This window comes from Micromonospora sp. PLK6-60 (assembly GCF_019890675.1).
In the GTDB taxonomy this organism is placed as follows: domain Bacteria; phylum Actinomycetota; class Actinomycetes; order Mycobacteriales; family Micromonosporaceae; genus Micromonospora.
Map to the genome: position 1 here is coordinate 56,762 of NZ_JAIOAA010000017.1, position 57,671 is coordinate 114,432.

Sequence of the window (57,671 nt, forward strand, 5' to 3'; positions counted from 1 at the left end):
TCGCGCAGCCGGGTCACCTCCGGCGGCGGATCGAACGGACACTGCCGGGCCATGGGGTATACCGGTTCGGTCATCGGGCCGTTCCTCCGATCGAGTCCAGGTCTCGCCACCAGCGGTCGACGAGGGCGTCGTCGAGGTCCGGCAGGGCGACACCGACGGCGCTCAGGGCGCTCAGGGTCGCCTGGTTGTCGTACGCCACGGCGCTCCCCGGCCGGTCGCGAAGCTCGCGCAGGTGCTCCCGGTACGCGAGCGCGGGCAGGGCCGCGCCGGTCTCCGTCGCCGCGCCGAGCCGGTCGAGCCAGCCGCCCAGCGGGACCGGCCGGGTGGTGCCCCCGGTGCGCCGGTCGTGCCCGGCGAGCAGGGTCGCGAGGCTGGTGCGACGCGGATGGTGCAGGTGACGCACGGTGCCGGCCGGCGCCTCGGCGAGGGCCAGCGCGACCAGTGCGCGGGCCATCACGTCGACGGGCAGCAGGTCGCTGTGCAGCCGCTCGTCGTCCGGGTAGCACCCCAGCGCGGCCGAGGTGGCCAGCAGCCGGGTCAGCATGTCGTCGGCGTTGGACACGCCACTGGTGGCGCTCGGACCCGCGCGGCCCAGCCGGTAGATCCGTGCGTGCGCCCCCCGGGCCACCGCCTGGGCGACGAGTTGCTCGGCGGCCCACTTGGTGGCGGCGTAGCCCCCGCCCCGCGAGTGTCGCTCACCCGCCACCGGGCTGGCTTCGCTGAGCCGACCCGGTCGGCCGGCACCGGGCTCGCGCAGCACGCCGAGGGTGGAGACGTGGTGGACCCGCGCCGGGGTGCCCGACGCCGCGATCCGCAGCACCTCCGCGGTGCCGGCCACGTTGGCCGCCGCCAGGTGGTGGAAGCCGGACAGGTGGTGCACCGTCGCCCCGACGTGCAGCACCGTCGTCGCCGCCCGCGCGGCGCGCAGCGCGTCGGCGGTCAACCCGAGACCGGGCAGCTGGAGGTCGCCGCAGAGCGGCTCGATCCTCGGGTCGGCGGGGTCCACCGGCACCCCGTACCGGCGGGCGGCCTCGGCGATCCGGGCGCGTGCCGCGTCGACGGTCGAGGCGCGCACCAGGCAGCGGACCGGTCCGTCGGTGGCGCGCAGCAGCTCCCCCAGCACGTGCGCGCCGACGAAGCCGGTGGCCCCGGTGAGCAGGATCGGGTCGCCCGGGCCCGGCGGCGGGGTCGGCCGGTCGAAGCGGATGTCCGGATCGAGGCGGGCGTCGTCCGGACCGACAAGCGCCACCCCGGCCGCCGGTTCCGCCGGGTCGGACAGCTGCCGGACCATCGCCCGGATGGTCGGCTCGGTGAGGAAGTCGCGTACCGGGATGCGGGTGCCGTGCCGGCGCTCGACGGCGGTCAGCAGGCGGATCACCCGCAGGGAATCCCCGCCGACGGCGAAGAAGTCGTCCGTCGGCCCGACCGGGACGTCGCCCAGGATCTCCTGCCACAGGGCGACGAGCTGCCCTGCCAGCCCGCCCGGCCGGGCGACCGGCACGCCCGGCGCCGGTGCGCGGAGCGCGGCGAGCTGCTCCGCCAGCGCCCGGCGGTCCGCCTTGCCGTTGCCGTTGACCGGGAGGGCCGACACGGCGGCGACGGTCCGCGGCACCATGTACGCGGGCAGCAGGCGCACCAGGTGGGCTCGGGCGTCCTCCGGAGCGGCCGGGCCGACGTACGCCACGGCGAGCCGCGCGTCCGCGCCCGCGCCGAGCAGCACCGCGAGCGCTTCGCTGACCGACGGGTGGCCGGCGAGCGCCATCTCGATCTCCCCGAGCTCGATCCGGAAGCCGCGGAGTTTGATCTGACCGTCGAGCCGGCCCAGATAGTCGAGGGTGCCGTCCGGCAGGCGGCGCACCCGGTCCCCGGTCCGGTACAGCCGCTGGCCGCCGAGCGCCGGGTGCGTGGTGAACAGCTCGGCGGTGCGCTCCGGCTGGTTCCAGTAGCCGACGCCGACCCCGGCGCCACCGAGCCAGAGCTCACCGGGGACGCCGGTCGCCGCGAGGCGGCCGTGCCGGTCGATCACGTGGGCGGTGGTGCCGGGCAGCGGACGGCCGATGGGGATTCGCGCCCGGTCCTCGTCCGCGCCCGCCTGGTGGGTGGTGGCGAGGATGGCCGCCTCGGTCGGGCCGTAGCCGTTGATGACGACCCGGTCCCGGGCGAAGTGCCGGGTGTCGTGCGGATCGGCGGGTTCACCGGCGACCAGCAGGATCCGCACGGTGCCGAGGTCGGGGCGGCCCAGCGCCCGCAGCAGCGACGGGACCATTACCAGCACGGTGACGCCGTTGTCCCGGATGTGGCGGGTGAGCGCCGCGCCGTCGGCCCGTACGTCGTCGCCGCAGTACACCAGCGTGCCGCCGCTGACCAGCGGCATGAACTGCTCGTAGGCCGCCACGTCGAAGCCGGGCGAGGTGAGCTGGAGCCAGACGTCGTCCGAGGCGAACGGGTGCCGTGCCAGGTTGCCGTGCAGGGTGTTGGCCACCGACCGGTGCGTCAGCACCGCGCCCCGGGGCCGGCCCGTGCTGCCCGAGGTGTAGATCAGGTAGGCGGGGGCGTCGGCGCGGCTCTCGCGGAGCGCCGGCGTCTCGTCGGCCGGCACGATCAGTCGATCGATGTCGAGCAGCGGCGGCAGCGCCCCGGTCCGCGCCGACGGTGGGAAGTGCCGCTCGATGATGTCCTTCGTCGAGATCACCGCCCGGGGCGCCGCGTCCGCCAGCACGAACCGCAGCCGGTCCACCGGGTAGTCGGGGTCCAGCGGGACGTAGGCCGCACCCGTCTTCAGCACGCCCAGGATCGACACGACCAGCCGCGGGGTGCGCGCCAGGCACAGCGCCACCCGGTCGCCGGGTCCCACGCCGAGCGCCGAGAGCCGGCCGGCCACGGTGTCGGAGAGCTGGTCCAGCTCGCGGTAGCTGAGCACCGTGTCGTCGCCCACCACCGCCGTCCGGTCGGGGTACGTCCGGGCGGAGCGCGCGAAGAGCCCGTGGAGGGTGGCGTCGCTGTCGCCGGGTGCCTGCTCGGCCGGCCACCGGCGTTCCTCGTCCGGCTCGTGCGGGCCGATGTCCCGCAGCACCGTTCCGGCCTCGGCGTTCGCGAGGCGGTCGAGGGTGGCGACGAGCTGGCCGGCGAGCCGTTCGACGCTGTCCCGCCGGTACAGGTCGGTGCTGAACTCCACCTCGATGTCGAGCCCGCCGGGCGACTCCTGGAAGGAGAACATCAGCTCGAACTTCGCGGTGTGGTTCGCCTCGATGGGCCGGGGGTCGACCGTGGCGAGCCCCAACCGCAGCGGCCGCGGCGGACGCTGCTGGTAGTTGACGACCACCGGGAAGGGCAGGGCCCCGCGCGACGCCCCGGTCAGCCCCAGCTCCCGGCAGACGCTCTGCGCCGGCACGTCCTGGTGACGGTAGGCGCCCACGCAGGCGTCCCGGACCCGGCCCAGCAGTTCCTCGACCGGGGTGTCGCCGGTCGCGGCCACCCGGATCGGCAGCACGTTGACGAGGTAGCCGATCAGATCGGTGGTGTCCGGTCCCCGGCCGTTGGTCAGGCTGCCGAGGCACAGGGCGTCCCGCTCGGTGTGGGCGGCCAGCACGGTGTACACGCCGGCCAGGCAGAGCATGAAGCGGCTGATCCCGTGCCGGCGGGCGGCCTCGGCCAGGTGGGCGCTCGCGGGCTCCCCGACGCGCAGCCGGACCCGGTCCCCGGCGCCACTGAGGACGGCGGGCCGGGGCCGGTCGGTGACCAGGTCGAGGGTGAGCGCGCCGCCGTCGACGGCCTGCCGCCACCACCGCACGGCGGCGGGCAGCCGCTCGGGCAGCCGGGCGAGCGTCTGCCGGACGTGGTCGGCGTAGCGCAGCCGCGCCGGGTGCGCCGCCGCGTCGGCGTAGGACGCGGACAGGTCGGCGAGGAGCACGTCCACCGACCAGTCGTCGGCGATGACGTGGTGCAGCTCGACGTGGACGACGGTCCGGTCCGCGGCGAGCCGGGCCACCAGCAGGCGTGCCAGGGGTGTCCCGTCCGTGCCGGTGGTGGGCCGGGCCAGCAGCGCGTCGACCCGGGCCTGCCGCTGCCCGGCGGGCAGCTCCCGCAGGTCGTGGTGGACGAACGCCTCGTCCGGATCGGCCGCCGGTACCTGCCGGTACTCGTCGCCGTCGCGCCGCACGACCATCCGCAGCGCCTCCTGCCGCGCGGCGACCCGGTGGAACGCGGCCCGCAGCCGCGCGACGTCGACCGGCCCGGCGACCAGGAAGGTGCGCCGGATCAGGTAGCGGTGCGGCGGCCGGCCCTGCTGGTCGAACCAGACGCCCCGCTGCCCGGGCAGCAGCGGCAGCGCGGCGGCCGGCTCCGCCGGTGGGCCGGCGGTTCGCGCCCGCGCGGCCGTGGCGTCGACCAGCGCGGCGATCTCCCGGACCGTGGCCGCGGTCAACAGCTCCCCCAGCCCGACCGCCACTCCCCGCGCCCGCTCGACGCCGGCCGCCACGGTCATCGCCGCCAGCGAGTCGCCGCCGGCGGCCAGGAAGTCGGTGTCCGGTCCGACCGGCGCGCCGAGGACCTGGCCGACGAGTCCGGCGACGAGGTGTTCGGTGGCGGTGCCGCCGTCCGGCGCGACCGCCGGGGTGCCGGGCCGCCGGTCGGCCTGCCCGGTCAGCGCGCGGCGATCGGCCTTGCCGTTCGCGGTGACCGGCAGCGCCGGCAGCACCGTCACCGTCGCCGGCACCTGGGCCGGCGGCAGGGTGGCGGCGGCGTACCCGATCAGGTCGCCCACGGCGGCGGGTTCGCGCAGCACGACGAAGGCGGCGAGCCGCCGGTTCAGCTCCGGACCGGGCGCGACCACGGCGGCCTCCCGCACCGCCGGATGCCGCAGCAGCGTCCGTTCCGTCTCGGCCGGCTCGACCCGGTATCCCCGGATCTTCACCTGGTCGTCGGTCCGGCCGAGGAACCGCAGGTTGCCGTCGGGAAGCAGGCGCACCCGGTCCCCGGTCAGGTACGCGGTGCGGCCGGGATGCCCCGGCTCGGGGACGAAGCGCTCGGCGGTCAGGTCCGGCTGCCCCCGGTAGCCACGGGCGACGCCACCGCCACCGACGCAGAGCTCACCCTCCTCGCCGGGCGCGACCGGACGGCGGTCCGGGCCCAGCACGTGTGCCCTCGCTCCGGACAGCGGCCGGCCGATGGGCACGTCCGGCCAGGACTCGTCGTAGCAGCGTTCGCCGTGCAGCACCAGCCAGCAGGCGTAGACCGTCGTCTCGGTGGGGCCGTACCCGTTGACGATGGTGCAGTGGGGCAGCCGGCGGAGCGCGGTCCGCACCGCCGCCACCCCGGCCCGGTCCCCGCCGGAGATGCAGAGCCGCAGGCCACGCAGGTCGTCGGCGACGTGTTCCATGGCGAGCCGGAACAGCGGGGCGGCCAGCCGCAGGACGGTGACCCGGTGGCGCCGGACCGCCCGGCCGATGTCGTGGACGCTCGGGCGGTCCCGCCCCGGCAGCGCCAGCGTCGCCCCGTTGAGCAGGGCCCCCCAGATCTCGAAGACCGACGGGTCGACGTGCAGGGGGGCCAACTGGAGTACGACGTCGTCCGGCCCGAGCCCGGCCTCCGGCGCCCGGGCCAGGGCGAGCACCGACCCGTCCGCCACCTCGACCGCCTTCGGTCGACCGGTGCTGCCGGAGGTGGCGATGACGTACGCCAGGGGTGCCGGCTCCCCGAGCGGCGGCTCCGGGAGGTCCCCGTCGGCGGTCGGGGGCCGGTCGACGGACAGCACCCGCACGCCGGGCAGCACGGCACGCAGCCGGTCCACCTCGGACGGGTCGGCGAACAGCGTGCGTACCCCGCACTCGGTGACCAGGGCGCGCAACCGGTCGTCGGGCGCGGCGGGGTCCGCCGGCAGGTACGCACCGCCGGCGAGGATCACGCCGACCAGCGTCGCGACCGCTGCCGGCGACGCGGCCATCCGGACCGCCACCAGTTCTCCGGGCGCCCCGACCGGCCCGAGCCGGCGGGCCACCGCGCCGGACCAGCCGGCCAGGGTGCGGTAGTCGAGGCGGTCGTGGTCGGAGACGACCGCCGTGCGCTCGCCATGGGTGCGGGCGACGGCCAGGAACGCGTCGGCGAGCGGACGCCGCACCGGCGGGTACCCGGGCGTCCTCATGCCGGCTCCCGGTGCAGGGCCTCGACCATGCTCGCGGTGTCGTACAGGTCCAGATAGCGGGCGATCAGCCCGTCCCGGATGGTGAAGACGTTCATCCACTGTGCCTCGTACCGGGCGGCGTTGTGCAGCACCCGGGTGCGGCTGAAGCCGAGGACCACCACGCGGTCGCCGGCGTCCAGGAAGTCGTAGGGTTGGCACACCTCCACCGAGATCCACTGCCGGACGATGGTGAAGAACCGCCGGAAGCCCTCGACCCCCTGGTACGTCCCGGCCCAGGGCAGCGACGGGGGTCCGTGATAGATCCACTCGAAGTCGTCGGTGAGCAGCGCCTCGATCTCGGTGAGCTTGCCGTCGTCGAACAGCTGGAAGAACCGGCGCACCACGTCGACGTCCTGCTGACTCATTGCGGCCTCCTCACGGCGTGGCCGCGCACCCGCGCCCGGCGCCGTACGCGTTCGACGAGACGAAAGACCGCCGCTTCGGCCAGCAGCCGAGGGGCGGAGATGCGGGACAGTCGCCGAGCCCCGTCCATCACCTGCTGGATCTCCCCCTCGGTGGCGACCAACGGCAGCAGGAACACGTCGTAGACCACGAACGCCCGGGCCCGCCGGATCCACCAGCTGATCAGCGCGAAGGTCAGCCACTCGCCCTCGGGGTCGACGAGCCGCCGCAGCGGGCGCGGCACCCTCGGCTCGAACCTGCCGAGCAGCCCCTCGGCGAACCGTCGCCCCACCACGCCGCGCCGGTTCCCGGCCATGGCGGCGAGGCCCCGACGGACGACCTCGGACAGGGCCGCCACCCGGGATGCGATCTGCAGGGCGTCGACCTGGGCGACGGCGTGCCCGGCGAAATGGGCGCCGAGTTGGTGGGCGTGCTGGCCGCGCAGCTCCTCGACCAGGAGCGGGTTGGCGCGGCGGGCCGCCTGGTAGACCTCCTCGGACACCAGCGCGGACCCGGTGGGGAAGCAACCGTAGCTGAGGGCCTTGGACAGGCTCATCAGGTCGATGTCGGGGAGCCTGCCCTGGTGGGCGAAGCGGGTGCCGCACCGGTAGAAGGAGGTGAGCACCTCGTCGACGCCGACCAGGAGGCCCTGTTCCGCCCGGGCCTCGGTGACGGCCCGCAGGAGCGGGTCGGGTATCGGGGCGTACGAGTTGGAGCTGCCGTGCACCAGCTCGACCCAGACCAGCCCGACCTCGCCGCCGGCGGCCTCCCGCCGGAACTCCCGCACCGCCTCCGGGCCGTACGGGTCGATGTACCGGATGTCGGCGTAGAGCGGCCCGAACGGGGCGCGGGTGCGTTCGGCCGCCGTGGCGAGCAGCGACACCAGCGTCTTGCCGCCGTAGTTGTGGCGGAACACGACGATCCGCCGCCGGTCGGGCCGGGCGAGGCGGGCCAGGATGATCGCCGACTCGACCGCCGAGGCTCCGCTGACCGCCGGGAACGCCCTGGCCAGCCCGGTTTCCCGGGCGAGGATCCGGTCCAGTTCGCCGACGTAGTCCCGCCCCGGATCGTGCCGTCGCACCACGTCGGTGACCGCGTCGAGCGGGTTGTGGCCGTTGATGCCCAGGCCCGCCCCGCACAGCCCGTCCACCAGGTCGAGACGCCGGCCCGAGTCGAGTTCGACGGTGAGCCGCGCCCCTTCGGCCCGTACCACGTGCAGGGCGCCGTGCAGCTTGCGGTGCATCCGTACGGTCATCGGGTTGACGTGGCGGGCGTAGAGGTCCAGCGTCCGCTGCCAGTCCCCCGTCGTGGCGGCCAGCACGTCCCGTACCGGGCTGCCCTCGGGCCAGCGCGGCAGCAGGCGCGCCGTGACCGCGCGCATGGCGACGGTGTTGCCGCCGTAGGTGTTGGAGTGCAGGAACCCGGTCGACGGGTGGGACCAGGGGGCGAACATCTCCGGATCGCCGGCGAAGGCGCCGAAGGGCACCTGGTGGCCGGTGAGGGATTCACCGAGCACGAACAGGTCGGGGCCCAGCAGGTCACTGGCGGCGTCGTGGGCGGCGAGGGGGTCCACGTCGCCGAGGTCGAGGGCGACCCGGGTGCCGTCGCGCCGGGCCCGCCGGACGACGTCGGCGAGTTCGGCCAGGTGCTCCGCGCCCAGCCGGTCCGTGCCGCGCAGCACCAGGCCACCGCACGGCGCCTGGGCCAGGGATTCGTCCAGCGCGGCCACCGTGTCGGCGAACACCAGGCCGGGCGCGAGGGCCCGCTCGGGCCCCTCCCCCAGCGGGTCGGCCCGGCGGTGCAGGGTTCCGTCGGGATCGAGGACCGCCACTCGCCCCCGGTGCCGTGACGCGGTCGCGGCGGCCCGATGGCGCAGCAGCTTGATCGCCCCGTGCAACGCCTCGTAGCGGGAGTTCGCGAAGAAACACCGGTACCGGGCGGACGCCGGGGCGGCACCGATCTCCCGAAGGAACGTACTGATGAGGTAGCCGGCGTGGGCGGCGTCCTCGGTGACGAACCAGGACGGCATCGCGAAGATCGGATGCCGCTGCTCGATGAGGTCGGTGAGGATGGTGAGCGTCTCCGGGGCCGCGGGGCGGAACAGGGAGACGGCACTCTCGGTCAGGTCGACGTTCAGCGGCATGGAGGAACCCCGTCTCGAGATGGCGGGCGCGGTGGGTCTGGGCGGCGGGCCGCGGCCACACCGGTCACGAGGCCGCGACAATCGGCTCGTATCTGCCACCCCAGTAACGGCCATCGGCACCCGGGATCGCATCTCCTGCCGTGCCGTCACGCACCGCTGGTGCGCGACCCGGCGGTAGCGATCGTCAGGCCACGATGATCACGTGGAGGTTCCGTGGGCCGTGGACGCCCTCGACCCGGTTCAGCTCGATGTCGCTGGTGGCCGACGGCCCGCTGATCCAGGTGAGTGGCCGGTGCGGGTCGAGGCGGGCGACGGCGTCCGGGACGGTGGCGACGACCTGGTCGGTGCGCAACACGCAGACGTGCACGTCGGGCAGCAGCGTGATGATCCGGCGGCCCTGGTCCGGGGCGCCGTCGAGCACGACGGTGCCGGTCTCGGCGACGGCCACCGCCGCCGCGGTGACGACCCCGTCCAGGGCGGCGATCCGCGCCGCCGGGAGGTCGTCGTCCGGCACCGCGCGCACGCTGTCGGGCAGCCAGCGTCGGGGCAGCTCCGGTGGCACCACCACCTGCCGGCCGCCGAGCACCTGGTCGACGACCCGGGCGATGTCGGCGTCGCCGCAGCGGTGCACGGTCGCCCGGTAGTCGGTCAGCCGGTCCACCAGCACGTCCAGGTCGACGGCGAGGGCACCGGCGCCGCGATAGGCGCGGGGCGGGTCGGCCGGCGCCGGCCGGGGCGCACCGAGGGCGGCCCGGAGCCGACCGAGGATCAGCTCGCGGCTCATCGCGACGCCCACCACTGGCGGAACGACTCCGGCGGCGGTTGGGGCAGGTCGCGGCTGGCCGTCCAGCCGGACAGCGGCGGGGGCAGCCCCCGGCCGCGGCGGCCGGCGAGCCGGGACAGCTTCGCGGCGCGCTGCGCGGCCGCGTACAGCACCGGGCGGTCCATGGTGTACGCGGCGGCGGCCATCGTCGCCCGCTCGGCGCGCGGGTGCGGCGCCTGGCCGCGCAGGTGCACCAGAATGGACGGAATGTCGATCATCACCGGGCAGGCGTCGTAGCAGGCGCCGCAGAGCGACGACGCGTACGGCAGGGAGGCGTTGTCCGCGACGCCGGTGAGCTGCGGCGACAACACCGCCCCGATCGGCCCCGGATAGACCGAGCCGTACGCGTGCCCGCCGGCGCGCTCGTACACCGGGCAGACGTTGAGGCAGGCCGAGCAGCGGATGCAGTGCAACGCCGCCCGCCCGACCGGGTCGGCGAGCACCGCGCTGCGCCCGTTGTCCAGCAACACCAGGTGGAACACCTGCGGGCCGTCACCGGGGGTGATCCCGGTCCACATCGAGGTGTACGGGTTCATCCGCTCCCCGGTCGAGGCCCGGGGCAGCAGTTGCAGGAACACCTCCAGGTCGCGCCAGGTCGGCACCACCTTCTCGATGCCCATCACGGTGATCAGCGTCTCCGGCAGGGTCAGGCACATCCGCCCGTTACCCTCGGACTCCACCACCGCCAGGGTGCCGGTCTCGGCCACGGCGAAGTTGGCACCGGACACCGCCACCCGGGTGCTCAGGAACGTCTCCCGCAAATGCCGGCGGGCGGCGGCGGCCAACGCCGCCGGCTCGTCGCTCAACGCCGGATCCACACCCGGCATGGCCCGCAGGAAGATCTCCCGGACCTCGGCCCGGTTGCGGTGGATCGCCGGCACCAGGATGTGGCTCGGCCGGTCGTCGCCGAGCTGCACGATCAGCTCGGCCAGGTCGGTCTCCACCGCCTCGATCCCGGCCTCCGCCAGGGCTTCGTTGAGGCCGATCTCCTGAGTGGCCATCGACTTGACCTTCATCACCCGCTCGGCGCCGGTGCCCCGGACCAGGTCGGTGACGATCCGGTTGGCCTCGACCGCGTCGGCGGCCCAGTGCACCGTCCCGCCGGCCCGGGTGACCGCCGCCTCCAGTTGCTCCAGCAGTTCGGGCAGGCGGGCCATGGTGTCGGTCTTGATCGCCCTCCCGGCCGCCCGCAGTTGCGCCCAGTCCGGCAGCTCACCGATCACCGCGGCCGACTTCGCCCGGATGGTGCCGGTGGCGTGACCCAGGTTGCGCCGCAGCTGCGGGTCGGCCAGGCCCCGCCGGGCCGCGACCGGGAACGACTCGTCGCCACGCAGGTGCCCCACCCCACGCGGCGCGGTGGCCGGCATGCCGAGGAACGTACGGGTCACCCGCCCACCTCCGTGCGCCGCCGCTGACCGGAGGTCTCGCTGCCCTCGGTGGCGGCCAGGATCTCCGCCAGGTGCACGGTCCGCACCCCGGCCCGCAACCGCGACAGGCCACCGCCGATGTGCATCAGGCACGACGCGTCGCCGGCGGCGCACACGTCCGCCCCGGTGGCCAACACGTGACGCATCTTGTCCGCCAGCATCGCCGTCGAGGTGTCGGCGTTCTTCACCGCGAACGTGCCACCGAAGCCACAGCACTGCTCCGCCTGCGGCAACTCCACCAACTCCAGCCCCCGCACCGCGCGCAACAACCGCACCGGCCGGTCCCCCACCCGCAGCATCCGCAGCGAGTGACAGGTCGGGTGGTACGTCACCCGGCGCGGGTAGTACGCCCCCACATCGGTCACCCCGAGCACGTCAACCAGGAACTCCGACAGCTCCCAGGTGCGCCCGGCGACGTCCTCCGCCCGGGCGGCCAACCGCTCGTCACCCGCCCGCCGGGCCACCATCGCGTGCTGGTGCCGCACCGACCCGACACACGAACCGGACGGCGCGACCACCACGTCGTACGGGGCGAACGTGCGCACGTGCCGGCGCACCAACGGCACCGCCTGATCCGGGTAGCCGGTGTTGACGTGCATCTGACCGCAGCAGGACTGCCCCTCGGGAAAGACCACCTCGTGGCCGAGGCGCTCCAGCAACCGCACCGTCGCCACCGCCGCCCGCGGAAACAGGGTGTCCGCCAGGCACGTCACGAACAGCGCGACACGCATCCTCCACCACCCATCGGTACCGGCGCGGGCCGGCACCAGGATGGTACCCAGCGCGGTGGCCACGACCGGCCCGGCGACCACCGGCCCTCAGCAGGCGTCGGCGGCCGGCCACTAGCCCGCCGATCCGTCGGCGGCGCCGCCCTGCCGGTGCTGCGGAAGCGGCAGGGACCAGGTCTGGCCGACGAGGTCATGGCCGAAGCTGTGGTGCGGCTGCTCGTCGACGAGGGTGAACCCGGCGGCCTGGTAGATCCGGCGCGCGGATACGAGGAGGTCGTTGGTCCACAGGACGACCTGCCGGTAGCCGACCTGACGGGCGAAGGCGAGGCACTGTTCGACCAGGCGGGTGCCGATGCCGAGACCGCGGGCGGCCGGGGTGACCAGGAGGACGCGCAGCCGGGCCGTCCCGGGTTCGTCGCCGGCGACCAGGAAGACGCAGCCGACACGTTCGCCGTCGACCTCGGCGATCCACGCCGCCTCCCGGGACGGGTCGTGGTCGGTGGCGTAGTCGCCGACGATCGTCGCGACCAGCGCCTCGAAGTCGGAGTTCCAGCCGAACTGCTGCGCGTAGGTCTCGCCATGGGCCGTCACCACCCAGCCCAGGTCTCCCGGACGATCCGCGGGGCGCACGGTGATCTCGATCCGTTGCTGGCAGCCATGCGTCATGTGCCTCGCCTCCCTCGGGTCACTGAAACAGTCGTTTCAGTAACGGTAGGCTAGGCCGGTGACCGAGGAAACGACAAGCCCGTCCGCGCGTAAGGTCGAACTGCTGGAGGCCGCCTACCGGTACGCGCTCGAGCACGGCCTGGCGCACCTGTCCCTGCGCCCGCTGGCCACGGCGATCGGTTCCAGCCCGCGCGTCCTGGTCTTCCTCTTCGGCAACAAGGACGGCCTGACCCGGGCGCTCCTGGCCCGGGCCCGCGCCGATGAACTCGCGATCCTCAACCATGTGCAGGGGTCCGACGACCCGCAGGCCATCGGCCTGGCCACGGCCGTCACGCGCCTCTGGGGGTGGCTGGCCGGGGCGGAGCATCAGCAACTGCTGAAGCTGTGGGCCGAAACCTACGCCACGTCACTGGTGGAACCCGAGGGCGTGTGGGGCGGCTTCGCCGCGGCGACGGTGCACGACTGGCTCACCGTCCTGGCCGACTGCCAGTCCACGGAGGAGAGAGACAGCCCGGAAGGCGCCGGCCGCCGCACCCTCGCCCTCGCGGTCCTCCGCGGCGCCCTGCTCGACCTGCTGGCCACCGGGGACCACGACCGCGTGACGGCCGCGGTCCACCACCAGCTCGCCGTTTTCCAGGCGCCGGCTCCAGCGCCCTGATCCGGTCAGCGACGACGCGCGGCGCACCGCCACCCGGTCGGCGGCTGCTGTTTCCTCATGCTCGGCAGACGATCTCGCCGTGCAGGATGGCGAACCAGGCGTCCGGCGCCGCGGCCCACTCGCGCCAGCCGTCCGAGACGCGGCGCAGGTCGTCCTCCGTCGCGACGCCGGCGGTCAGCAGCTGCGTGGCCAGGTCCGAACTCAGGATCCGCTCGGCCCACATCCCGCCCCACCACCCGGCATCCTCCGGCGTGGCGAAGCACCACGTGCTCGCTGTCGCCGTGACGTCGGAGAACCCGGCGTCCCGGGCCCAGGACAGCAGCCGCCGACCGGCGTCCGGCTCGCCTCCGTTGGCGCGGGCGGCCCGCTGGTAGAGCGCGAGCCAGTCGTCCACCGCGGGCACCCGGGGGAACCAGGTGAACGCCGCATAGTCGCTGTCCCGCGCGGCGACAACGCCACCGGGACGGCAGACCCGGCGCATCTCGCGCAGCGCCCGGACCGGATCGGCGACATGCTGAAGCACCTGGTGGGCGTGGACGACGTCGAACGAGCCGGCGGGGAAGTCGAGCGCGTGGACGTCGGCGACCGCGAAGTCGATGTTGCGCCGGCCGCGCGAGTGGGCCTCCGCGCGGGCGTACTGGAGCGCGTCGCCGGAAATCTCCACGGCGGTGACCCGCCCGGGTGCGACGCGGGCGGCCAGGTCGACGGTGACGGTGCCCGGTCCGCAGCCGACGTCGAGCACCGACATGCCCGGCACGAGGTGCGGCAGGAGGTAGGCCGCCGAGTTCTCGGCGGTACGCCATCGGTGTGAGCGCAGCACCGACTCGTGGTGCCCGTGGGTGTACACGTTCGATGCGGTGGTCATGCGCGGATCCCCTCGACCAGTTGCCCCGACGGTAGCCGCACCATCCCATAGTTCGGAACTAGAATCTCGCTGATTGGAAGCACCTCAGCCCAGGTGTCCGCCGAGTTTGGTGTAGCCGCGCAGCAGGTCGCGGGAGATGATCAGACGCTGCATCTCGTCGGTGCCCTCGAAGATCCGGTACAGCCGCACCTGCCGGTACCAGCGTTCGATCGGCAGCTCACGGGTGTAGCCCATCCCGCCGTGGATCTGCAGCACCCGGTCGACCACCCGGTTGACCATCCCGGCGCCGTAGAGCTTCGCCATCGAGGAGGCGTGCCTCGGGTCGAGGCCGGCGTCGACCGTCCAGGCGGCGCGCAGGATGAGCCAGCGGGCGGCCTCCAGCTCGGTCTCCGAGTCGGCGATCATCCACTGGATGGCCTGGTTGGTGCCGATCGTGGCGCCGAAGGTCTCCCGGGTGTTGGCGTGGTCGATGGCCATCCGCAACGCGCGTTCGGCGATGCCGACGGCGTGCGAGGGGATCGTGTAGCGCCCCTTGCCGATCCACTGCATGCCGAGGGCGAAGCCCTGCCCCACCTCGCCGAGGATGTTGCGGTGCGGTACGCGCACGTCGTCGAAGATCAGCGACGCCGGACCGCCCTCGCCCATGGTGGGGATGAACTCCGACCGCCAGCCCATCGCCCGGTCCACCAGGAACGCGGTCGCCCCGCCGTCGCGGGCACCCCGCTCGGGGTCGGTGACCGCGATGACGATGGCGAAGTCGGCCTCGTTGCCGCCGGTGATGAAGGTCTTCTCACCGTTGAGGATCCAGTCGTCGCCGTCGCGGCGGGCCCGGAACCGGATGTTGGCGGCGTCGGAGCCGGCGCCCGGCTCGGTGATGGCGAAGCAGGAGCTCCGGTCACCGGAGATGGTGGGCAGCAGGAACTCCCGGCGCTGCTCCTCGGTGGCGTGGAAGAGGATGTTGTCCGCCTCGCCACCGAAGCGGAACGGCACGAAGGTACGCCCGATCTCGGTCCAGATCAGCGACTGGACGACGGCCGGCAGCTCCATGCCGCCGTACTCCTGTGGCGTGGCGAGCCCCCAGAAGCCGAACTTCTTCGCCCGCAGTTGCAACTCGCGCAGCTCGGAGCGGTCCAGGCCGGGCTGGTGAGCCCGTTCCCGGCGCAGCAACTCCTGCTCCAGCGGCATGACCTCCCGGGTGATGAAGTCGCGGGCGGTGTCGCGGATGGCCCGCTCCTCGTCCGACAGTCCGAAGTCCATGTGCTCACGGTTCCTCTCCCGGATCAGCAGGCGTCGACGCCGGTGTGCGCCCGCCCGGTTGACTGGCTGCTGGCTCCGCCTGCTGCCGCCGCGCGGTCGACGAAGTCGGGGGCGGAAACGCGGACCCGCGACCTGATCGGCGGAGAGGCGAAGGGCCATGGCAGCAAAACTAGCGGTGCAAGTCCCGACTCGGCCCGCCGGCCGCCACCCGACAGCGGGACCGGTCACCCGGCCCACGGGTGGGGCACCCGCCCCGTCCGTCGGCCGAGATCTCACCCCCGGCACCTCCACCGTTCACGTGCACGTGCCCCGACCGTTTCGGACGATCTTTACATTCGTCGATGGTTGACCTGGGACGGTCACCCTCGAAGAAAGGGATCACCATGGACACTCGTCGGGTCCGGTCGGCCGCGATCGCCGCACTGACCACAGTCACCGCCGCGGCGGTGTTGACCGTGGCCGGCCCGGCAGCCGCCGCCACCAGCACCTTCACCCCCGCCGCCGACACCTACGTCGACAACAGCGCCGCCTCGACCAACTTCGGCACCAGGTCCCAGGTCGGCGTGGACAACTCGCCGGCGAAGCGGATGTTCCTGCGCTTCTCGGTCAGCGGCCTGACCGCGTCCGTGACCAGCGCCCGGCTGCGCATCCACACCGACGACGTGGCGGGCGCCGAGAGCCCCAGCGGCGGCACCTTCACGGCCATGACCAACACCACCTGGTCGGAGACCGGGGTTACCTGGAACAACCAGCCCGCCATCGACGGGACGACCCTGGGTTCGCTCGGCAGCGTCGCCCGCAACGCCTGGTACGAGGTGGACGTGACCCGGCTGGTCACCGGCAACGGCACCGTCAGCATCGGGGTGACCTCGTCGAACAACGACGGCGCCGACTACGACTCCCGCGAGTCCGGCGCCACGGCACCACAACTGATCGTGACGACCGGCACGGCGAGCGGCGACCCGGTGCTGGTGGGCGCGGGCGACATCGCGGATTCCGGCTCCGGGGACACCGCCACCGCCGCCCTGCTGGACAACATCCCCGGGACCGTGTTCACCACCGGCGACAACGTCTACACCAACGGCACCACGGCCGAGTTCAACACCTACTACGAGCCGACCTGGGGCCGGCACAAGGCCCGCACCCGCCCCTCGCCGGGCAACCACGACTACAACACCGCCGGCGCCACCGGCTACTACGGCTACTTCAGCAGCAACGCCGGCCCGTCCGGACGGGGCTACTACTCCTACGACCTCGGCAACTGGCACGTGGTGTCACTGAACTCGAACATCAGCATGTCCGCCGGCTCGGCGCAGGAGCAGTGGCTGCGGGCGGACCTGGCGGCCAGCACCAAGCCGTGCACCCTCGCCTACTGGCACCACCCGCTGTTCACCTCGGGCGCAAACCACGGCCCGTCCACCTCCACCCGCCCGCTCTACCAGGCGCTGTACGACTACAACGCCGACGTCGCGGTGTGGGGCCACAACCACCAGTACGAGCGGTTCGCCCCGCAGAACGCCACCGGCGGCCTGGACACCACCCGCGGCATCCGGGCCTTCGTCGCGGGCATGGGCGGCGCCGGCCACTACGGCTTCGGCACGATCCAGCCGAACAGCGAGGCGCGCAACAGCGACACGTACGGGGTGCTGAAGTTCACCCTGCACAGCAACAGCTACGACTGGGAGTTCGTGCCGGAGGCCGGCAGGACCTACGCCGACCGGGGCGCCGGCAGCTGCCACTGACCCGCGCACCCATCGATGTCAGTGCCGCCATGTCACCACCCCGGTGAGATGGCGGCACTGGCGCGGTCCGACCCGTGGCTAGACTGAACCTCACACGGACGTGAGGTAGGAACGGGAGACAGCGATGACCGCCAGCATTCGGATCGGCGAACTCGCCGCCCGCACCGGGGTCAGCGTGCGATCCCTGCGCTACTACGAGGAGCAGGGGCTGCTCACCAGCCTACGCAGCCCGAGCGGCCACCGCCGCTACCTCGAGAGCCAGGCCGAGCGGATCGTCTTCATTCAGCGACTGTTCTCCGCCGGGCTGAGCAGCCGTACGATCGTCGACCTCCTGCCGTGCGTCGAGTCGCCGAGTGCGGACACCTCGGAGGCGGCGCTGGAGCGGATGCGTCAGGAGCGGGACCGGCTCGACCGGCACATCGAGGACCTGATCCGGACCCGGGCGGTGCTCGACGAGCTGATCGCCGCCAACCGCGCCCACCGGAGCCAACTCGCCCGCGCCTGACCCGCGTCAGCGGTCGCGGCGGCGCCCGGCTGCTGCCCACGTCGCGACCAGGGCGTACGTGTGAGTCGGGTTACCCACCCTTGCATCTGACATCGGTGTCAGCAATTAGCGTCACCGGACGACGACAGCGAGGGAGAACGACGATGAGCCGTGTGTTCGGATACCGCGCCTTCGGTGGCCCGGAGGTCCAGTTCTACTTCGATCGGCCCGATCCGCAGCCCGGCGACGGCGAAATCCTCATCCGGGTCCGGGCCGCTGGCGTGGCCCGCCTCGACCACCTGCTCCGGTCCGGACTCGTCCGGGCACTCAACGGGCACCTGCCGTTCCCGCAGGTGATGGGGATGGAGGCCGCCGGGGACGTACTGAGGGTCGGGGCCGGCGTCACCGACATCGCGGTGGGCGACGCGGTGTTCGGGTTCGCCCTCGGCGGCGCCGGCACGTACGCCGAGACGACGCTCCTGCCGGCCGCGAACGCGGCCCGCAAGCCGGAAGCGCTGCCCTACGAGTGGGCGGCGACGATACCGGTGTCCGGCACCACCGCCCTCGACGGACTCGACCGGCTCAACCTGCCCGAGGGCTCGACGCTGCTGGTCAACGGCGTCGGTGGCAGCACCGGCCAGGTCACCGCGCAGCTTGCCCGGGCGCGGGGCCTGACGGTCATCGGGACCGGCAGCGACAGCAAGCGGGCGGTGGCCGAGGCGCTGGGGGTGAGCTTCGTCAGCTACTCGGCCGGCGATGTCCCCGGTCAGACGCGTGACCTCGCCCCGGCCGGTGTCGACGGCCTGATCGACCTCGTCGGCGGCGACTCGCTGCGTTCGGTCGCCGCGCTGGTGAAGGACGCCCGGCAGCTGGTCTCGGCCGCCGACGCCACCGTGAGCGAGCTGGGCGGCGAGTACCTGCCGCGCCGTCTCGACCGAGCGTCGCTGGAAACCGTCGCCGCGCTGATGGTGGACGGCACCATCGACCCGCACATCACGCGGACGTTCACCTTCGACCGGAGCGCGGCGGCGCTGGCGACCGTGGAGACCGGTCACACCGCCGGCAAGCTGGTGATCGCTGTCTCCCCCTGATCAGCTCGGCGACCGCTGGTCGATCCGCTCCCGCCGCCGATGGGCCGCGGCACCGGCCGTGATCGGCTTGCGGAAGTCTCCGAAACTTTCGGCGACGGTAGCCGTCACGGTACGATCCGTCACCTGTCGCTGCGACCCGACCCGCACCGGCACCGCCCTGTTAGAACTCGGCCTCCGGGACGATCGACACCGCACAAGTCTTTCCGGAATGTTTCGGATAGTTGTTGACAGGGATTCCGGCGACCACCTACCGTCACCATCGACGACACTCGATGCTGTCGCCACCGCCCCTGTTGGTGCGAGAAAACCGGCACCCCACCGCGCTGCTGGCCTCCGCCAGCCCGTCCCGAGGAGGAGCATGCACATGAACGACACCTCGAGCAGACCGAAGGGGCGCGGCCGCGTGCGGCTGCTCCTCGGTGCCGCGTGCGCCGCGGCGCTCGCCGTCAGCGGCACGGTCATCGCCTCACCCAACGCGTACGCCGAGGCCGACCGGACCGTCAGCTCGAGCACCACCGGCACGCACAACGGCTACTACTTCTCATTCTGGAAAGACAGTGGAAACGCCAGCATGACGCTGCGCGCCGACGGCCGGTACACCAGCAGTTGGGACAGAAGCACCAACAACTGGGTGGGCGGCAAGGGTTGGGCCACCGGCACCCGGCGGACGGTCACCTACTCGGGCAGCTACAACCCGGGCAACAACAACACCTACCTGGCCCTGTACGGATGGACGCGCAACCCGCTCATCGAGTACTACGTCGTGGAGAACTTCGGCAGCTACAACCCGAGCAGCGGCGCCCAGCGGCTGGGCACGGTCACCACCGACGGCGGCACCTACGACATCCTCCGCAGCCAGCGGGTCAACGCCCCGTCGATCGACGGCACCCAGACGTTCTACCAGTACTGGAGCGTCCGCCAGCAGAAGCGCTCGAGCGGCACCATCACCACCGCCAACCACTTCGACGCCTGGGCCCGCGCCGGCCTGAACCTCGGCACCAACCACAGCTACCAGATCATGGCCACCGAGGGTTACCAGAGCAGCGGCAGCTCCGACATCACCGTCTGGGAGGGCGGCGGCGGCAACCCCGGCCCCACCACCAACCCGACGACCCCGCCTCCCGGCGGCGGCAACTGCACCGCGGTGCTCTCGGCCGGCCAGCAGTGGGGTGACCGGTTCAACCTCAACGTCGCGGTCAGCGGCACCAACAACTGGGTCGTCACCCTCAACCTGAACGGCGGCCAGACCCTGCAGAACAGTTGGAACGCCTCGGTCAGCGGCACCAGCGGCACCATCACCGCCAGACCGAACGGCAGCGGCAACAACTTCGGCATCACGATCATGGCAAACGGCAACTGGACCTGGCCGACGGTCAGCTGCCGAACCGCCTGACCCCGACCACCATCCGACACCGTACGGGTGGCGCGGCGACCTCGGTCGCCGCGCCACCCGGCTCGGTTTCCGGACCCAATCACCGGCCGGGCAGCTGAGGCAACGGTCGCGACCACCGCCCCGCTACGCCGGAGCACGCTCCCGTCGCTTCACACCGACGGGATCTCGTGCACGGTCGCGGTCACCGTGAGGGACTTCGTGGCCTTTCCGGCGGAGCCGGTGACGGTCAACAGGTAGGTGTGCTTCTGGATGTCACCTTCCGCGCCCGAGCAGGGGAAGTTCAGCGACTCGCTGCCGGACGGGGGGTAGTCGTCGCGGTAGATCCCGGGTCCGTCGACCGACAGCGCCACCTTGTCCACACCGGTCGCGCGCCACTCCAACACCACCGGCGAGCCCGGGACGAGGTTGACGTTGGTGCCGGAGGGGCAGGACGGCTGCTGGCGTACCCGGAAGGAGACGATCGTGGGTCCCGGTGCCGCCGCCGGCGGTTTCGTCGTGGCGCGCCCGCCGGTGTTGGTCCGGCCCTGGCCGGAGTCGGGCTGGCCCTTGCCCGGCTCGCCGGCGGCGGGCTGGCCGGCCGGGTCGCCGCTCGGCCCGTCCTCGCCCGGGGCGACCGTGTTGATCGTGCCCGGAACGGCGTTGGTCGGCGCCGCACCGACCTCGCCGGCGCCGTTCGCGCTCTGCTCACCGTGCCCACAGCCGGCAACGGCCACGGAGCCCACCAGAGCGACGACCACGGCACGGGCCAGCTGCGGTACGCGCATCATTGCTCCTCAAGAAGGCCGACGCGCTGGTGAGTCCGAGTGCGTCGAGAGCCACGATAGGCGGCAGCCGCAAGGCGTGACCAGGTGGCATCGACGGCCTTGACATGCGCCCGGCGGCACCGCTAACGTCGCGCAAAACTGTTAGCGCTAACAGACGGTCCACCTGGGAGTCTCCGGGTTCCGATACGCCTCCCGCCGGGACCGAGCACCGCCACCGCAGCGCCCCAACCGCCCACCCCACGCCCGGCCCACCACCCACCCCACGCCCGGCCCACCGCCTCACGCCACGGCCGAACCACGCACCACCCATCCGGGCCGACGCGACCGTCCACCGATCCCGCGTCTCCGCGGCACCATCAGCGCCGGCAGCATCCGCATCGGCACCCACCGACGCCCGGCGTGACTGCCGCTCGGCACGACCACCGCCTGACCGCCATCCGCGACCACCACCAGATCACCGTCCACCCGGCCGGCGGGCCACCCGCTCGGCCATGCCGCCATTCAGCTCCGGCGACATCCGCCTCACCGTTGGCACCGGTCCCGGGCTACCTCCTTGCCACCTGCCGGGGCCTGAATCCGCCTCAGCACCACCAGGCCGGCCACCCCGAAATCGGCCACTCCCGCCCGTTGTCAGCGCTCATGAAGCCCACACGGAAGGTAGAAACCTCATGGCCCTCGAAAGAACTGCTGGAAACAGACGTCGAGGCATAGCGGCCGTTGGCCTTGCTCTCGCGGTCGGAGTAGGGGTGGGGCAGATGGCACCAATTGTGCCGGCCTCGGCGGAGAAGCCCGCGCAGCCAGGAGCGCAGGGCGTCGGACCCCAGACCCCGACCGCCAAGGTGCCGCTGGCCGGTGTCGACATGGCGCAGACCTACGTGAACCCGATCAACCTGCCCGGGATGGCGGTGCGCAACATCGTAGGGACGATGCCACCCACGGACACGAATGTCGCCAACACATCGCAGATTCCCGCCAGCCTGAACCTGGAGACGTGGACGGCAGCGTCCGGACGGACCCTCGCCAGCCGATCCACCGTCGGGTTCACCCGGATCTCGGAGAACTCGGCACGGACCGGGGCGGACTGGTCCGCGCTGAACGTCGACGGGACCATCTATCTCTACGCGTCCGGCGCCATGCAGAACGCACCGAACAACAACCGCACCGTCTGGTCCACCACCGACTACCTCACGTGGACGCCCCATCAGATGAACCTGGGCCTGGTCGCACCGACCGTCGTGCAGATCGGCGACAAGTTCTACATGGCCGGCAACAACACGCCGGTCTATCAGGCGGACTCGCCCACCGGGCCGTGGACCAGCATGGGGAATTTCCTGCGCCCGACCGGCCAGACCCTGAGCGTCGGCGACGTGCAGTTCTTCCTCGACACGGACGGACGGCTGTACCTGACGTACAACATCGGCTCGCCGATCATGGGCGTCGAACTCGACCCGAACAATCCTCGGCAGCTCATCAGCGACCCGGTCGTGGTCTGGACCTTCGACCCGCGCAAGGAGTGGCAGCACATCGGCGACAACAAGGCCACCTACACCCACGGGTACGTGGAGGGCTCGCAGCTGTTCAAGGTCGGGGACACCTACTACCTCTCGGTCGCGTCCGGCGGCACGGAGTTCACCACGTACGCGACCGGCGTCATGACGTCGGACAAGCCGCTCTCCGGATTCAAGGAAACGCAGCAGAACCCCATCGGCTACGGAAACAACCACCCCAGTGCGGTGTATCCGAACGCCGGGCACGGCAGCTTCGTCACCGACAGCTCCGGCAACCTGGTGTTCTTCTACACCTACGTCATCGCCTACGAGGAGTTCTTCGAGCGACGGCTGGGGATGGACGTCTGCAACGTGATCCCCGCCGGCCCGCAACAGGGAGCGATCGACTGCGAGCTGTCCAACACGCCGCAACTGGCCCCCGGGAAGAAGATCTCGGGCCGGGACGACGTCGGGCTCTACAACGTGGCCACCAACAGCCAGGCGTACTGGGCGAGCAGCTACGCCCCCGGTCGCAACCCGTACTACGGAGGCGACCGATCCCTGTCGACCTGGTGGGAGCCGGCCGACAGCGACACCGCGCCGACGTACATCAGGGGCTTCGGGACGGTCTTCCACATCTCCGCCGCGCAGATCCAGTGGAAGGAGCTCGGGCGTACCTTCACCAAGGACAACGCCGTGCGGTACACGCTGGAGTACAAGGACATCCCCACCAACACGTGGCGGACGCTTGTCGACCGGAGTACGAACACCACCGCGTACACGGCTGAGTACGTCACCTTCGACCGGGTGCTTACCAACGCGGTCAGGCTGAAGGTCCTGGGTACGACCGAGAACGTCAAGGTCGGCGTCCACGAGCTCAACGTGTTCGGCGAGAACTACAACCTGGTCGCCTCGAAGGGCATGATCACCCCGTAGTCCGAAGCGGTAGAAAGGGAGCGGGCGAGATCGGTCGATCTCGCCCGCTCCTTCTTGTCGTTTCGGTGCTGGCTACCGCACCGTCAAATTCTGGTAGTCGGCGGCGTAGGGCTGGTAGGTCGGGTTGCCGGAGTAGGCCACCCGGACCCGGTAATTCCCGGGCTCCAGATCGGCGGTCGGCAGGGTGACGACCGCCCTGCCGTCCGCCAGCGGCACGACCTGCGCGGTGCCGCCGAAGGTGACGGTGACCTCGCCGGTCGGGATCGGCGCGTGCTGCTTCAGCCCGCCCCCCGGCCCCACCGTGACGTGCAGGCTGAACGTGTCGCCGCGGACCACCGACGCCGGCGCGGCATTCGCCTGGACCTTGACGGCGGCCGAGCCGGCGGGCACCTCGAACGACGCCGTACCCTCCGACGCCTTCAGGTAGTCGAAGCCGAGGTACTCGACCTTGACGGTCCGGGCACCCGCCGGCAGACCCGTCGGCAGTGCGACCGTGGCCGCGCCGTCCTTCAGCTGGGCGAGCTGCGACCACGAGCCGATGCTGAACCGCACCTGACCGCCGGTCTCGAACCCGTCAGCCGCCGTGACCGTGGCGGTGGCCGTGGTGCTCTGCGCCCCGCTCGCGTACGGCTCGACGGCCACCTCGGTGGTGGTCGTGACGTCGCTGTTCGGGATCCCCCGGATGTCGTTCCACTCGCGCAGGGTCAGCGGGATCACGGTGCCGTGGCGCGGACGGACGACACCCGCGTTCGTCATCGTGATCGCCTTGGCGTTCCAGGTCGGCGCCTCGATGTTCTCGTGGCACGCGGCCTGGTATCCACCGCCGTTCGTGTACCGGTCACCCCAGAGGTAGAACTGGCCGGGGCAGGAGGTGTCACCCGGGTTGGCCTTGAAGATGACCGGCCCCTCGTACCCCTGGTTGGCGACCCACGTCGTGCGGCCCAGAGCCGGCGCGACCAACGTCCAGTTGTTGATGTTGCTGTCCAGGAAGTCGGTGTGCTTCTCCGAGAAGATGTCCGAGCCCTGGTTGCCGGCCTCGTTCTTGGTCACCCGGTAGTAGTTGTCGCCGACCCGGATCGCGGTCGTGTCGATCCGCGACAGCGGGGCCGGGTTCTGCCAGACCTGGGGAGCGGAGAACGTCTGGAAGTCGCGCGTCGTGGCGTACCACATCTGCGCGTTGCCCTGACCGGTGCGGTTCACGGGGTTGTTCCACAGCGACTGCGCCCAGAACACGGCGTAGGCGCCGATCTCCTCGACCCACAGCGACTCGGGTGCGAAGGCGTTGCCCGCGTCGTCGGGCGCGACCTTCACGTGCCGCTGCGGGGTCCAGTTCACCAGGTCGTGTGACTCGAACACCTCGATGTACTGGGTGTCGTTGATGGCGTAGCCGCCCTGGTCGTACCAGTTCAGGTCGGTGGCGATCATGTAGAACGTGTCGCCGTCGGGTGAGCGGACGATGTGCGGGTCACGAAGGCCCTGGTCGCCGAGCTGGGAGATGAGCGACGGCCGGCCTCCGGTCAGACCGGTCCAGTCCAGCGCGGTGTTGCCGTTGGACGTGGCGAACATGATCTGCTCGCCGTCGGCGATCCCCTCGCCCTTGAAGTACCCCATGAAGTACCGCTCGTGCTCCTCGGAACGGGGCATGGCGGTGATCGTCACCGGGAACGACTTCGTCTTCGAGGCCGACCCCTTGGTGATGGTCGCCGTCAGGGTGGCGGCGACATCCGCATGGCCGAAGGCCGGGCGGGTCACCACACCGGTCGGGGTGACCAGGTCGGTGGTCGACTTCCAGGTGATCGTGGACCCGAACTCGCCGTCGGCCGCGAGGTCGAGGTTTCCGCGTACGTCGTCGGTGGCGTACAGGGTCAGGTCGAACGTGTCCCGGTCGACCGCCTGCGCGTCGTCGAACTCGGCCTTCACCACGACGGGGATCTCCCGGGTGGTGACCTCCTGGGCGCCCTTGCGGACCGTCGCCGTGAGGGTGGCTGTCGCGTCGGGCTGCCCCTGGGCGGGTCGGGTGATCCTGCCGGTCACCGGAACCTTGCGTGCGCTGTTGAGGGCCGGCGGGGTGTAGACCTCGACGACCGACGGGTCCGAACTCGTCCAGGTGATGGCCGAGCCCGCCACGGAGCCCACCTTGGGCAGCCCGATGTCGCGTACGACCGCACTGGTCAGGCCGAGGTCGATGGCGGCGGCGTCGGCTCGTACGCCGGTGGAGACGGTCCGTTCCGCCAGCGCGAGGGTCTCGTCGAGGCTCACTGCCCGGTCGTAGACCCGGAAGTCCCGGAGCGTGCCGCGGAACGAGTAGTGGCCCGACGTCTGCGAGCGGGCGAGGAAGTTGCAGTTGGTCCCCGCGGCGTTGACCGAGGGCGGCGTGGTCAGGTTCGTCGACGTCGCGTGCAGCACGCCGTCGAGGTAGAGCCGGCCGGTCCAGCTCGTACCGTTCTCGTTCAGTGCCTGGGTGTAGGTGACGTGCGTCCACGCTCCTTCGAGCATGCGGACCCGGTTCTGTTGCAGGTTCGCCGAACCTACCGCGACGCGGAACCGCTGGGTGTTCGACGCGAAGATGGCGCCCTGGGCGCCGGTGTCGGCGTCGCACGAGCCGGACTTGCGGCCCAGGCTCCACATCTGGTGCTCGCCGACGTTCGCCGGGTCGATCCACACGTCATAGTCGACGGTGAGGTTCGACATGCCGGCGGTGAGGTCGTTCGGCAGCGCCACGTACGCCCCGTCGAGGGCGCTCTCGTAGGAGTCGGGGTTGAACCGGACTCCGTCGCCGGTCAGGGTCGCCTTCTCCGGGTGTACGAGCGTGGCGTTCGCCGCCGAGCCCGCGCTACCCGAGTTGACCAGGGTCGTCCCACTGGTCTCGTCGAGGGCGAAATGGTGCACCAGGCCCTCGTTGAGCCGCTCGTCGGCGGCGTACGAGGGCGTCGCCACGAACGAGACCGAGAGCAGCGCACCCAGTGCCAGGCCCGCCACACCACTACCCTGCCGACCCAGCCGGGGCCGTGACCTTCGCTGTCGCAATCGCAATTGGTCCTCCTTGATCGGTGTGAATCCCTCTGAAGTGGACAAATGCTGTTAGCGCTAACAACTTTGCCACCGCAAGGTCAACGAGGCGATGCGTTGCGGTCCCGAGGTCCTGGTGGGGGCGTCGCCGGTTGGGGATCTCGTGTTTCGCACCTTAGGCGGCCTGGGCGGCGCAGGCCAGTGCCTGGTCGCACCAGATGTGATTTTCGCGCGCCGTCGCGCACTCGACGTCGCGATCGCGGCCGAGCCGCGGGTGAACGCGCACACGTAGGGCCCAGCCGCGGTCGTGCGGGCGCGTCGGCTCTCGGAACCGCCGAATCACTGCTTTACTATGGAACTAGTAAAGCAGTAGAGGAGAACCGTGTTCATCTTCCGGCTCGACACCCACTCCGGCGTGCCGCCGTACCTGCAACTCGTCCAGCAGGTCCGCCAGGCGGTGCTGCTGGGCTTCCTCCAACCCGGTGACCGCCTCCCGCTCATCCGCGAGGTGGTCGAGGACCTGGCGATCAATCCGAACACCGTCGCCAAGGCGTACCGGCAGCTGGAGCAGGAGAACCTGGTCACCGGGCGGCCCGGCCAGGGCACGTTCGTCAACGAACAGCAGTCGGCCGTGATGTCGGCATCGACGTACACGTCGCTGCACCGCGGCCTGGCGACCTGGCTGCGCCGCGCCTACGCGGCCGGCCTCGACGAGCAGGCGGTCGACGCGCTGTTCACCTCCGTCCACCAACAGACCAGGAATGAGGACGTGGCGTGACGGCGACCGAGCTCGCGCTGCGCACCGACGGTGTGGGCAAGCGGTACCGGAAGGGCTGGGCGCTGCGCGACTGCACCCTGGCCCTGCCGGCGGGCGGTGTGATCGCCCTGGTCGGGCCGAACGGCGCGGGCAAGACCACGCTGCTGCGCCTGGTCGTCGGGTTGCTGGCACCGAGCACCGGCACGGTGCAGGTCCTCGGCCACGACGTCACCGCCAGCACCCCGCAGACGCTGTCCCGGATCGGGTTCCTGGCCCAGGACCACCCGCTGTACAAGCGCTTCACCGTCGCCGAGATGCTCCGCTTCGGCCGGGCCTGCAACCTGCGGTTCGACCAGGGGCTGGCCGAGCGCCGGCTGGCGAAGCTGGGCATCCCGCTCGACCGCAGGGCCGGCACGCTCTCCGGCGGCCAGCAGGCCCAGGTCGCGTTGGCGCTGGCCCTGGCGAAGCGGCCGGACCTGCTTGTCCTCGACGAGCCGGTGGCCAGCCTCGACCCGCTGGCCCGGCACGAGTTCCTGCAGGTCCTCATGGGTGCGGTGGCCGAAGGCGGGGTGACCGTCCTGTTCTCCTCCCACGTCGTGCACGAGCTGGAGCGCGTCTGCGACCACCTGGTCGTGCTCAACCACGGCCGGGTCACGCTCACCGGTGACATCGACACCCTCCTCGCCGAGCACCGGCTGCTCGTCGGCCCGCGCACGGCCACCGACCTCGACCGCGCCGGCACCGTCGTGGAGGCCGTCCACAGCGACCGGCACACCACCCTGCTGGTACGCGACGGCGGGATCCCGGCCGCGCCCGGCTGGCAGGCCCGGCCGGTCGCGCTGGAGGACCTGGTGCTGGCGTACCTGCGCCGGCCGTCCGAGCCGAGCGCCGCGGTCACGTCGGGGGTGGCGGCATGACGTGGTTGATCTGGCGCCAGCACCGGACCGAGATCTGCGTCCTGGGTCTGCTCGTCGGCATGTTCGGCATCGCCCTGGTCGTGCTCGGGACGCAGGCCCACGACCTGTTCCCCGGCGGTCCCGCCCGGTGTGCGGGAGAGGCCGGTGTCAACGAGACCTGCGCGGCCTCCTTCCGCCGGCTCGACGAGGAGTACGGCTACGTCGAGAACCTGCTGGCGGTCTTCTATCTGGTCCCCGTCGTCATCGGAGCGTTCCTCGGTGCGCCGCTGCTCGCGCGGGAACTGGAGGACGGCACCTGGCAGCTCGCCTGGACGCAGGCCGTGCCGCGGATGCGCTGGCTGGCGGCCAAGCTCGCGGCACTGGCCGGCGTCACCGCCACCCTCACCGGGATGTTCACCGCGGTGCTGACCTGGTTCCGTCAGCCGTTCGACGTGTGGGAAGGGCGGTTCCAGTACGACGCCTTCGACCTGGAGGGACTTGTTCCGGTGGCGTACGCGCTGTTCGCGTTCGGCGTCGCCACCGCCGCCGGGGCGATCCTGCGGCGCAGCCTGCCCGCGTTCGGCGTCGCGTTCGGGGCGTTCCTCGCCGCCCGGATGTCGGTGGCGCTGCTGGCCCGTCCCGCGTACGCCACACCGCTCACCGCCATGGAGCCGGTCGCCGTCGGCGGCTCGAAGGGCCAGGCGGGGCACCGGCCCGGGTCCGGCAACGCTTCCTGGCTGATCGAACACGGCTACGCAGACGCCACCGGGCGCCGGCTGAGCTGGACCGAGTACTACGAGCTGGAGGCCGTCGCCAACCGGGCCGGCACCAACCTCAACCAGTTCCTGCACGCGCGGGGCATCCAGCAGTTCAAGGTCTACCACCCGGCCGACCGGTTCTGGACGTTCCAGCTCATCGAGGCGGCCCTGTTCGTCGCCGTCGCGGCGGTCCTGATCGCTGTGGTGCTGTGGCGGGTACGACGCCGAATGATCTAGTGCCCTGACCACAAACGCTCCCCGGGCCGGCGGATCTACCCGGCCCGGGGCCCCACCGGGTCAGGCTGTCGCCATCTGGCGGACGTGTTCGCCCTCGGCGAACTCCTCGACCATCTTGGCGCAGAAGGCCGGAAGGTCGCTGGGGTTGCGGCTGGTGACCAGGCCGTTGTCGACCTGGACCTGTTGATCCACCCAGTTCCCGCCAGCGTTGCGGATGTCGGTGCGCAGGCTGGGGAACGAGGTGACGGTCCGGCCGTTGACCATCCCGGTTTCGACCAACGACCAGGGGCCGTGGCAGATGGCCGCGACCGGCTTCTGTTGCTGAAAGAACGCCCGGACGAAGTCCATCGCCTGCTGGTTCATCCGGAGCCGGTCCGGGTTGACGGTCCCGCCCGGCAACAGCAGGGCGTCGTAGTCGGCCGCATCGGCCTCGTTCACGGTCCGGTCCACCCGATAGCGGTTGGCCGGGTTGATGTCCTGGTTCATCGACTGGATCTCGCCGGAATTCAACGAGATCAGGTGAACCTCGGCTCCCGCCTGCTCCGCGGCGGCGCGGGACTGGGTGTACTCCACGTCCTCCACCCCGTCGGCGGCGAGACAAGCGACTCGCTTGCCGCTCAGTGGCTGCTGGCTCTGGGCCATTGGTGGACTCCCTTCGCGGTGCCGCCCCGTCGGCGGCGCATCGCTCGCTCGGGTCGCCTTCCCGGTGGGGGCACCGACAAACAGGCCAGCGAACGCCACTCGACGGCGGACAATCCGCCGGTACGCCCGCCGCCTGGAGAGGACCTGTACGGAGAAGGGTCGCGTTACGAGAGTGCTTCCCGTCGCAGCGGGTACGCAGGCTGCCCACTGCTGCCCAGGCTCCGGAAAGGCCACGACATGACCCTCGCTGCCGCCGCGATCGAACTGCCGTCCGGTCAGACCATGCCCGTGCTCGGCCAGGGAACCTGGTACCTGGGCGAGCGCCCCGCGAGCCGGCGGGACGAGATAGCCGCCCTACGCACCGGGCTCGACCTGGGCATGACCATGATCGACACTGCGGAGATGTACGGTGACGGCGCTTCCGAGGAACTCGTCGGCGAGGCGATCGCCGGGCGGCGCGCTGACGTCTTTCTGGTCGACAAGGTGCTGCCGTCCAACGCCAGCCGACGGGGAACCGTGCAGGCCTGCCGCCGCAGTCTGCAACGACTCGGCGTCGACCACATCGACCTCTACCTGCTGCACTGGCGCGGCCGGCAGCCACTCGCGGAGACGATCGAGGCGTTCGCCGAACTCGTCGACGCCGGTGACATCGGGCAGTGGGGCGTGAGTAACTTCGATCTTTCCGACATGACGGACCTACTTGAGGCGGGCGGGAACTCCTGCGCGACCAACCAGATCCTGTACAACCTCACCCGCCGCGGTCCCGAATTCGACCTGCTGCCGTGGCTGCGCGAGCACCAGATCCCGGTGATGGCGTACTCGCCCATCGAGCAGGGCCGACTGCTCGACCACCCCCAGGTCGCGGAGATCGCCGCCCGGCACGAGGCCACGCCCGCTCAGGTCGCGCTTGCCTGGCTACTGCGGCAGGCGAGGGTTGCGGCTATTCCCCGATCCGCCAACCCCGAACACACGCGGGAGAACGCGGAAGCGCGCGACCTGTATCTCACTGAGGAGGACCTGGCGGCACTCGACACGGCGTTCCCACCGCCGGCCAGCCCGCAACCGCTGGAGATGTTGTAGCCCCACCCACCGTCTCGGCGGACGCCCGATCGAGATCGGGCGTCCGCCGAGCGCGCCTTGTCACTGGTGGGGCCGTCAGGGTTTGAGGACGACCTTCTCGCAGTGGTCCTGCTTGTTCTTGAAGATGTCGAAGCCGCGTTCGGCCTCGTCGAGCGGCAGCGTGTGGGTGATGACCCGGGTCGGATCGATCTCGCCGCGCTCGATGCGCTGCAGCAGCGGCTTCATGTAGCGCTGTACGTGGCATTGCCCGGTACGCAGGGTCAGCGCTCGATTCATCCACGCGCCGGCCGGGAACTTGTCGAGGAAACCGCCGTACACGCCGATCACCGATACGATGCCGCCGCTGCGGCACGACAGGATCGCCTGCCGCAGCGCATGGGGGCGCTCCGTCTCCGACCGGACTGCCTGCTTGACCCGGTCGTAGGCGTGGATGTGCGCGGCACCGTGGCTGGCCTCCATGCCGACGGCGTCGATGCACTTGTCCGGTCCCCGCCCGCCGGTCAACTCCAGCAGTCGGGACCGCACGTCCACCTCCTCGAAATTGATCGGCGTGTGGCCCGCCCGTTCCGCCATCTGCAGCCGGTACGGCTCCTTGTCGATGGCGATGACCTTCGCGGCACCGAGCATCCGGGCGCTGTCCATGGCGAACTGGCCGACCGGGCCGGCCCCCCACACCGCGACCACGTCGGTGGGCTGGATGTCACACAGGTCGGCGCCCATGAAGCCGGTGGGCAGGATGTCGGAGAGGAACAGCACCTGCTCATCGGTCAGATCGGACTCGATCTTCAGCGGACCGACGTCGGCGAACGGCACCCGCGCGTACTGCGCCTGACCACCCGCGAAGCCGCCCGTCAGATGCGAATAGCCGAAGATCCCGGCGACCGGATGGCCGAACATCTTCTCCGCGATCCCGGCATTGGGGTTGGAGTTCTCGCAGCAGGAGTAGAGCTCGGCGGCGCAGGCGCCGCACGCACCGCAGGCGATCGGGAACGGCACGACGACCCGGTCGCCGACCCGCAGCTTGTCCGCGGGCACCCCCGAGCCGACCTCGACCACCTCGCCCATGAACTCGTGGCCCATGACGTCGCCGTCCTGCATGGTGGGCACATACCCGTCCACCAGGTGCAGGTCGGAGCCGCAGATCGCGGTGGACGTGATCTTTACGATCGCGTCGCGCTTGTTCAGGATCTTCGGGTCCGGTACGTCACGGACCTTGACCTTGTTGCGGCCCGCCCAGGTGTTCGCCCTCACGCGTCCGCTCCCTTCGCGAGTTCGGCATCCGACAGCGGTTGCGCCGGACGCTGCGGGAACTCCTTGCGGGCCCGCTTGCCCCACGGGGCGCCCTCGGAGCGGACCACCTCGCCGGTCTCCAGCACCTGCTTGAGCCGGCGCAGGTCGTCGTCGAGCTGCTGGTGCGGTTCCTCGCCGAAGTACCTGGCGACCGCCTTGCCGACCGCGCCGCCCGGGATGTCGTAGGTCAGGACGACGTGCACCTCTGTGCTGACGCCGTCCGGGGCGGGCACGAACCGGACCGTGCCCGCGTTTGGCACGTCGGCGTTCCCGGTCGACCGCCACGTGATCTTCTCTCCGGTCGCCTCGTCGATGATCTCGGCGTCCCACTCGACGTTCGTGCCGAACGGAGCGCTGGCGGACCAATGGCTCGTACGGTCGCCGGTGGCGCGGACCTCCCGGAGATGAGCCATGAACGTCGGAAGGTTGCCCAGATCGCGCCAGAACGCGTAGACCTCCCGTGCGGGCTTGCGAACCGTTGTGGTTGCTGTCAGCTCCATGGGTCCTCCTTTGCGTGCGCCCCCTACCGCCGGCGCGGCGCCGATCTCCCTCGCCCGGGTGGCTTGCACGGCGGTCAGTACATCCAGCACCGTGATCCCGAGGACGGCGCCAGTGACCCCGAGGAGCCGCCGCCGGCGGCGCCCGCGCCGGTGCGCGATGGCCATTCCGAGCGAGGTCAGGTCCATCGCGTCGCCCACGACACGGGTCCACGTCCAGGCGCTCTTCCGCCGGCTCGTCAGGAGCCCGGCCGCGTGTACCAACTCCCGCGCCCCGACCAGCGGCACCACCGCCCGAGAAGCCCGGGAGTCGTCTACGCCACTGATCCGGCGCACCGTGTCCGGCACCGTCAGCTGTGCCACGCCCAGACCGAGACTCATCCAGCCGAGCCCGCGCCCCCGCCGCTGGACCTCCTCCTGCCTTGCATCCGCTGCCTCTCGGACTGCCAGTCGAGTCACGGGTAGCCTCCGTATCCGATCGCACCTGGCCGAGCATCCCGGCTCATGGCGAACCGGGCGGCGAAATGGTGCGGCCGGCATACCCGCCTAAGACCACCTGAACCCCGCTAATCGGCCGCTGACGGAGACCGCCGCAGGCTCAACAGGGCGCCCGGAGAGGCCTGTCGTCACTGCGGTCGCCGGCGGCCAGGAGCCGACTGCCATGGATGAGCCGATCCGTGCGTGGCGCGCTCCGGCGGCTCAGTCGCGACCCGGGCCTGCGTCCGGTCACCCGCCGACAGTGGGGCTCCCGTCCCCCTCGTCCCGCCAGCCGCCGGGTTCGGGATGGTAGCCGTAAGCGGCGGCCCGCACCGTTTCCTCGTTCTCCAGCCCGGAGCCGATCGCGCCGCCGACGGTGGCCAGCGACGTGGTGATCCAGGCGAGCGTGAGGTAGTCGGTGAAATCGACCGGCCGCTGCAAGGTCTGCTCCAGCACGGAGGTGTCGATCAGCAGCGCCCCGACGAGCACCGTTCCAGCGAACAGGGCCAGGTAGGACACCGCCGTGGCCAGGGTGAGGGTGAGGATCGTACCCAGGTTGAACAGCCGGGCCAGCTCGCGCGGCGTCTCACGGTCCGGTTTCTCCCACAGGTCATGGGCGACGATCAGCCAGGTCACCAACGCGGTCAGCCCCAGCAACATGATCACGGCGAGCCGGAGCCCGCCGAGGGCGTCGCCCATCTGCCAGATGGTGTCCGTGGTGAGCGCGAACGCGGCCGTGCCGAAGGCGCCGACCAGCAGCTTGGACAGGCCCAGCAGCGCGCGTCCGGGTCGGTTGGCCCGGACCATGCCGGCCAACAGCCGCACCCGGCCGATCAGCGGTGACCCGAGGTAGCCCACCTCCCCGGTCCTGCCGACCACCTTGTGAACGGCCGTCATCCGGCCTGCCATCTCGGCCGGCACCCAGCCGGCCGGCGGTACCCGCTGGTCGGAGGTGTCGGTGAGTAGCCGGCTCACCATGTCCGGAACGGCCGCACGGGCTGCTCGCAGCTGGTGCAGTCCCAGCGCGGGCAGGGAAAGCATCGCGACCCGGCGCCGCGCGGAGGTCTGCGCGACCAGCGGCACCCCCTCGGTGTGCAGCGGCAGGTCGGTCAGGCAGATCGCGACATCCCACCGGTCGTCGGTGCGCCGTTCGGCAACGTCGTCGAGCAGCGCCTCAACGCCACCGTCGCGGCGCGGCGCCACCGCACCCCAGCCCTCCCGAACGGTCCACCGCGCGTTCGCGTCCACCCGCTCGGCGAGTCGGCCGGCCAGCTCGGCGGTGAGCCGCGCGGTCACCCGAGCCGGGTGGTCGGGCGGGGTCGCCAACAGTCCGACGACGATCTCCCGGCGATGCTCTTCGCTCTGGGTCATCGGTGGTCCTCACGGGTAGCCGGGTTCGTCGCCGTCCACCGCCACCAACCGGCTTGTCGTGAGCCTTCGACGGTTGCCACGGCGCTCCCTCCCGGTGTCGGCACGGAGGTCTTTCGCCACTCCCGGCCGGCGCAACGGCCACGATGAAGCTGCCGTCAAGCCCGATTGAGTCGGCCACCCCACCCTAGGCGAAGGCGTAGACCGCCGCCCACCGCTGGATCATTGACAGGCGACCAGGCCGCGGGCGCGCGCACCGCCGGGAAAGGGAAGCCGTCCCGCCCGATGGCATGGGTGCCCGGGCACCGGGTATCCACGGGCATGGGCAGCCAAAAGCACAACAAACACGACAGCGGTGGCGAGTCGGCGCGGGGCCGCCGGCACCCGGGCAGCGGAGCACGGGGCCGGCAGGGGGCCACCGTGGAGCACTCGCCGGGCCAGCGGCACGAGCGCACCGCGACCGGACCGGCCGGCACCGAGCGCGACCACAGCCGGTCGAAGGCGGCCCGAGAGGGGCGGGTCAACCGCCAGGGTACGGCCTGACCCGCGGCTACCCCTCCTCCCCGCGCTCGTCGATCAGCTCCCGACCTCGACGAACCCGACCCGGGTCAGACCGCGAGGGCCGCGCGCACCTCCCGCTCCGCCGTGACTCCACCGTCGCCGTGCGAGGTGACCCGACCGGATTCGAGGACGTGGTAGCGGTTCGCCACCCGCAGCGCGAACCCGAGGTGCTGCTCGACGAGCAGCACGCTGAAGCCGGACTGCCGGGTCAGCTCGACGATCCGCTCCTGGATCTCGGCGACCACCGACGGCTGGATGCCCTCGGTCGGCTCGTCGAGCATGAGCAGCCGCGGCCGGGTGATCAACGCGCGGGCGATGGCGAGTTGCTGACGTTGACCACCGGAGAGCAGCCCGGCCCGCCGCCGCAGCAGCGGACGCAGCGCCGGGAACAGGTCCAGCACCTCCGCCGTCGCCACCGCGCCGTCGCGCCGGCCGTCGGCGACGAGGCGCAGGTTCTCCGCCGCCGTCAGGTGCGGGAAGCACTGCTGGCCCTGCGGGACGTACGCCATGCCGCGCGCCACCCGCTCGTGCGGCGCGAGCCGGGTGACGTCCTCGCCGTCCAGCTCGACGGTGCCGGCGGTCGGGCGCAGCAGGCCCGCCGCGACGCGCAGCAGGGTGCTCTTACCGGCGCCGTTGTGCCCGAGCACCGCGGCCACCCCGTCGGGCGGGACGGCGAGGTCCACGCCGTGCAGCACCCGGGAACGCCCGTATCCGGCGTGCACCCCACGCAGGGTCAGCATCATGCCTCCAGACCGCTGGGGACCGACCCGGCGTCGACCGGGTGGCCGAGGTAGACCTCCTGCACGCGCGGGTCCGCCTGGACCTGCGCCACCGTGCCCTCGCTGAGCACCTTCCCCGCGTGCAGCACGGTGACGCTGCGCGCGAAGCGACGCAGGAAGTCCATGTCGTGCTCGATCACCACCACCGTGCGATCCCGGCTCACCGTCTCCAGCAGGGCGCCCGTGGCGTCGCGCTCCTCGTGGCTCATCCCGGCGACCGGCTCGTCGAGCAGCAGCAGCCGCGCGTCCTGCACCAGCAGCATGCCGATCTCCAACCACTGCTTCTGGCCGTGCGCGAGCGTGCCGGCGAGCTGGTCGGCCCGGCCGGTCAGCCCGATGGTCTCCAGCGCGGCGGCCACCTCGTCGGGGATCCCCCGCCGACGCCGGACCAGGGTGGCCCAGCTCCGGCGGGCGCCCGCCGCGATGTCGAGGTTCTGCACGACCGACAGCTCCTCGAAGATCGTCGACGTCTGGAACGTCCGGCCGATGCCGAGCCGGCTGATCCGGTGCACCGGGCGACCCAGCAGCTCCTGGTCGCCGAAGCACACCGAGCCGGTGGCCCGCACCAGACCGGTGATCGCGTCGACCAGGGTGGTCTTGCCGGCACCGTTCGGCCCGATCAGGAACCGGATGTCACCGGCGGGCACCTCCAGCGAGACGCCGTCGACGGCGGTGAAGCCGTCGAAGCTGACCCGCACGTCACGGACGGACAGCCCGTCCAGTCGGTCGCCGCTCATGCCGTGCCGGCTGGGCATGCCCGCACGGCCCTCGCTGCGCTCGGTGCGTTCGCTCATGCCGTCGGCACCTCCGCTCGCTCCGCGCGTCGTCGGGCAGTCGGGAACCACCCGCGCCGCCGCGACGCGGAGTCCGCGTCGCGGCGGCGGGCCAGCGCCCACAGCGACGCCAGGCCGCCGGGAAGGAACGCCACCACCACCACGAACAACAACCCCTGCAGGTACGTCCAGGTGCCCGGGAAACGTTCGGAGAGGGCGGTACGCGCCCAGGCGACCGCCACCGCGCCGAGCACCGGCCCGAGCAGCGTGGCCCGGCCGCCCACTGCCACCCCGATGACGAACTCGATCGACGGGACGATGCCGATGAGGGCGGGTGAGATGATGCCCACCGCCGGCACGAACAGCGCGCCGGCGAGGCCCGCCATGCCCGCCGCCACCACGTAGGCGACGAGCTTGACCGACGCCGGGTCGTAGCCGAGGAAACGGACCCGCTCCTCGCTGTCCCGCACCGCCACCAGCAGTTCCCCGTAGCGGCTGTGGATGAGCTGGCGGGCCAGCGCGAGCAGCGCCAGCAGCACGCCGGCGATGATGAAGTAGACCATCCGCTGGTTGACCGGGTCGTCCAGGTCGTAGCCGAAGAAGCCCTGGATGTCGGTGAGCCCGTTGGTGCCGCCCGTGGTCCCCTGCTGGCCGATCAACAGGATCACCATGGCGGCGGCGAGGGCCTGGCTGAGGATGGCGAAGTACGCGCCGCGCACCCGGCGGCGGAACACCAGTGAGCCGAGCCCGAAGGCGACGGCCATCGGCAGCAGCACCGTGGCCGGCAGCGCGAACCACGGGCTGGCGAACGGCCGCCACCAGACGGGCAGTTCGTCGAGCTGCCCGTACAGCTGCATGAAGTCGGGCATCCCACCGGGACCCGCGTCGGCGAGCTTGAGGTGCATGGCCATCGCGTAGCCGCCCAGGCCGAAGAAGACGCCCTGGCCGAGGGTGAGCATGCCGCCGCGCCCCCAGGCGATGCCGATGCCGACGGCCACCATGGCGACGCAGAGGTACTTGGCGAGCAGGGCCAGCCGGAAGTCCGACAGGGCCAGCGGCGCGACGGCGAACAGCAGCGCCGCGCCGAACGCGAAGCCGGCCGCCGCGCGCAGCCGCGAGCGGCCACCGGGCCGCCGCGGTGGCGGGGCGTCGGCCGGGGCCGCTGGTGTGGCGGTGCTCGGCGGCGCGGGTGTCACGGCGGTCATGCGAGGCTCCTGGTCCGCAGGGTGAACAGGCCCTGTGGCCGCCACTGGAGGAACGCGACGATCGCCACGAAGACGATCACCTTGGCGACGCTGAGGGTGGTGAGGTACTCCCCGGTGGCCTGGAGGACCCCGAGGGCGAAGGCGACGATCACGCTGCCCTTGAGCTGGCCGATCCCGCCGACCACGACAACCAGGAAGGCGTCGATGATCAGGTTGGTGCCCATGGTCGGGCCGATCGGGCCGAGCAGGGTGAGCGCCACCCCGGCGAGCCCGGCCAGGCCGGAGCCGAGAAAGAAGGTCGTCCGGTCGACCCGGGCGGTGGGGATGCCGGACACCGCGGCGAGGTCGCGGTTCTGCACGACCGCGCGGATCCGCCGCCCCAACGGGGTGAGCCGCAGCGCCAGGGTGAGGGCGGCGACGGCGGCCAGGGCCAGGGCCAGGATGAACAGCCGGTTGTTGGCGACCGTCAGCCCGCCGGGCACCGCCACGTTGCCGGTGAGCAGGTCCGGCGCGCGGGTCTGCACGTTCGGACTGCCGAAGATGTCCCGGGCGAGCTGTTGCAGCATCAGGGACACGCCCCAGGTGACCAGCAGGGTGTCCAGGGGACGGGCGTAGAGCCGGCGGATCAGCAGGATCTCCAGCAGCACCCCCATCGTGCCGGCGACCACGAACGCCACCGGCAGCGCGACCAGCAGCGACAGGCCGGCGCCGGTGATGCTCTGTTGCAGCACGTACGTGGTGTAGGCGCCGGCCATGATGAACTCGCCGTGCGCCATGTTGATGACGTTCATCTGGCCGAAGCTCAGCGCCAGCCCGAGCGCGATGAGCAGCAGCACCGCGCCGATGCTGATGCCGGTGAAGAGTTGACCGAAGAGGACTGTCACGGTGGGTACTCCGTACTGCTGGTCGGGGGGCCCGGGCGGGGCGCGTCGTCGCGGTGCCCGCCCGGGCCGGCGTCGTCAGCTCAGGCCGCTCGCCCACGGATAGGTCCTGAGGTACGGGTCCGGCGCGACCGGCTTGCCGGAGTTCCACACCTCGGTGATCAGGCCGTCCGCGCCGATCTTGCCGATGCGGGCGGTCTTGGCGATGTGCTGGGTCTTGCCGTCGACCGTGACCAGGCCCTCCGGCGCGTCGAAGGTGATTCCGTCGGAGGCGCCGCGGACCTTCTCGACGTCGAACGCGCCGGCCTTCTCGACCATCGCCTTCCACAGGTGGACGCTGACGTAGGCGGCCTCCATCGGGTCGCTGGTCGGCTTGTCGGCGCCGTACTTCGCCTTGTACGCGGCCACGAACTTGCTGTTCGCCGCGCCGGGCGTGGTCTGGTAGTAGTTCCAGGCGGTCAGCTGACCCTCCAGGTACTGGGTGCCGATGCCCTTGACCTCCTCCTCGGCGATGGACACCGACACCACCGGCATCGCGGCGGCGGTCAGCCCGGCCGACTTGTACTCCTTGAAGAAGGCCACGTTGCTGTCACCGTTGAGGGTGTTGAAAACGGCGTTCGCGCCGGACGACTTGACCTTGTTGACGATCGTGCCGAATTCGGTGGACCCGAGCGGCGCGTAATCCTCGCCGACCACGGTCATCCCGTTCGCCGCCGCGTACGCCTTGATGATTTTGTTGGCCGTCCGGGGGAAGACGTAGTCGCTGCCGACCAGGTAGACCGATTTCGTTCCCTGGGCCTTGAGGTAGTCGAGCCCGGGGACGATCTGCTGGTTGGTCGTGGCGCCCGTGTAGAAGATGTAGGGCGACTGTTCCAGACCCTCGTACTGCACCGGATAGAACAGCAGCGCCTTGTTCTTCTCGAAGACCGGCTTGACCGCCTTGCGGCTGGCCGACGTCCAGCAGCCGAAAACGGCGGCCACCCGGTCCTCGGAGATGAGCTTCTCGGCCTTCTCGGCGAAGGTGGGCCAGTCCGAGGCGCCGTCCTCCCCGACCGGCTGGATCTTCTTGCCGAGTACGCCGCCGGCCGCGTTGATCTCCTCGACGGCGAGCATGATGGAGTCGCGGACGGTGACCTCGCTGATCGCCATGGTGCCGGAGAGCGAGTTGAGCAGGCCCACCTTGACGGTGTCGCCGGAGACGTCGGCGGTGACGCCGGCCGCGCCGCCCTCGTCACTGGTCTTGCTGCCGCACGCGGTCATGGCCGCCGCGGCGACGAGGGTCATGGCACCCGCCAGGATGCGGCGGCCCCAAAGAAGTGACATCTAATCTCCCTGCGGTGCACTGAAGTAGCGAAAGGACGGTCGGTGCGGTCCGGTGGAGCTGACGTTGGCGATGCCGGGTCGACGGGTGGACGTCGCCTGTGGCCATCGGGTCGGGTACGGGCACGCAAAGCGTCGATCGGCATGATTGCGTGAGTGTTTCCCAGTCCTTAATTGACTGTTTCCCACACCCCTGCAGGCAGCGCACGCCACAATGGCCGGCACCATCCAGGAAAGACGGTGCCGGCCCTGATCAATTCGACGAAGGAATTGCCACCACAATGGTCGGCGAACAGATTTCGCCGACGGTGGACACACAATCGCGGTATCCGGGCCCGGGGCCAGATACTTCACGCAGGAAGTATCTTAGGGTCCCGTCGGGTGGACCTGTCAAGGGTCCGGCGGGACGGTCAGAGCTGGGCGAGCACGGTGAAGTCGAGACCCTCGGCCTCGGCGAGGTAGATCCGCTGGCGCACGTGCCGCCCACGCAGCCGCAGCCGACCGCGCGGCCCGTGGTACGCCACCGTGTCGGCGGCCGTCTCGATCGCCCGTACGTCGAGGGTGCGGGCCTGCCCGATCAGGGCGGCGAGCAGCATCACGCCCTCGTAGCAGGACTCCCCCAGGCTGCCCAGCGGCGGCGCCTCCACCCCGAACCGGCGGGCGAACTCGCCGTGGAAGTCGAGGGTCTCCTGCGTCACGAGGCCGGCGAAGAAGCCCGCCGTGCTGTAGAGCCGCCGCGTCGCGCCCGCCCCGCTGGCCAGCAGCATGTTCTCGTCCATCAGGGTGCTCAGCCGCAGGCACCGCTGGTCCAGCGCGGCACGCGCGAACGCCCGGTTGAACCGCACCGCGTCCGCGCCGACGAGCAGCATCACCACCGCGTCGGCCTCGCTGCGCTCGACCTGGCGCAACACGTCGTCGAAGTCGTGCGTCTCCAGCGGCAGGAACGCCTGCCCCACCACCCGACCACCGCCGCGCAGCGCGTACCGCTGGGCCGCCCGCGCGGTGCGCCGGGGCCACACGTAGTCGTTGCCCACCACGAACCAGCGGCGCACGCCCTGCTCCCCCGCGAGCAGCCGCATCGCGGGCCACAGCTGGGCGTCCGGCGTCTCGCTGGTCAGATAGACCCCCTCGGTACGCTCACCGCCCTCGTACAGGGCGGTGTAGACGTACGGCACGCGGTGCGCGACCCGGGGCGCGAGCGCCTGCCGCACCGAGGAGATGTGCCACCCGGTCACGCCCTGCACCGCGCCCACCGACACCAGCGCCTCGACCTCGGCGGCCACCTGGGCGGGCGGGGCGCCACCGTCGACCGGCACCAGCCGCACCTCCCGGCCCAGCACCCCACCACCGGCGTTGATCTCCTCGACCGCGAGCTGGGCGCAGAGTTCGCAGGTCGGGCCGAACATTCCCGCCGGCCCGCGCATCGGGTACACCAGCGCGATGCTGACCACGGCCCGATCGACGGTGAGCCACGGCGGTGCCGGCGCGGACATGAGCCCATGATTGCCCGGCCGACCCGGGAAAACCACAGCTCACCACGGACCGGGACGACTCGGTACCATGGCAGGGCCACCGGCCCAGGGAGTTCCATGTCAGACGTGCCCGGGGCGCCAGCCGACCTGCTGCGCTCGCTCACCCGCGCCGAACGGCTGCTCTCCCGCCGGTTGGCCGCCGTGCTGGCCGACGACGAGCTGACCACCGAGGCGTGGCGGGTGCTGTGCCTGCTCGCCGACGGTCAGGGCCACCCGATGAGCGAGGTGTCCGCCGAGGCGTCGTTGCCGCCGGGCACCCTCACCAAGCTGGTCGACCAGCTCGTCGACCGTAACCTGGTGTTCCGGCGGATCGACCCGCTGGACCGCCGACGGATCCGGGCCTACCTGACCACCCGGGGCCGCCGCGAGCACGCCCGCGTCGACGAGCGGATCCGGGCCAGCCTCGCCGAGGCGGGCGTACCGGCCGACACCGCCCTGCTCGACCACCTCGCCGACCTGATCGCCCGACTCGACCCGGCCGGTCGCCGCGACCACGCCGAGGCGGCCGGCCTTCACCGCTGACTCCCGCTTCACACCACCGTGGCGAGGGTCGCGTCGCCCAGGTGGGCGCGCAGCGTGTGCGCGTCGGGCGCGGTGGCGGTCCACAGTGTCGCCGGGCCACCGGCCAGCGGCAGCCGGGCGAGGGTGCCCTCGACGGTCGCGGCCTCGGCGGGGCGGGACGGGTCCACCACCAGCAGCGACCCGGTGGCCGGCGCGCCGCCGAGCACCGCGGGGCCGGCCCAGCCGGGCGCGCCCGGTCCCACGGCCAGCGACTGGCGCAGCAGCGGCCGGCCGTCGTAGTCGACCCGGGTGTGCACGACGGCCGCGCCGGGCGTCTCGCCGTACCGGCCGCAGATCACCTCGTCGCGCCAGGTCAGCCGCGCTCCGGCGGCCAGCTCGACCTGGGATTCGGCGAGGTGCGCGCAGCCGGCCGCCGCGACCAGTTGCTCGGGCAGCCAGTGCAGTGCGCCGCCGTCGTGCACCACGGCGCGGACCGCCATCCGCGACACGGCGTCGGGCCGGCCGGGCAGGGCGACCGAGGCGGCGACGGTGTGCACCCGCACCGCCGCGCCCTCCCCCACGTCGATCTCCAGGCGCAGGTCGTCGCCGGCGAGCGGGCCGGCCGCCCCGCCGACGACGTACACGGTCGCGGCACGGCCGTGCCCGGGTGTCTGCCGCAGCAGCAGCGGCGTCTCACCGCGCAGCTCGGCGAGGACCGTGCCGCCCCGGCCGTCCGCGCGGGCCACCACCCGGGCGAACGCGCGCATCAGGCCGGACCGGCCGGCGCGGCGATCGGGTGCCGGACCGCGTGGTGGGCCAGTTGGTGGCGGATCCAGTCGGCGACCCGGCCCGCCGTCGGGTCGCCGACGATCGACAGGAACACGGTCGGCAGGTCGCCGCGCCGGGCCCGCGCGTCCCGGTCCATGACGGCCAGGTCCGCGCCCACCATGGGGGCCAGGTCGGTCTTGTTGATCACGAGCAGGTCGGCGGACGTGACCCCGGGCCCGCCCTTGCGCGGCACCTTGTCCCCGCCGGCCACGTCGACCACGAAGATCTGCCGGTCCACCAGGCCCCGACTGAACGTGGCGGTCAGGTTGTCCCCGCCGCTCTCGACCAGCACCAGGTCCAGCGGGCCGACCGCCTCGGCCAACTCGTCCACGGCGTCGAGGTTGGCCCCGATGTCGTCGCGGATGGCGGTGTGCGGGCAGCACCCGGTCTCCACGGCGCGGATCCGGGTCGGGTCCAGCACGCCGGCCCGCTTGAGGAAGTCGGCGTCTTCGGTCGTGTAGATGTCGTTGGTGACCACGCCGAGTCGCAGCTCGCCGGCGAACGCCCGGCACAGGGCCGCCACCAGGGCGGTCTTGCCGGACCCGACCGGCCCGCCGATGCCGACGCGCAGCGCCCGGCCGGCCTGTGCCAGCGGCGGATGCGGGTCCACCCCCGGTTCGGGGTGGGTGTGCGGAACGGTCTCGTCGTGCGGGGCATCCGGGTCGGCAGTGGGCGCAGCGGTCGGCGAAACGGTGTCAGGACGCAAAGAGACGCACCTCCCAGGTGGCATGAGCTTCGGCATGGATGTCGGCAAGGGGCGCGGCGGCCGCGGGCAGCCGCTCGGGTGGGTCGTCGGCGGCCCGGGCCGCCTCGGCGGCGGTGCCGTCGCACCGGTCGGCGAGACCGACCAGCAGGGCCTGGACCTGGTACGGGTCGAGGCCGAGCAGGCGTACGCCCGCACTGGCCGCACCGGTCACCGTGCCGTGGGCGGCGACCGTGGCGGTCTCGGCGCGGCTCAGGCCGGCGGCGGCGCAGAGCAGCCCGAGCACCAACGGCTGGTGCGCACCGCCAGGTGTGCGGGGCAGGTCGTCGAAGGACGCCTCCGGCCAGATGGCCCGGCCCGCGCGCAGCAGAGCCCGACCCTGGCGACGGGACACCGTGCGCAGCGCCGGTGCCGCCGTCCGGGCGTCCAGCTCCGCATCGAGCAACGCCAGCGTGGACCCGCGTACGGCGGGACCGGCCGAGGTCACCGCCCGGTGCGCCGCCGCCGCGAACGCCGCGCCGACCAGCCCGGCGGTGGCCAGCCGGCCGGCCAGGAACGCCTCCAACGAGGCCAGGTCGGTGACCCGGCCGGCGGCGACGGCGGCCTCCAGGCCGCCGGAGTGGGCGTGCGCGCCGGCCGGGAAGCGACCGTCGGCCAGCAACAGGAGCAGGCTCGACGTCGCCATCAGAACAGGAAGTACCGCTGGGCCATCGGCAGGCGTGGCACCGGGTCCGGCTCCACCACCTGACCGTCGATCCGCACGGTGAAGGTGTCCGGGTCCACCTCGATCCGGGGCATCGCGTCGTTCTCCGGCAGGTCGGCCTTGCCCCGCGAGCGCACGTCCGCGACCGGCACCACCCGTCGCCGCACGTCGAGGCGCAGCCCGGCGTCGAGGGCGGCCGGCGCGACGAACGCCAGGCTGGTGGCCGCCGCCGCGACGCCGTACGCCCCGAACATCGGGCGCGGCAGCATCGGCTGCGGCGTGGGGATGGACGCGTTGGCGTCACCCAGCTGGGCGTACGCGATCATGCCGCCCTTGAGCACCAGGTGCGGTCGTACGCCGAAGAACGCCGGATCCCACAGCACCAGGTCGGCCAGCTTGCCCGGCTCGACCGAGCCGATCTCGGTGTCCAGCCCGTTCGCCATCGCCGCGCAGATGGTGTACTTCGCCACGTACCGGCGGGCCCGGTGGTTGTCGGCCGCGCCGTCGCCGGGCAGCGCGCCGACCCGCTCCTTCATGACGTGCGCGCTCTGCCAGGTGCGCAGGATCACCTCGCCCACCCGGCCCATCGCCTGGGCGTCGGAGCCGATGATGGAGATCGCGCCGAGGTCGTGCAGCAGGTCCTCGGCGGCCATGGTGGACGGTCGGATGCGGCTCTCGGCGAAGGCCAGGTCCTCCGGCACGGACGGGTTGAGATGGTGGCAGACCATCAGCATGTCCAGGTGCTCGGCGAGGGTGTTGGCGGTGTACGGCCGGGTCGGGTTGGTCGACGACGGCAGCACGTTGGGCTCGCTGGCCACCGTGATGATGTCCGGCGCGTGCCCGCCGCCCGCGCCCTCGGTGTGGTACGAGTGGATGGCCCGGCCGGCGATCGCCCGCAGCGTGTCGGCCACGAAACCGGCCTCGTTGAGGGTGTCGGTGTGGATGGACACCTGCACCCCGGAGGCGTCCGCCACCCGCAGGCAGGCGTCGATCGCCGCCGGGGTGGTGCCCCAGTCCTCGTGCAGCTTGAAACCGCCCGCGCCGGCGCGTAACTGCTCCCACAGCGCCTCCGGCGAGACGGTGTTGCCCTTGCCGAGCAGCAGCACGTTGACCGGCAGCGGGTCCAGCGCCTCGTGCATGCGGGCCAGGTGCCAGGCGTTCGGGGTGACCGTCGTGGCCCGGGTGCCCTCGGCGGGGCCGGTGCCGCCGCCGACGAGGGTGGTGACGCCGCTGGCCAGCGCCTCGGTGACGATCTGCGGGCAGATGAAGTGCACGTGGGTGTCGACGGCGCCGGCCGTGAGGATCCGGCCGTTGCCGGCGATGACCTCGGTGGCCGGGCCGATGACCAGCTCGGGGTGGACGCCGGGCATGGTGTCCGGGTTGCCGGCCCGGCCGAGGGCGACGATCCGCCCGTCGCGCAGACCCACGTCGGCCTTGACCACGCCCCAGTGGTCGAGCACCACCGCGCCGGTGATGACGGTGTCCAGCGCCCCCTCGGCGCGGGTCGCCCGCGACTGGCCCATCGACTCGCGGATCACCTTCCCGCCGCCGAAGACCGCCTCGTCGCCGCCCACGCAGTGGTCGGTCTCCACCTCGATCAGCAGGCTCGTGTCGGCCAGCCGGATGCGGTCGCCGGTGGTCGGCCCGTACAGGTCGATGTAGCGGTCCCGCCGCACGGCGCTCACCGCGCCGGCCCGTCGGTCGTCGGCGCCGCTGTTTTGGGCGCGGTCGGTGACGCTTCGTCCAGCGGCCCGGCGCACTCGCCACGGAGACCGGGCACGACGCGTGCGCCGCCGAGCGGGACCAGCTCGACGGTGCGGCTCACGCCCGGCTCGAACCGGACCGAGGTACCCGCCGGAACGGCGAGACGCTGACCCCAGGCGACGGCCCGGTCGAACATCAGGGCCGGGTTGGCCTCGGCGAAGTGGTAGTGCGAGCCGACCTGCACCGGACGGTCGGCGGTGTTGACCACGACCAGGGTGGTCACCGGCCGACCCACGTTGATCTCGACCGGGCTGGCCGCCGGCAGGATCTCCCCGGGGATCACGGGATCGGGTGGTGCACCGTCACGAGCTTGGTACCGTCCGGGAACGTCGCCTCCACCTGCACCTCCCTCAGCAGCTCGGGGATGCCGTCCTGGACGTCGTCGCGGCCGAGCACCGTCCGGCCGGCCGACATGAGGTCGACCACCGACCGTCCGTCGCGGGCCCCTTCGAGCAGGAAGGCGGTGATGATCGCGACGGCTTCGGGATAGTTGAGTCGCAGGCCGCGCTCGCGGCGGCGGCGAGCGACGTCGGCCGCGACGTGGACGAGCAGGCGGTCCTGCTCGTGCGGGCTGAGGAACACGGGATTCTCCGGTGGGGATCGGCGTGGCCCGCTCGCCGTCGGCTCCGCGCGGAAGCCGCGCCGGGCAGCACCACCCGGAGGACGAGCTGGAGTCACACGACCGCCGCGACGACCGCCGACGGGGTGGCCCGGGACTCCACCATCCCGGCCCGCGCGACGGGCACCCGGCGGTGTCGGTCGGATGCGGACCGCACCGCCCACCGCTTCCGCCGACCGTAGAGGATCGCCACCGGCGGGGGCAACAGTGTTGGGTGAGTCCACGCCCTCCGAATACGTGGGGGCAGCGGCCGATCAACCCCGGGGAATCGAGGTCAGTGCGGGAGCTCGGCGGCGCAGCAGGCCTCGCCGTCGGCGGAGAGCAGGCCCTCGAAGTCCGCACACTTGATCTTGAAGCGGCCGCGCTGCCCCCAGCCGGCCCCCCACGAGTTCTGGAACAGGTACGCCCGCTCCTCGTCCAGCCGGTCCAGCATCACGTAGCAGTGTCCACCGGCCACCGCGCCGGTAGGCTTCACGTAGCCGTCGGCGTCCGGGTGGAACATGTCGTCCGTCCAGTTGGTGCCGACCACCACCGACCCCTGGGTGTTGATCCACTGATCGATCTCGGCCAGCGAGCCGGCGAACGCGAACGCCGCCAGCCGGCCCCGGTTGCGCAGCGCCAGCGCCCCGGACCGCACGGTCGAGCCGTTCTCCGCCCGCGGCTCACCGTCGATCACCTTGCACTCGTAGTACAGCGCGTGCGCATCGGTGTTCTGGTACTCCCCCGGCACCGGCGTGGCGTCCACCCAACCCGACCAGCCGAAACCCACGCAGTGCCCGGTGTCGCCCTGGTCCAACTGGACCGGCAACTGCCAGGCCGGAGCCGCGTCGCCGGCCGGCGTCGGAGCCGGCGCGGGCGGGGGCCCGCCGGCCTGCTTCTTCAGCCAGCGCCAGAAGACCAGGTACGCCCGCCAGTCGGTGAAGTACGTGGTCTCGTTCAGCACCTGTTCGATGGTCCGCTGCCGGATCTCCGCCGGCGGCTCGGCGATCTCCATGAGCCGCGGCAGCGACCAGTCCCGCGGGTCCGGCCGGTACACCCGGCCCAGCAGATGAGGGCCGATCACCTCGCTCGCGCTGCGTTCCGGTGGGTCCTGCGCCAACCGCCGGTTCAACTCCATGACGGCCTACCTCTCCGACCACCCCCAGCAGGGATTTTCCGCTCTCACGATGCGCCCCGGCTGGCGCCCGGCACAGTCCGTTTGCCGACTGCCGGCACGGAATCCGCCAACCGGGTGGGCTCAGGGAGCGGCCATCACCTCGGTTCCCTGCCCAGAAGCTGTGCTGTACGGCGCCTGACGCGGTCAGATGGTGACGATGATCTTGCCCGCGGGGTGACCGTCCCGGAGGTGCCGGATCGCGTCCGCCGCCTCGACGAGCGGGTAGCTGCGGTCGACCGCCGGGGTGAGCGCACCGGACTCGATGAGGTTCCGCAGCTCTTCGAGGTCCTCGGCGCGTTCCATGCTGCTCACGGAGCGCAACTGTTGGCCGACGAACAGGGACAACATCGGCGCGTGGAACATTTGCCGGCCGTAGCCGCCGAGCAGCCGGCCCTTCGTGTACGTGCCGCCGACCAGCGCCAGCGTCCCGTGCGGGGTGAGCGCGCGTCGCAGCACTGACAACGGTCGGTCACCGCCGGTGTCGATGACAAGGTCGTACCTCGGGCCGTCGCGGTCGACCTCCTCGCGGGTGTAGTCGAGGACGTCGTCGGCGCCGAGGGACCGGACGAAGTCGGCCTTGGCCGGGGCGCAGACGGCGGTCACCGTCGCGCCGTACGCCTTGGCGATCTGCACGGCCAGGGATCCGACGCCGCCCGCCGCGCCGATCACCATCACCCGGTGCCCAGGGCGCACCGCGCCGCTGTCGCGCACGGCGCGCAGGGCCGTCATCCCGGACACGGGCACCGCGGCGGCCTGCGCGAACGACAGGTTAGCCGGCTTGCCGGCCAGCCGCTGTGCCGGCACGCTCGCGAACTCTGCGTACGAGCCGCCCAGGCACGTGCCGTACACCTCGTCGCCGAGCCGGAAGCGGGTCACCCGGGCACCGACCGCGGCCACCACTCCGGCCAGGTCCCGGCCGCGCACCGGCACCCGCGGGCGGCGCAGCCCGCTCGCGAGACGGACCAGGTAGGGCCGGCCGGCCATGAAGATCCACACTCCAGGGTCGACGCCGGCCGCGCGAACCTGGACGAGGACATCGTCGTCGCCGATGGCCGGTGGGTCGATGTCGCGCAACTGAAGCACGTCAACCGGGCCGTAGGTGTCCTGCACGATCGCCTTCACGGTGCCGCCTCCTCGGGGTACTGGAACACGTCGTCGAGTCGTACGCCGAACACGCGGGCGATCCGGAACGCCATCTCCAGGGAGGGCGAGTAGCGGCCCTGCTCGATGGCGATGACGGTCTGCCGGGTCACGCCGATCCGTTCGGCGAGCTCCGCCTGCGTCATCTCGTCGTGCGCGAAGCGCAGCGCGCGGATGTTGTTCGTGACGCGCGTCGGCTTCACCACTGCGGGACGCCCCTGCGGTAGACGATCACCTTCGTCAGGGAGCCGACCACCGCAGACAACACGAAGCACAGGTAGATGACGTTGGCGATCCAGAACCGATCCCATTCGGCCAACGCCATGAGCATCGCCGACACCGCGCCGATGACCACGAACGCCTGGCCGACGTGGTCGCCGAGCCGCCCGATCTCCCGGTCGCGCACGTCCTTGACGCGCGACGCGCGCGGGTTCACCACGCCCATGCCGATCTCGGCCACGATGTTCACGGCGACGGCGCCGCCGACCGTCCACAGAAGAGCACCGGCGTAGGTAGTGGCGGCGAGCGGTCCGCCGCCGGCCCGGCTCAGGACGACAGCGGCGTAGACCGCGTACGCGACCACGCTGACGACCAGCATGGTCCAGGCGCGCTTCTCCTCGTGCGTCATGACCGACTCCCGATGTAAAGAATCCCTGACATCGCAAGAGTAAGCAATATTCGACGTCATGTCTAGAAACTTTTACATCGATGGGCTGCTCGCTGTCAGCGGACCTGCCAGGACCTCAGCATCTCGCGGGTCGTCTCGTACTCGGCCTCACCCGGTTCCGCGCCTGGCAAGGCTCGACCCGGGACGGGAGGCCGCCCGGCCCGCCAGCGTCCGTACATCGAACGTGGAGGTACCGCATGCCGACGGCCTCGGCCACACGGCTTGAACCGTGTCCATGGTCTGCGCGATCAGCCGGCTCCGCCCGACGGTCTCGAAACCGCGTTAGCCGCCACCGAAGGTGGCGGCTAACGAACCTGGCGCGGTACCGGGCCCCGAAATGTCGACGATCTGGCAGGTCAGGTGACCCCGACGTTCAGGTAGAAGTGGCCGAGCTTGAGCGACAGAGAGGCGCCTCCGAAGTGGTGAATGAGCATGGCCAACAGGATGACGATCAAGATGCAGACGACGAGCCAGATCAGGGACCACACGAACGCTGGGATCCCGTAGCGACCGACGCGCGCCATCAGGCTCGCCCCCTCGCGGGTGGCGCTGCAGCATGCACCGCCACGCGTGGACCCGTCGACTGTCGACAACTGCGCCCGCCGCCAGCGGACTTCTCCATACCGCCTCCTTCATTGAGGTGTCGCGAGACTTCCCTTCCGCGGCGCGCGTCAAACTGGGACGGGGGGTCGACCGGCTCGCCGCGGCGTTCCGGGCCACCAGGAACCGGTGGTGAGCCCAGCGGGACGCCCCCCTGTGTTGCCGCCGGCCCCCTGCGGGGCCGGCGGCAACACAGGGGTCAGGACGATTTCAGCGACAACATCCAGTCCCGCAGCTGGCGGGCCTGGCGGTCGAGCTCGGCCCGCGCCGCCTCGCTGCCCGCGGCGGGTTTGCCGACGATCGCGATGATCCGGTTCAGCGACGTGGTCGCGGCGTTGTAGTTCTGTGCGAGGTACGCGGCCAGGGCGTCGTCGAGCAGCGCGGAGGCGGCCGCGGCCGACTCCTCGTCCAGGGCGCCGGCGGCACGTTCGCCGCTGATCAGCGTCCGGGTCTGCCGGAAGCTCGAGCAGTTCGCCTCGGTCTGCCCGGCCGACCAGTGGATACCTTCGAGCAGGATCCGGGTGAACGGGTCGCGCTGGTACTGCGCGCGATCGTGGCCGAGGATGAGCGAGAACGCCCGTCCGCCGTCGTACTCCTGGCACCAGGCGATCGGGTGGTCCCCGCCCATCAGGCGCAGCGGGTTGTTCGCGGCGTTGCCGCTGTTGAGGCTGCGCTGGTACGACGACTCGTCGAGGCTCAGCAGCGTGTGCACCTCGGCCCGCGGGTTGTGGGAGAAGTTGTACAGCTCGTCGATGGTGAGCCAGGTCTTCGGCAGGTGCGCGACGGCCGGGTTGGTGCGGTCCTCGGTGTTGACCCGCACGTTGATGCAGCTGCCGCAGGTCCCTTCGCCGTTCTGGCCGCTGGGGTGGTTGGTGAACCACGCACCGACCAGGTCCCGGTACCACGGCACGCTGTGGATCGCGTCGGACGCGCCGTGCAGCCCGAAGTACCCGCCGCCGGCCTGGATGTATCCCTGGAGGGCGGCCAGCTCGCTGGGGTTGAGCGCGTTCGCGTTCGGCGAGCTGTTGGGGTTCGTCCCGTCCACCGGCGAGGAGAAGATGATCGTCTTGTACTTCGCCAGGTCGGCGGCGGAGGTGAACGGCGTGCTGGGCAGCGACATCGGGGCGAGCCGCGGGTCCCAGATGTCCACGTCGAAGCCGTACTGCTCACCCAACTGCTGGACGAGCAGGGCGGTGTCCGGGATGTGGTCGTGCCGGAAGCCCTTGGTGGCCGAGAAGTACAGCACCCGGTAGCCGGCGCCGGGGAAGTTGGTCGACGCCGCGAGCGGCGTCGCCGCGGGGATCGGGTTCGGCCCGGCGGCCGGCGTGACGGTCATCCCGGTCGCCGGTTCCTCCGGCAGCGTGTTGGTGACCTGCTGGCGCAGGTAGCGGGCGTCACCGACCAGGGTGTCGCGCGCCGAGCCGGGTGCGGTCGCGCGCTGCGCCGCGGCGACGAACTGGTTGAGGGCGCGTACCGCGCCGTTGGTGTTGCCCGCCTCCGCCAGGCTCGCCGCCTCCGCCAACGTGGCGCGCAGGCTGTCCCCGGCGTCGGCGCTGAGCGCGCCGCTGGTGACGAAGCCGGCGATGAGGGCGTCGAGATCGGCGTACGACGTGGTGACCACGAACGCCTGGTCGAAACGCGCCGCGTTGCCGGCGGCGTCACTGGCCACCACGCTGATCGTGTGCCCACCGGTGGCCAGGCCGGAGGTGGCGACGGGCAGCGGGGTGACCTCGCTGCCGTCGATCCACATGCGGTGGATGAAGACTCCGCCGGAGGCGGGCGCGGGATCGGTCCGGGTCGGGATCAACGTCGCGGTGTGGCCGACGCGCCCGTCGACGATGCCGGGCCAGCTGACCACCGGTGCCACGGTGTCGATCCGCACGGTGATGGTGCGGACGGCCTCGGCCGAGCCGTCGCCGCCGATGGCCCGGTAACCGACGACCGTGCTGCCCTGCTGGGTGATCTGGACCGAGCCGGCCAGGCTGGCGGGGTACGGGTCGGCCGCGGACGCGGCGGTCTGGAACGGCGCCGTGTTGCCGAGCCGGTACTCCAGGCGCTGGACGCCGTTGACCGCGTCGGTCGCGGAGAGGTTCAGGGTGACCGGCTCCCGGTACCAGTTGTTGGTCCCGGTGGCGGCGGTGGGGGTGAGGACGGCCGGCGCGCTGGTGGGCGCGGCCCAGGCCGGGGTGCCGACGGCAAGGGAAGCGGCGGACAGCGACGTCGCCGGGAGGATGACAGCGACCAGGCACCGCAACAGACGCCGTCGCGCATCTCGGCCGGGGTGTGATCTGAGGGTTCGTGCGACCGGGGGTTGACTGGACATGGGGGTTCCTTTCCAGTTCCAGCGCGGAAGTGGAGGGGGGATCTCGACGGGCCAGGCGAGTGTGGTAGGCCCGGCGAGAGGCTATCGCCGGGAACCGCACTAAGCTAGATGACTACTGCGGAAACTACGCTCCGGTTGAGCAAAAGTACCCATTGGACTGACCCAAAGTCCGGGGTGATGGTTCATTTCGGGCTTCCTCGTCCAGCAGGCCGCACCGGTCGCCCGTGCGCTCCGGGTATACGTTTGGCAGGTGGATGTGGTCGCCGCCTGCCGGGCCTTCGTCGCGGTCAGTGGCCACGGCAGTTTCACCTCCGGCGCCACCGCGGCGGGCATCCCCCAGTCGGTCGCCAGTCGCCGCGTCGCCGCCCTGGAGGAACATTTCGGGGCGCGGCTGTTCGACCGGTCGTCCCGGGCGGTCCGGTTGACCGCGTTCGGGCAGGACATGCTGCCCACGGCGCGGCGTCTGGTCGACCTCGCCGACGCGATGGTCGACGACGCCGAGCGGGCGCGGTTGCGTCCGTTGCGGGTCGCCGTACCCGATATCTGCCCGCCGCCCGGTCTCGCTGCCCTGGTGGTCGCGGCGCGGCGGCAGCGGATCCACCTGGAGGTACGGCCGGCCGGCCCGGCGGAGCGCGCCCGGCTCTGCCAGACCCTGGAGGTCGGTGCCGGGATCGTGGCGGTTCCGGAGGCGACGGCGACCTGGCGGGTGCCGCTCGGGTTGGCCGCCCGGATCCCGTTTCCGGCGCCGACGGTGTTCCTGGAGACGTTGCGCAGCGGCCGTGCCCGCACCCAGGCACGCCGGCGGATCCTGATCCAACCCGAGGACGACGTCGCCCACCTGCGGGACCCGCTGACCCGCGCCGGCCAGTCGACCGGTCTGGCGCCGGCCCAGGTGGCGGTCGCGCCGTCCCTCGTCGACGGCGCCGCGGCGGCTCTCGGCTCCCCCGATCTGCTGCTCTGCTCCCGCCAGCAGGCCGAGGAGTTCGGGCTGCACTGGTGCCCCCTCGCCGGCCTTCGGCTCCTGCGCGGTTACGACCTCGCCGCCGGCCTCCGCGAGGACCACGACCAACTCCGCACCGTCCTGCACACGGACATCGCGCGCTGCCTGGGCGCTTCGACGTGAGCGCCACCGCGGTGGTGCGCAACGCCCGTGACCTGCTCGACGAGGCAGGGCTGCACGGCGCCTTCCTGGTCCGCGACCTCGACACCGGCGCGGAGATCGGCTTCGACACGGACACCCCGTACCCGGCGGCGTCGCTGGTGAAGGTGCCGCTGGCGGTCGCGACGCTCGAACGGATCGCGCGCGGGGAACTCGACCCGGCGACACCGGTCGACGTCACGCCCGGTCGGATCACCACACCGGGCCCCACCGGGCTGAGCCGCTTCCGCCACCCCGCGCGGATCGCCGTGGACGACCTGCTCTACCTGAGCACCTCCATCAGCGACGGGGTCGCTGCCGACGCCCTGTTCGACCTCACCCCACCCGCCACGGTCGCCGCCGAGCTACGGCGACTACGCATCGACGGCATCGTCATCCGGCACCGGGCCGGCGACCTCGCCGACACGCCTGCCGAACGTCTCGGCCCCGACGACGTGCACCTGGCCCACTCCCTCGCCATCGGGGCCGCGACCCCCGGGCAGGGCCACCCCGTCGCCCAACTCGACGTCACCCGCGCCAACACCGGGTCGGCCCGGGCCTTCGTCGACCTGCTGCACGCCCTCTGGCGACCCTCGACGATCCAGCCGGCCACCGCCGCACGGGTACGCGCGCTGATGGGCGACAACCTGCACCGGCAGCGGCTCGCCCCGGATTTCACCTCCGACGCGTCGCGCTGGTCGTCCAAGACCGGCACCCTGCTGCACCTGCGCCACGAAGTGGGCGTGGTGGACCACGCCGACGGGCAGTCGTACGCGATCGCCGCGCTCACCGCCTCCCGGGTGCCCGCCGCCGCTCAACCCGGCAGCGAGGCGACGATGGCGCAGGTCACCCGCTCCCTGCACGACCACCTCCGCACCGGCACCCTGCCCTGGTGGAGTTAGCCCGGGCTCGTGGCCCGGGCGCGCCGCTCGCGCAGCCAGACCAGCACCACCATGGCGACGTTGACGGCACCGAGGATCAACAGGGACGCGTCACCGGAGTCGGTGGACCGGTCGATCGCGTAGGGCTCGCCGTCGGCCAGCACCGTGTTGACGATCCCGAACAGGACGTTGTTGGCGACGTGGAAGGCGACCGGCGCCTCGATGCCCCGGCTGATGATCGCCATCAGACCGGTGCAGACGCCGATGAAGGTGTAGTAACCGAACAGCCAGGGGTCGCTCGACCCGTGGAGCAGGGCGAAGCCCAGGCTGGAGATGACGAGCCCGACGGCCAGGGCCGGGCGGACCGCACGCACCCAGGACGCGGCGGCGGGCAGCACGGCGCTACGCCACCACAGCTCCTCGCCGGCGGACTGCAGCGGCGTGGTCAGTACGGTGACCACCAGCAGGGCGACCGTCGTGCCGCTGACACCGAAGCCGACCCAGCCCGGCGAGTCGGGCGCGACCAGCGCCACGAGACCGATCCCCGCTCCCACCAGCAGCGCCGCGCCGACCAGGTAGTAGGTCAGCCGGCGGGTGTCGAAGGCTCGGGGAAAGCTGATCAGGCTGCGCCACGGCACCTTGGCGATCCGCGCCAGGAGCAGCAGCGCCACGACGCCCGACGCACCGATGCTGAGGTTGACGGCCAGCGACTTCAGCGGTGTGATGGTGGGGGAAAACGGGTCGTCGCTGCCCTCGATGACGCCCACCAGCAGGTAGGACAACACCTGGAGGGCCAGCATCACCAGCGGCGGCACGAGGATGACCACGAGCGGCTTCCACCAGCTCATCCGCAGGTGGGCGCCGAACGGCCGGGAGGTGTCCACGGCCGTTCGGGACCGCTGCGTCGTCGGGACTCGTGAGCTTCCCGCCGGAGGAGGGCTCGGGTGAGCCGTCGTCTCCCAGGGGTCATCGGATCTTGGGGTGTTCATGGGTTCCCTTCGGGATGGCGTGACGTTCCCATTGCAGCGCCCACCCCACCCGTCGGGCAGTGCCGCCGTGTCACCACCGCACCGTGACATTCCGCGGCGGCGGCGAGAGGGAAGTCCAGGCGGCTGTTGGCGCTACCACGCCTCCGGGCCGGCCCACCGTCACAATCCGGCGATCACGACCTCCGTCGCCCGGGCGATCAGGGCGTTGTCGTAGTCGGCGTCCTTCTCGTCGCGGCTGGAGAGCACCGCGAGGACGATCGGCGCGCGGTCCGGGGGCCAGATCACCGCGATGTCGTTGCGGGTGCCGTATCCGCCGGAGCCGGTCTTGTCCCCCACGACCCAGCCGTCCGGCACACCGGCCCGGATCAGCTCGCCGCCGGTGGTGTTGCCCCGCAGCCACCCGGTGAGCACGTCGCGGTCCGCGGGTTCGAGGGCGTCGCCGACGACGTACGCCCGCAGGTCGCGGGCCAGGGCCCGCGCGGTGCTGGTGTCCCGCCGGTCACCCGGCCTCGCCTCGTTGAGCGCGGTCTCGTAGCGCGCCGGATCGGTGACCTTGTCCCCGATCCCGCGCAGTTCCTTCTCGAACCTCTGCGGCCCGCCGAGCCGGCGCAGCAGCAGGTTACCGGCGGTGTTGTCGCTGTACCGCACGGCGGCGTCGGCGATCGCCCGTAGCGTCATGCCGTCGGCGACGTGCTGCTCGGTGATCGGCGAGTAGGTCACCAGGTCGTCCGCCGAGTACCGCACCACCTGGTCCAGCTCGGCGTCGGTGGTCTCGTCCAGGACCTCCGCGGCGGCCAACGCCTTGAACGTCGAGGCGTACCCGAACCTCTCGTCCGCCCGGTACCCCAGGGTCCGGCCGGTGCCGGTGTCGATCGCGTGGACCCCCAGCCGCGCGTCGAACGTCTCCTCCAGCCGCCGGAACTCATGGTCCCGGTCGGCGGCGGACGCGGTGACCGTCACCGCGCGGTCGCGTGCCGGTGGCTCGGCGGCAGCGGTAGGGCCGCAGGCGGCCAGGGACACCACAGCCAGCCCGGCCACCAGGCCGCGTGTCGGAAAGATCATGAGTGCTCCTTGTCGGCGCGGTTGGTCCGGCACGTGCTGCGCCGGACGGGCAGGACTCGACCCTGACACGGGTCCGGCAGGGGGTCGAAGACAGAAGTCGCGGTGTTCATGCCGATCCGGCATCGCCGCCGCCGAGCGCGTCGCGCGGGCCTGGGTCGAGCTGATGCGCCGGCTGGGTCAGCGGCAGAAGGCAAAGCCACTGCCGGGGTACGGAGCACGGCCGCACCCCGGCAGGCATGCCGACCGGAACCGACTTCACGGCGACGCGGAGGGCTTCAGGTCAACAGCCGAGCCGCTTGGTCGACAGAGCGATGTCGTCGATCCAGAGGTCGAACTCCCCCGGCGTCGTGCCGCCCTGGTAGAGCTGCCAGCCGATCTTCACCGTGTCGACGGTCGGCAGGACGAAGGGAACGTCGTTGCCACCGTGGTCGTTCGTGGAGGCGGTCAGCTCCGGGTTCGCCACGCCGTCGATCCACACCTGGACGCGGTTGTCGGCCGCGTCGATCTTCCACTCGACGCACTGCCAGGTGTCCCCGACGACCGGGGCGGATTCCCGCCAGTTGGTCCAGTCGCCGGTCGGTCCGCCGTCGGCGCCGATTCCCCAGAAGGTTCCGGGGACCGTGGGCGCGTACTGGCCACCGATCGGACGCACGACCTCCGCGCTGCCGGTACCGGTCGCCTCGACCAGCGTGAAGTGCGCCCAGTCCGGGGCGGTGGGGAAGGCGTCGACGCGCAGACGCATCCGGCCGTAGAACCGGTTGCCTGGCGCGGCGAAGTCGTCGACGCGCAGGAAGGCGCGCCCGTTGTCGACAGTGTGGACGTGCAGCACCTGGTTGCCACGGCGGGCACGCTCGACAGCGAGCGCGCCGTGGCGGGTGTCGACGCCCCAGTTCACCGTGCTGGGCCCGCCGACGGGCAGTCGCTCGAAGTCCTCGCAGAACAGCAGGCCACGGAGGCACGATCGCGGGGCGGCGTCCGATCCGGCGGCGGGAACGCTGCCGGCGACGGTGCCGAGGAGCAGGGCGGCGCTGATCGCCGCGAGAAGGCTGCGCATGGTCATTCTCCATATCGACGAGTTGCGGTAGGTGAGGGCGGTCCGACCACGACGGCACCCGGGCCCGGAGCCGGTGGTTCCGGGCCCGGGCGGCGCTCGTGACGACCCGGGACCGGTACGTGCCGCCGGCCAGGGGCTAATCGCCGCACGGCCGACGACCGGAGCACCGCACTCGCCGCTGGACCAGCACGCCGCAGGTGACGCCGAGCCGGCGTCAACCCCGCCGCGCCCGATATCGGTGGCCACCGCCGGCTGCCCGGCCCGCCCGGTGGATGGCGAACACTCCGCGCCGTACGCCCCTGCGGAGTGGCACTGCCCTGCCGCCGATGTTATATCGAATCAGCTCGATCTGGGCGGCCGGCGGTCGACGGCATCGGCGCGCGTGGCGGACGACCAGCGGGTTTGACATCGAATCAGGTCGATGTAGCGTGGAAACG

At 71.9% G+C, this 57,671-nt stretch carries 50 protein-coding genes (1 of these 50 cut by a window edge); 13 read left to right on the top strand and 37 right to left on the bottom strand.

Annotation, left to right across the window (positions count from 1 at the left end):
- The 8 genes from K7640_RS24850 to K7640_RS24885 all read right to left on the bottom strand — a co-directional run.
- Window positions 1–74: the start of a cytochrome P450 gene (locus tag K7640_RS24850; RefSeq protein ID WP_222957327.1), read on the bottom strand. 1,120 nt of this gene lie to the left of the window's left edge; 74 of the gene's 1,194 nt are visible here — the first part of the coding sequence; it begins with the start codon at window positions 72–74; its stop codon lies beyond the left edge, outside the window.
- Complete coding sequence (locus K7640_RS24855; protein WP_222957328.1) at window positions 71–6,139, bottom strand: non-ribosomal peptide synthetase; 6,069 nt, start codon at window positions 6,137–6,139, stop codon at window positions 71–73. Before K7640_RS24855 ends, K7640_RS24850 begins: the two co-directional genes overlap by 4 nt.
- Entirely contained in the window at window positions 6,136–6,543 is a 408-nt protein-coding gene (locus K7640_RS24860) for a nuclear transport factor 2 family protein (RefSeq protein WP_222957329.1), read from the bottom strand. Before K7640_RS24860 ends, K7640_RS24855 begins: the two co-directional genes overlap by 4 nt.
- The gene (locus K7640_RS24865; RefSeq protein ID WP_222957330.1) at window positions 6,540–8,723 is read right to left on the bottom strand and encodes an aminotransferase class III-fold pyridoxal phosphate-dependent enzyme; all 2,184 of its coding nucleotides are present in this window, start codon (window positions 8,721–8,723) and stop codon (window positions 6,540–6,542) included. Before K7640_RS24865 ends, K7640_RS24860 begins: the two co-directional genes overlap by 4 nt.
- 184 nt (window positions 8,724–8,907) lie before the next feature.
- Window positions 8,908–9,507: an LUD domain-containing protein gene (locus K7640_RS24870; RefSeq protein ID WP_222957331.1), complete on the bottom strand. Its 600-nt coding sequence runs from the start codon at window positions 9,505–9,507 to the stop codon at window positions 8,908–8,910.
- On the bottom strand, window positions 9,504–10,913 hold the full coding sequence (locus K7640_RS24875; protein WP_222957375.1) for a lactate utilization protein B: 1,410 nt from the start codon (window positions 10,911–10,913) through the stop codon (window positions 9,504–9,506). The genes K7640_RS24870 and K7640_RS24875 overlap by 4 nt, the downstream gene beginning before the upstream one ends.
- A gap of 17 nt (window positions 10,914–10,930) precedes the next feature.
- Window positions 10,931–11,704: a (Fe-S)-binding protein gene (locus K7640_RS24880; protein ID WP_222957332.1), complete on the bottom strand. Its 774-nt coding sequence runs from the start codon at window positions 11,702–11,704 to the stop codon at window positions 10,931–10,933.
- 111 nt (window positions 11,705–11,815) lie between these two features.
- Window positions 11,816–12,367 (bottom strand): GNAT family N-acetyltransferase, encoded by a 552-nt coding sequence (locus tag K7640_RS24885; RefSeq protein WP_222957333.1) that lies wholly within the window; start codon window positions 12,365–12,367, stop codon window positions 11,816–11,818.
- A gap of 58 nt (window positions 12,368–12,425) precedes the next feature.
- Here K7640_RS24885 and K7640_RS24890 point away from each other — a divergent pair, with 58 nt between their 5' ends.
- On the top strand, window positions 12,426–13,025 hold the full coding sequence (locus K7640_RS24890; protein ID WP_308042695.1) for a TetR/AcrR family transcriptional regulator: 600 nt from the start codon (window positions 12,426–12,428) through the stop codon (window positions 13,023–13,025).
- A 55-nt stretch (window positions 13,026–13,080) separates the two neighbouring features.
- Here K7640_RS24890 and K7640_RS24895 read toward each other — a convergent pair whose 3' ends face one another.
- Complete coding sequence (locus K7640_RS24895; protein WP_222957377.1) at window positions 13,081–13,872, bottom strand: class I SAM-dependent methyltransferase; 792 nt, start codon at window positions 13,870–13,872, stop codon at window positions 13,081–13,083.
- Window positions 13,873–13,974: 102 nt separating this feature from the next.
- A complete protein-coding gene (locus K7640_RS24900; RefSeq protein WP_222957334.1) occupies window positions 13,975–15,147 on the bottom strand; it encodes an acyl-CoA dehydrogenase family protein in 1,173 nt (390 codons plus the stop codon).
- A gap of 383 nt (window positions 15,148–15,530) precedes the next feature.
- Between K7640_RS24900 and K7640_RS24905 the strand changes: the two genes are divergently transcribed.
- The 4 genes from K7640_RS24905 (at window position 15,531) to K7640_RS24920 (ending at window position 19,857) form a co-directional block, all read left to right on the top strand.
- Window positions 15,531–16,889 carry a DNRLRE domain-containing protein gene (locus tag K7640_RS24905; protein ID WP_222957335.1) on the top strand — a complete coding sequence of 453 codons (1,359 nt, stop codon included), beginning with the start codon at window positions 15,531–15,533 and terminating at the stop codon, window positions 16,887–16,889.
- Window positions 16,890–17,025: 136 nt separating this feature from the next.
- Window positions 17,026–17,394 carry a MerR family transcriptional regulator gene (locus K7640_RS24910; protein ID WP_222957378.1) on the top strand — a complete coding sequence of 123 codons (369 nt, stop codon included), beginning with the start codon at window positions 17,026–17,028 and terminating at the stop codon, window positions 17,392–17,394.
- Between the two features lie 143 nt (window positions 17,395–17,537).
- Window positions 17,538–18,464, top strand: a complete 927-nt coding sequence (locus K7640_RS24915; RefSeq protein WP_222957336.1) for an NADP-dependent oxidoreductase — start codon at window positions 17,538–17,540, stop codon at window positions 18,462–18,464.
- A gap of 364 nt (window positions 18,465–18,828) precedes the next feature.
- Window positions 18,829–19,857: a glycoside hydrolase family 11 protein gene (locus tag K7640_RS24920; RefSeq protein WP_222957337.1), complete on the top strand. Its 1,029-nt coding sequence runs from the start codon at window positions 18,829–18,831 to the stop codon at window positions 19,855–19,857.
- Between the two features lie 149 nt (window positions 19,858–20,006).
- Here K7640_RS24920 and K7640_RS24925 read toward each other — a convergent pair whose 3' ends face one another.
- On the bottom strand, window positions 20,007–20,621 hold the full coding sequence (locus K7640_RS24925; RefSeq protein WP_222957338.1) for a hypothetical protein: 615 nt from the start codon (window positions 20,619–20,621) through the stop codon (window positions 20,007–20,009).
- Window positions 20,622–21,376: 755 nt separating this feature from the next.
- Between K7640_RS24925 and K7640_RS24930 the strand changes: the two genes are divergently transcribed.
- Entirely contained in the window at window positions 21,377–23,044 is a 1,668-nt protein-coding gene (locus K7640_RS24930) for a family 43 glycosylhydrolase (RefSeq protein WP_222957339.1), read from the top strand.
- A 72-nt stretch (window positions 23,045–23,116) separates the two neighbouring features.
- Here K7640_RS24930 and K7640_RS24935 read toward each other — a convergent pair whose 3' ends face one another.
- The gene (locus tag K7640_RS24935) at window positions 23,117–26,023 is read right to left on the bottom strand and encodes an immunoglobulin-like domain-containing protein (protein WP_222957340.1); all 2,907 of its coding nucleotides are present in this window, start codon (window positions 26,021–26,023) and stop codon (window positions 23,117–23,119) included.
- Window positions 26,024–26,435: 412 nt separating this feature from the next.
- On the opposite strand from K7640_RS24935, the gene K7640_RS24940 reads away from it, so the two are divergent.
- The 3 genes from K7640_RS24940 to K7640_RS24950 are packed head-to-tail and all read left to right on the top strand — an operon-like array spanning window position 26,436 to window position 28,701.
- Entirely contained in the window at window positions 26,436–26,831 is a 396-nt protein-coding gene (locus K7640_RS24940; RefSeq protein ID WP_222957341.1) for a GntR family transcriptional regulator, read from the top strand.
- A complete protein-coding gene (locus K7640_RS24945; protein ID WP_222957342.1) occupies window positions 26,828–27,727 on the top strand; it encodes an ABC transporter ATP-binding protein in 900 nt (299 codons plus the stop codon). The genes K7640_RS24940 and K7640_RS24945 overlap by 4 nt, the downstream gene beginning before the upstream one ends.
- The gene (locus K7640_RS24950) at window positions 27,724–28,701 is read left to right on the top strand and encodes an ABC transporter permease subunit (protein WP_222957343.1); all 978 of its coding nucleotides are present in this window, start codon (window positions 27,724–27,726) and stop codon (window positions 28,699–28,701) included. Before K7640_RS24945 ends, K7640_RS24950 begins: the two co-directional genes overlap by 4 nt.
- A gap of 60 nt (window positions 28,702–28,761) precedes the next feature.
- On the opposite strand, the gene K7640_RS24955 is transcribed toward K7640_RS24950, so the two are convergent.
- Entirely contained in the window at window positions 28,762–29,343 is a 582-nt protein-coding gene (locus K7640_RS24955) for a type 1 glutamine amidotransferase domain-containing protein (protein ID WP_222957344.1), read from the bottom strand.
- 237 nt (window positions 29,344–29,580) lie between these two features.
- On the opposite strand from K7640_RS24955, the gene K7640_RS24960 reads away from it, so the two are divergent.
- Window positions 29,581–30,423: an aldo/keto reductase gene (locus K7640_RS24960; RefSeq protein WP_222957345.1), complete on the top strand. Its 843-nt coding sequence runs from the start codon at window positions 29,581–29,583 to the stop codon at window positions 30,421–30,423.
- 75 nt (window positions 30,424–30,498) lie between these two features.
- Here K7640_RS24960 and K7640_RS24965 read toward each other — a convergent pair whose 3' ends face one another.
- From K7640_RS24965 to K7640_RS25005, 9 genes are all read right to left on the bottom strand, one after another.
- Window positions 30,499–31,674, bottom strand: coding sequence for a zinc-dependent alcohol dehydrogenase (locus tag K7640_RS24965; protein WP_222957346.1), 1,176 nt, complete (start codon window positions 31,672–31,674; stop codon window positions 30,499–30,501).
- Entirely contained in the window at window positions 31,671–32,573 is a 903-nt protein-coding gene (locus K7640_RS30400; RefSeq protein WP_308042699.1) for an SRPBCC family protein, read from the bottom strand. The genes K7640_RS24965 and K7640_RS30400 overlap by 4 nt, the downstream gene beginning before the upstream one ends.
- Window positions 32,574–32,936: 363 nt before the next feature.
- Window positions 32,937–34,058, bottom strand: a complete 1,122-nt coding sequence (locus K7640_RS24975) for a hypothetical protein (RefSeq protein WP_222957347.1) — start codon at window positions 34,056–34,058, stop codon at window positions 32,937–32,939.
- 605 nt (window positions 34,059–34,663) lie between these two features.
- The gene (gene urtE, locus K7640_RS24980; protein WP_091427612.1) at window positions 34,664–35,356 is read right to left on the bottom strand and encodes an urea ABC transporter ATP-binding subunit UrtE; all 693 of its coding nucleotides are present in this window, start codon (window positions 35,354–35,356) and stop codon (window positions 34,664–34,666) included.
- A complete protein-coding gene (urtD, locus tag K7640_RS24985; protein WP_255609897.1) occupies window positions 35,356–36,189 on the bottom strand; it encodes an urea ABC transporter ATP-binding protein UrtD in 834 nt (277 codons plus the stop codon). Before urtD ends, urtE begins: the two co-directional genes overlap by 1 nt.
- Window positions 36,186–37,373, bottom strand: coding sequence for an urea ABC transporter permease subunit UrtC (gene urtC, locus K7640_RS24990; protein ID WP_222957348.1), 1,188 nt, complete (start codon window positions 37,371–37,373; stop codon window positions 36,186–36,188). Before urtC ends, urtD begins: the two co-directional genes overlap by 4 nt.
- A complete protein-coding gene (gene urtB / locus K7640_RS24995) occupies window positions 37,370–38,257 on the bottom strand; it encodes an urea ABC transporter permease subunit UrtB (RefSeq protein WP_222957349.1) in 888 nt (295 codons plus the stop codon). Before urtB ends, urtC begins: the two co-directional genes overlap by 4 nt.
- Before the next feature lie 75 nt (window positions 38,258–38,332).
- Window positions 38,333–39,577, bottom strand: a complete 1,245-nt coding sequence (urtA, locus tag K7640_RS25000) for an urea ABC transporter substrate-binding protein (RefSeq protein WP_222957350.1) — start codon at window positions 39,575–39,577, stop codon at window positions 38,333–38,335.
- Window positions 39,578–39,984: 407 nt separating this feature from the next.
- Window positions 39,985–41,067, bottom strand: coding sequence for a substrate-binding domain-containing protein (locus tag K7640_RS25005; RefSeq protein ID WP_222957351.1), 1,083 nt, complete (start codon window positions 41,065–41,067; stop codon window positions 39,985–39,987).
- A 96-nt stretch (window positions 41,068–41,163) separates the two neighbouring features.
- Between K7640_RS25005 and K7640_RS25010 the strand changes: the two genes are divergently transcribed.
- Complete coding sequence (locus K7640_RS25010; protein WP_222957352.1) at window positions 41,164–41,628, top strand: MarR family winged helix-turn-helix transcriptional regulator; 465 nt, start codon at window positions 41,164–41,166, stop codon at window positions 41,626–41,628.
- An 8-nt stretch (window positions 41,629–41,636) separates the two neighbouring features.
- Here the strand turns inward: K7640_RS25010 and K7640_RS25015 are convergent, their stop codons facing one another.
- From K7640_RS25015 to K7640_RS25070, 12 genes are all read right to left on the bottom strand, one after another.
- Window positions 41,637–42,374 (bottom strand): urease accessory protein UreD, encoded by a 738-nt coding sequence (locus tag K7640_RS25015; protein ID WP_222957353.1) that lies wholly within the window; start codon window positions 42,372–42,374, stop codon window positions 41,637–41,639.
- Complete coding sequence (gene ureG / locus K7640_RS25020; protein WP_222957354.1) at window positions 42,374–43,141, bottom strand: urease accessory protein UreG; 768 nt, start codon at window positions 43,139–43,141, stop codon at window positions 42,374–42,376. The genes K7640_RS25015 and ureG overlap by 1 nt, the downstream gene beginning before the upstream one ends.
- On the bottom strand, window positions 43,131–43,823 hold the full coding sequence (locus K7640_RS25025) for an urease accessory protein UreF (protein ID WP_222957355.1): 693 nt from the start codon (window positions 43,821–43,823) through the stop codon (window positions 43,131–43,133). Before K7640_RS25025 ends, ureG begins: the two co-directional genes overlap by 11 nt.
- Complete coding sequence (locus K7640_RS25030; protein WP_222957356.1) at window positions 43,823–45,526, bottom strand: urease subunit alpha; 1,704 nt, start codon at window positions 45,524–45,526, stop codon at window positions 43,823–43,825. The genes K7640_RS25025 and K7640_RS25030 overlap by 1 nt, the downstream gene beginning before the upstream one ends.
- Window positions 45,523–45,888, bottom strand: coding sequence for an urease subunit beta (locus K7640_RS25035; protein WP_222957357.1), 366 nt, complete (start codon window positions 45,886–45,888; stop codon window positions 45,523–45,525). The genes K7640_RS25030 and K7640_RS25035 overlap by 4 nt, the downstream gene beginning before the upstream one ends.
- On the bottom strand, window positions 45,885–46,187 hold the full coding sequence (locus K7640_RS25040; RefSeq protein WP_222957358.1) for an urease subunit gamma: 303 nt from the start codon (window positions 46,185–46,187) through the stop codon (window positions 45,885–45,887). The genes K7640_RS25035 and K7640_RS25040 overlap by 4 nt, the downstream gene beginning before the upstream one ends.
- A gap of 311 nt (window positions 46,188–46,498) precedes the next feature.
- Window positions 46,499–47,341: a hypothetical protein gene (locus K7640_RS25045; RefSeq protein ID WP_222957359.1), complete on the bottom strand. Its 843-nt coding sequence runs from the start codon at window positions 47,339–47,341 to the stop codon at window positions 46,499–46,501.
- Window positions 47,342–47,524: 183 nt separating this feature from the next.
- Window positions 47,525–48,502 (bottom strand): NAD(P)-dependent alcohol dehydrogenase, encoded by a 978-nt coding sequence (locus tag K7640_RS25050; protein ID WP_222957360.1) that lies wholly within the window; start codon window positions 48,500–48,502, stop codon window positions 47,525–47,527.
- The gene (locus K7640_RS25055; protein WP_222957361.1) at window positions 48,499–48,726 is read right to left on the bottom strand and encodes a helix-turn-helix transcriptional regulator; all 228 of its coding nucleotides are present in this window, start codon (window positions 48,724–48,726) and stop codon (window positions 48,499–48,501) included. The genes K7640_RS25050 and K7640_RS25055 overlap by 4 nt, the downstream gene beginning before the upstream one ends.
- On the bottom strand, window positions 48,720–49,148 hold the full coding sequence (locus tag K7640_RS25060) for a hypothetical protein (protein WP_222957362.1): 429 nt from the start codon (window positions 49,146–49,148) through the stop codon (window positions 48,720–48,722). The genes K7640_RS25055 and K7640_RS25060 overlap by 7 nt, the downstream gene beginning before the upstream one ends.
- A gap of 395 nt (window positions 49,149–49,543) precedes the next feature.
- On the bottom strand, window positions 49,544–49,711 hold the full coding sequence (locus tag K7640_RS25065) for a hypothetical protein (RefSeq protein ID WP_222957363.1): 168 nt from the start codon (window positions 49,709–49,711) through the stop codon (window positions 49,544–49,546).
- Between the two features lie 275 nt (window positions 49,712–49,986).
- Window positions 49,987–52,041 (bottom strand): ThuA domain-containing protein, encoded by a 2,055-nt coding sequence (locus K7640_RS25070; protein ID WP_222957364.1) that lies wholly within the window; start codon window positions 52,039–52,041, stop codon window positions 49,987–49,989.
- 319 nt (window positions 52,042–52,360) lie between these two features.
- Here K7640_RS25070 and K7640_RS25075 point away from each other — a divergent pair, with 319 nt between their 5' ends.
- Window positions 52,361–53,233, top strand: coding sequence for a LysR family transcriptional regulator (locus K7640_RS25075; RefSeq protein ID WP_222957365.1), 873 nt, complete (start codon window positions 52,361–52,363; stop codon window positions 53,231–53,233).
- Window positions 53,230–54,150, top strand: coding sequence for a serine hydrolase (locus tag K7640_RS25080; RefSeq protein ID WP_222957366.1), 921 nt, complete (start codon window positions 53,230–53,232; stop codon window positions 54,148–54,150). The genes K7640_RS25075 and K7640_RS25080 overlap by 4 nt, the downstream gene beginning before the upstream one ends.
- Here the strand turns inward: K7640_RS25080 and K7640_RS25085 are convergent.
- The 3 genes from K7640_RS25085 to K7640_RS25095 form a co-directional block, all read right to left on the bottom strand.
- Window positions 54,147–55,013, bottom strand: coding sequence for a CPBP family intramembrane glutamic endopeptidase (locus tag K7640_RS25085; protein WP_222957367.1), 867 nt, complete (start codon window positions 55,011–55,013; stop codon window positions 54,147–54,149). The genes K7640_RS25080 and K7640_RS25085 overlap by 4 nt on opposite strands.
- Before the next feature lie 264 nt (window positions 55,014–55,277).
- Complete coding sequence (gene bla, locus K7640_RS25090; RefSeq protein WP_222957368.1) at window positions 55,278–56,180, bottom strand: class A beta-lactamase; 903 nt, start codon at window positions 56,178–56,180, stop codon at window positions 55,278–55,280.
- A 280-nt stretch (window positions 56,181–56,460) separates the two neighbouring features.
- A complete protein-coding gene (locus K7640_RS25095; protein ID WP_255609898.1) occupies window positions 56,461–57,234 on the bottom strand; it encodes a hypothetical protein in 774 nt (257 codons plus the stop codon).
- Window positions 57,235–57,671 lie beyond the last annotated feature (437 nt).

Coding starts and splice junctions, on each gene's coding strand:
- urtD (WP_255609897.1), bottom strand. CDS start 36,189: ATGAGCGAACGCACCGAGCGCAGCGAGGGCCGTGCGGGCATGCCCAGC.
- K7640_RS24880 (WP_222957332.1), bottom strand. CDS start 11,704: ATGCGTGTCGCGCTGTTCGTGACGTGCCTGGCGGACACCCTGTTTCCG.
- K7640_RS24875 (WP_222957375.1), bottom strand. CDS start 10,913: ATGCCGGCCACCGCGCCGCGTGGGGTGGGGCACCTGCGTGGCGACGAG.
- K7640_RS25015 (WP_222957353.1), bottom strand. CDS start 42,374: ATGCGCGCGTTCGCCCGGGTGGTGGCCCGCGCGGACGGCCGGGGCGGC.
- K7640_RS25025 (WP_222957355.1), bottom strand. CDS start 43,823: ATGGCGACGTCGAGCCTGCTCCTGTTGCTGGCCGACGGTCGCTTCCCG.
- K7640_RS24960 (WP_222957345.1), top strand. CDS start 29,581: ATGACCCTCGCTGCCGCCGCGATCGAACTGCCGTCCGGTCAGACCATG.
- urtC (WP_222957348.1), bottom strand. CDS start 37,373: ATGACCGCCGTGACACCCGCGCCGCCGAGCACCGCCACACCAGCGGCC.
- bla (WP_222957368.1), bottom strand. CDS start 56,180: ATGATCTTTCCGACACGCGGCCTGGTGGCCGGGCTGGCTGTGGTGTCC.
- K7640_RS25010 (WP_222957352.1), top strand. CDS start 41,164: ATGTCAGACGTGCCCGGGGCGCCAGCCGACCTGCTGCGCTCGCTCACC.
- K7640_RS25060 (WP_222957362.1), bottom strand. CDS start 49,148: ATGACGCACGAGGAGAAGCGCGCCTGGACCATGCTGGTCGTCAGCGTG.
- urtE (WP_091427612.1), bottom strand. CDS start 35,356: ATGCTGACCCTGCGTGGGGTGCACGCCGGATACGGGCGTTCCCGGGTG.
- K7640_RS24975 (WP_222957347.1), bottom strand. CDS start 34,058: ATGACCCAGAGCGAAGAGCATCGCCGGGAGATCGTCGTCGGACTGTTG.
- K7640_RS25005 (WP_222957351.1), bottom strand. CDS start 41,067: ATGTCCGCGCCGGCACCGCCGTGGCTCACCGTCGATCGGGCCGTGGTC.
- K7640_RS24865 (WP_222957330.1), bottom strand. CDS start 8,723: ATGCCGCTGAACGTCGACCTGACCGAGAGTGCCGTCTCCCTGTTCCGC.
- K7640_RS24870 (WP_222957331.1), bottom strand. CDS start 9,507: ATGAGCCGCGAGCTGATCCTCGGTCGGCTCCGGGCCGCCCTCGGTGCG.
- K7640_RS24855 (WP_222957328.1), bottom strand. CDS start 6,139: ATGAGGACGCCCGGGTACCCGCCGGTGCGGCGTCCGCTCGCCGACGCG.
- K7640_RS24860 (WP_222957329.1), bottom strand. CDS start 6,543: ATGAGTCAGCAGGACGTCGACGTGGTGCGCCGGTTCTTCCAGCTGTTC.
- K7640_RS25045 (WP_222957359.1), bottom strand. CDS start 47,341: ATGGAGTTGAACCGGCGGTTGGCGCAGGACCCACCGGAACGCAGCGCG.
- K7640_RS24950 (WP_222957343.1), top strand. CDS start 27,724: ATGACGTGGTTGATCTGGCGCCAGCACCGGACCGAGATCTGCGTCCTG.
- K7640_RS24920 (WP_222957337.1), top strand. CDS start 18,829: ATGAACGACACCTCGAGCAGACCGAAGGGGCGCGGCCGCGTGCGGCTG.
- K7640_RS24930 (WP_222957339.1), top strand. CDS start 21,377: ATGGCACCAATTGTGCCGGCCTCGGCGGAGAAGCCCGCGCAGCCAGGA.
- K7640_RS24955 (WP_222957344.1), bottom strand. CDS start 29,343: ATGGCCCAGAGCCAGCAGCCACTGAGCGGCAAGCGAGTCGCTTGTCTC.
- K7640_RS25065 (WP_222957363.1), bottom strand. CDS start 49,711: ATGGCGCGCGTCGGTCGCTACGGGATCCCAGCGTTCGTGTGGTCCCTG.
- K7640_RS24905 (WP_222957335.1), top strand. CDS start 15,531: ATGGACACTCGTCGGGTCCGGTCGGCCGCGATCGCCGCACTGACCACA.
- K7640_RS24885 (WP_222957333.1), bottom strand. CDS start 12,367: ATGACGCATGGCTGCCAGCAACGGATCGAGATCACCGTGCGCCCCGCG.
- K7640_RS24900 (WP_222957334.1), bottom strand. CDS start 15,147: ATGGACTTCGGACTGTCGGACGAGGAGCGGGCCATCCGCGACACCGCC.
- K7640_RS24925 (WP_222957338.1), bottom strand. CDS start 20,621: ATGCGCGTACCGCAGCTGGCCCGTGCCGTGGTCGTCGCTCTGGTGGGC.
- K7640_RS24915 (WP_222957336.1), top strand. CDS start 17,538: ATGAGCCGTGTGTTCGGATACCGCGCCTTCGGTGGCCCGGAGGTCCAG.
- K7640_RS25095 (WP_255609898.1), bottom strand. CDS start 57,234: ATGCGCAGCCTTCTCGCGGCGATCAGCGCCGCCCTGCTCCTCGGCACC.
- urtA (WP_222957350.1), bottom strand. CDS start 39,577: ATGTCACTTCTTTGGGGCCGCCGCATCCTGGCGGGTGCCATGACCCTC.